The 57,050-nt window shown below is 73.0% G+C and carries 50 protein-coding genes and 2 tRNA genes (1 of these 52 only partly in view); 38 read left to right on the top strand and 14 right to left on the bottom strand.

Translation table 11 applies throughout. The features are described 5' to 3' along the window. The 4 genes from ACFFHC_RS03175 to ACFFHC_RS03160 all read left to right on the top strand — a co-directional run. A protein-coding gene (locus tag ACFFHC_RS03175) for a GTPase (RefSeq protein WP_101850005.1) crosses the window boundary here: on the top strand, window positions 1-1,649 show its 3' portion. The gene continues 28 nt to the left of window position 1, outside the view; only the last 1,649 of its 1,677 coding nucleotides appear in the window; its start codon lies off the left edge, out of view; its stop codon occupies window positions 1,647-1,649. A 107-nt stretch (window positions 1,650-1,756) separates the two neighbouring features. Next, window positions 1,757-2,320 carry a single-stranded DNA-binding protein gene (locus ACFFHC_RS03170; protein WP_180802278.1) on the top strand — a complete coding sequence of 188 codons (564 nt, stop codon included), beginning with the start codon at window positions 1,757-1,759 and terminating at the stop codon, window positions 2,318-2,320. Window positions 2,321-2,421: 101 nt separating this feature from the next. Then, complete coding sequence (gene ettA / locus ACFFHC_RS03165) at window positions 2,422-4,104, top strand: energy-dependent translational throttle protein EttA (protein ID WP_070705680.1); 1,683 nt, start codon at window positions 2,422-2,424, stop codon at window positions 4,102-4,104. A gap of 51 nt (window positions 4,105-4,155) precedes the next feature. Next, window positions 4,156-5,154: a pseudouridine synthase gene (locus ACFFHC_RS03160; protein ID WP_070705679.1), complete on the top strand. Its 999-nt coding sequence runs from the start codon at window positions 4,156-4,158 to the stop codon at window positions 5,152-5,154. A gap of 3 nt (window positions 5,155-5,157) precedes the next feature. Here the strand turns inward: ACFFHC_RS03160 and ACFFHC_RS03155 are convergent, their stop codons facing one another. After that, window positions 5,158-6,042, bottom strand: a complete 885-nt coding sequence (locus ACFFHC_RS03155) for an acyl-CoA thioesterase (RefSeq protein WP_070705682.1) — start codon at window positions 6,040-6,042, stop codon at window positions 5,158-5,160. Between the two features lie 155 nt (window positions 6,043-6,197). Between ACFFHC_RS03155 and ACFFHC_RS03150 the strand changes: the two genes are divergently transcribed. Together ACFFHC_RS03150 and ACFFHC_RS03145 are read left to right on the top strand one after the other, a co-directional pair. Then, the gene (locus ACFFHC_RS03150) at window positions 6,198-6,752 is read left to right on the top strand and encodes an acyl-CoA thioesterase (protein ID WP_083323670.1); all 555 of its coding nucleotides are present in this window, start codon (window positions 6,198-6,200) and stop codon (window positions 6,750-6,752) included. Then, window positions 6,749-7,423: a DUF8185 domain-containing protein gene (locus ACFFHC_RS03145; RefSeq protein ID WP_238329902.1), complete on the top strand. Its 675-nt coding sequence runs from the start codon at window positions 6,749-6,751 to the stop codon at window positions 7,421-7,423. The genes ACFFHC_RS03150 and ACFFHC_RS03145 overlap by 4 nt, the downstream gene beginning before the upstream one ends. A gap of 35 nt (window positions 7,424-7,458) precedes the next feature. Here the strand turns inward: ACFFHC_RS03145 and ACFFHC_RS03140 are convergent, their stop codons facing one another. From ACFFHC_RS03140 to pepN, 3 genes are read right to left on the bottom strand one after another with little or no spacing between them, the layout of a single operon-like run. Beyond that, on the bottom strand, window positions 7,459-7,944 hold the full coding sequence (locus ACFFHC_RS03140; protein ID WP_070705823.1) for a globin: 486 nt from the start codon (window positions 7,942-7,944) through the stop codon (window positions 7,459-7,461). Next, entirely contained in the window at window positions 7,931-8,818 is an 888-nt protein-coding gene (locus tag ACFFHC_RS03135) for a mechanosensitive ion channel family protein (protein ID WP_070705822.1), read from the bottom strand. The genes ACFFHC_RS03140 and ACFFHC_RS03135 overlap by 14 nt, the downstream gene beginning before the upstream one ends. Beyond that, window positions 8,815-11,388 carry an aminopeptidase N gene (pepN, locus tag ACFFHC_RS03130; RefSeq protein WP_101849826.1) on the bottom strand — a complete coding sequence of 858 codons (2,574 nt, stop codon included), beginning with the start codon at window positions 11,386-11,388 and terminating at the stop codon, window positions 8,815-8,817. The genes ACFFHC_RS03135 and pepN overlap by 4 nt, the downstream gene beginning before the upstream one ends. 138 nt (window positions 11,389-11,526) lie before the next feature. On the opposite strand from pepN, the gene ACFFHC_RS03125 reads away from it, so the two are divergent. Both ACFFHC_RS03125 and ACFFHC_RS03120 read left to right on the top strand, forming a co-directional pair. Continuing rightward, complete coding sequence (locus ACFFHC_RS03125; RefSeq protein WP_070703392.1) at window positions 11,527-12,192, top strand: DsbA family protein; 666 nt, start codon at window positions 11,527-11,529, stop codon at window positions 12,190-12,192. A 48-nt stretch (window positions 12,193-12,240) separates the two neighbouring features. Continuing rightward, window positions 12,241-12,702: a ribose-5-phosphate isomerase gene (locus ACFFHC_RS03120; RefSeq protein ID WP_070703391.1), complete on the top strand. Its 462-nt coding sequence runs from the start codon at window positions 12,241-12,243 to the stop codon at window positions 12,700-12,702. An 86-nt stretch (window positions 12,703-12,788) separates the two neighbouring features. On the opposite strand, the gene ACFFHC_RS03115 is transcribed toward ACFFHC_RS03120, so the two are convergent. Both ACFFHC_RS03115 and ACFFHC_RS03110 read right to left on the bottom strand, forming a co-directional pair. Continuing rightward, window positions 12,789-12,980 carry an antitoxin gene (locus ACFFHC_RS03115; RefSeq protein ID WP_237769689.1) on the bottom strand — a complete coding sequence of 64 codons (192 nt, stop codon included), beginning with the start codon at window positions 12,978-12,980 and terminating at the stop codon, window positions 12,789-12,791. A 152-nt stretch (window positions 12,981-13,132) separates the two neighbouring features. Next, a tRNA-Gly gene (locus tag ACFFHC_RS03110) sits at window positions 13,133-13,206 on the bottom strand. A gap of 122 nt (window positions 13,207-13,328) precedes the next feature. On the opposite strand from ACFFHC_RS03110, the gene ACFFHC_RS03105 reads away from it, so the two are divergent. The 6 genes from ACFFHC_RS03105 (at window position 13,329) to ACFFHC_RS03080 (ending at window position 18,747) form a co-directional block, all read left to right on the top strand. Next, window positions 13,329-13,402: transfer RNA gene (locus ACFFHC_RS03105), tRNA-Pro, on the top strand. Between the two features lie 106 nt (window positions 13,403-13,508). After that, window positions 13,509-15,092, top strand: a complete 1,584-nt coding sequence (tig, locus tag ACFFHC_RS03100) for a trigger factor (protein WP_379802938.1) — start codon at window positions 13,509-13,511, stop codon at window positions 15,090-15,092. Window positions 15,093-15,279: 187 nt separating this feature from the next. Next, window positions 15,280-15,957, top strand: a complete 678-nt coding sequence (locus ACFFHC_RS03095; protein WP_141494488.1) for an ATP-dependent Clp protease proteolytic subunit — start codon at window positions 15,280-15,282, stop codon at window positions 15,955-15,957. Between the two features lie 50 nt (window positions 15,958-16,007). Beyond that, on the top strand, window positions 16,008-16,661 hold the full coding sequence (locus ACFFHC_RS03090) for an ATP-dependent Clp protease proteolytic subunit (RefSeq protein ID WP_070706241.1): 654 nt from the start codon (window positions 16,008-16,010) through the stop codon (window positions 16,659-16,661). Between the two features lie 142 nt (window positions 16,662-16,803). Further along, window positions 16,804-18,075, top strand: a complete 1,272-nt coding sequence (clpX, locus tag ACFFHC_RS03085; protein WP_070706242.1) for an ATP-dependent Clp protease ATP-binding subunit ClpX — start codon at window positions 16,804-16,806, stop codon at window positions 18,073-18,075. A 45-nt stretch (window positions 18,076-18,120) separates the two neighbouring features. Next, window positions 18,121-18,747, top strand: coding sequence for a hypothetical protein (locus ACFFHC_RS03080; RefSeq protein ID WP_070706243.1), 627 nt, complete (start codon window positions 18,121-18,123; stop codon window positions 18,745-18,747). An 85-nt stretch (window positions 18,748-18,832) separates the two neighbouring features. Here ACFFHC_RS03080 and valS read toward each other — a convergent pair whose 3' ends face one another. Next, on the bottom strand, window positions 18,833-21,484 hold the full coding sequence (gene valS, locus ACFFHC_RS03075) for a valine--tRNA ligase (protein WP_070706258.1): 2,652 nt from the start codon (window positions 21,482-21,484) through the stop codon (window positions 18,833-18,835). A 343-nt stretch (window positions 21,485-21,827) separates the two neighbouring features. Between valS and ileS the strand changes: the two genes are divergently transcribed. The 11 genes from ileS (at window position 21,828) to ACFFHC_RS03020 (ending at window position 36,519) form a co-directional block, all read left to right on the top strand. Beyond that, window positions 21,828-25,214 (top strand): isoleucine--tRNA ligase, encoded by a 3,387-nt coding sequence (gene ileS / locus ACFFHC_RS03070; RefSeq protein WP_379802930.1) that lies wholly within the window; start codon window positions 21,828-21,830, stop codon window positions 25,212-25,214. After that, window positions 25,211-26,593, top strand: coding sequence for a bifunctional folylpolyglutamate synthase/dihydrofolate synthase (locus tag ACFFHC_RS03065; RefSeq protein ID WP_070706245.1), 1,383 nt, complete (start codon window positions 25,211-25,213; stop codon window positions 26,591-26,593). Before ileS ends, ACFFHC_RS03065 begins: the two co-directional genes overlap by 4 nt. A 22-nt stretch (window positions 26,594-26,615) precedes the next feature. Beyond that, window positions 26,616-27,047 (top strand): DUF4233 domain-containing protein, encoded by a 432-nt coding sequence (locus ACFFHC_RS03060; protein WP_237769857.1) that lies wholly within the window; start codon window positions 26,616-26,618, stop codon window positions 27,045-27,047. Further along, complete coding sequence (locus tag ACFFHC_RS03055; protein WP_070706246.1) at window positions 27,047-27,892, top strand: undecaprenyl-diphosphate phosphatase; 846 nt, start codon at window positions 27,047-27,049, stop codon at window positions 27,890-27,892. The genes ACFFHC_RS03060 and ACFFHC_RS03055 overlap by 1 nt, the downstream gene beginning before the upstream one ends. 97 nt (window positions 27,893-27,989) lie before the next feature. After that, window positions 27,990-28,442 (top strand): nucleoside-diphosphate kinase, encoded by a 453-nt coding sequence (ndk, locus tag ACFFHC_RS03050; RefSeq protein WP_070706247.1) that lies wholly within the window; start codon window positions 27,990-27,992, stop codon window positions 28,440-28,442. An 80-nt stretch (window positions 28,443-28,522) separates the two neighbouring features. After that, the gene (locus ACFFHC_RS03045) at window positions 28,523-29,554 is read left to right on the top strand and encodes a rod shape-determining protein (protein WP_070706248.1); all 1,032 of its coding nucleotides are present in this window, start codon (window positions 28,523-28,525) and stop codon (window positions 29,552-29,554) included. Beyond that, complete coding sequence (mreC, locus tag ACFFHC_RS03040) at window positions 29,554-30,756, top strand: rod shape-determining protein MreC (protein WP_070706249.1); 1,203 nt, start codon at window positions 29,554-29,556, stop codon at window positions 30,754-30,756. The genes ACFFHC_RS03045 and mreC overlap by 1 nt, the downstream gene beginning before the upstream one ends. Beyond that, window positions 30,756-31,244, top strand: a complete 489-nt coding sequence (gene mreD, locus ACFFHC_RS03035) for a rod shape-determining protein MreD (protein WP_070706250.1) — start codon at window positions 30,756-30,758, stop codon at window positions 31,242-31,244. Before mreC ends, mreD begins: the two co-directional genes overlap by 1 nt. Continuing rightward, the gene (locus tag ACFFHC_RS03030; protein WP_141494352.1) at window positions 31,244-33,508 is read left to right on the top strand and encodes a peptidoglycan D,D-transpeptidase FtsI family protein; all 2,265 of its coding nucleotides are present in this window, start codon (window positions 31,244-31,246) and stop codon (window positions 33,506-33,508) included. Before mreD ends, ACFFHC_RS03030 begins: the two co-directional genes overlap by 1 nt. 103 nt (window positions 33,509-33,611) lie before the next feature. Beyond that, window positions 33,612-33,875, top strand: coding sequence for a 30S ribosomal protein S15 (rpsO, locus tag ACFFHC_RS03025; RefSeq protein WP_070706260.1), 264 nt, complete (start codon window positions 33,612-33,614; stop codon window positions 33,873-33,875). 181 nt (window positions 33,876-34,056) lie between these two features. Next, a complete protein-coding gene (locus ACFFHC_RS03020; protein WP_070706252.1) occupies window positions 34,057-36,519 on the top strand; it encodes a polyribonucleotide nucleotidyltransferase in 2,463 nt (820 codons plus the stop codon). Between the two features lie 115 nt (window positions 36,520-36,634). Here ACFFHC_RS03020 and ACFFHC_RS03015 read toward each other — a convergent pair whose 3' ends face one another. The 3 genes from ACFFHC_RS03015 to ACFFHC_RS03005 form a co-directional block, all read right to left on the bottom strand. Continuing rightward, the gene (locus ACFFHC_RS03015) at window positions 36,635-36,895 is read right to left on the bottom strand and encodes a YbdD/YjiX family protein (RefSeq protein ID WP_070706253.1); all 261 of its coding nucleotides are present in this window, start codon (window positions 36,893-36,895) and stop codon (window positions 36,635-36,637) included. A gap of 2 nt (window positions 36,896-36,897) precedes the next feature. After that, window positions 36,898-39,150, bottom strand: coding sequence for a carbon starvation CstA family protein (locus ACFFHC_RS03010; protein ID WP_070706254.1), 2,253 nt, complete (start codon window positions 39,148-39,150; stop codon window positions 36,898-36,900). A 101-nt stretch (window positions 39,151-39,251) separates the two neighbouring features. Next, window positions 39,252-40,460, bottom strand: coding sequence for a heparan-alpha-glucosaminide N-acetyltransferase domain-containing protein (locus tag ACFFHC_RS03005; RefSeq protein WP_180802259.1), 1,209 nt, complete (start codon window positions 40,458-40,460; stop codon window positions 39,252-39,254). Window positions 40,461-40,528: 68 nt separating this feature from the next. Here ACFFHC_RS03005 and paaA point away from each other — a divergent pair, with 68 nt between their 5' ends. Genes paaA through ACFFHC_RS02975 form a run of 6 tightly spaced genes read left to right on the top strand, consistent with a single transcriptional unit; the run spans window position 40,529 to window position 46,146 of the window. Continuing rightward, the gene (gene paaA / locus ACFFHC_RS03000) at window positions 40,529-41,590 is read left to right on the top strand and encodes a 1,2-phenylacetyl-CoA epoxidase subunit PaaA (protein WP_101849835.1); all 1,062 of its coding nucleotides are present in this window, start codon (window positions 40,529-40,531) and stop codon (window positions 41,588-41,590) included. Further along, a complete protein-coding gene (paaB, locus tag ACFFHC_RS02995) occupies window positions 41,587-41,874 on the top strand; it encodes a 1,2-phenylacetyl-CoA epoxidase subunit PaaB (protein WP_070706257.1) in 288 nt (95 codons plus the stop codon). The genes paaA and paaB overlap by 4 nt, the downstream gene beginning before the upstream one ends. After that, entirely contained in the window at window positions 41,871-42,806 is a 936-nt protein-coding gene (paaC, locus tag ACFFHC_RS02990; RefSeq protein ID WP_238138200.1) for a 1,2-phenylacetyl-CoA epoxidase subunit PaaC, read from the top strand. The genes paaB and paaC overlap by 4 nt, the downstream gene beginning before the upstream one ends. Next, a complete protein-coding gene (gene paaD / locus ACFFHC_RS02985; RefSeq protein ID WP_371327515.1) occupies window positions 42,800-43,348 on the top strand; it encodes a 1,2-phenylacetyl-CoA epoxidase subunit PaaD in 549 nt (182 codons plus the stop codon). Before paaC ends, paaD begins: the two co-directional genes overlap by 7 nt. 52 nt (window positions 43,349-43,400) lie before the next feature. Continuing rightward, the gene (paaE, locus tag ACFFHC_RS02980) at window positions 43,401-44,516 is read left to right on the top strand and encodes a 1,2-phenylacetyl-CoA epoxidase subunit PaaE (protein ID WP_070705236.1); all 1,116 of its coding nucleotides are present in this window, start codon (window positions 43,401-43,403) and stop codon (window positions 44,514-44,516) included. A 31-nt stretch (window positions 44,517-44,547) separates the two neighbouring features. Continuing rightward, on the top strand, window positions 44,548-46,146 hold the full coding sequence (locus ACFFHC_RS02975; protein ID WP_379802911.1) for a DHA2 family efflux MFS transporter permease subunit: 1,599 nt from the start codon (window positions 44,548-44,550) through the stop codon (window positions 46,144-46,146). A 91-nt stretch (window positions 46,147-46,237) separates the two neighbouring features. On the opposite strand, the gene ACFFHC_RS02970 is transcribed toward ACFFHC_RS02975, so the two are convergent. Beyond that, a complete protein-coding gene (locus tag ACFFHC_RS02970) occupies window positions 46,238-46,924 on the bottom strand; it encodes a hypothetical protein (RefSeq protein ID WP_238138201.1) in 687 nt (228 codons plus the stop codon). Between the two features lie 20 nt (window positions 46,925-46,944). Next, window positions 46,945-47,340, bottom strand: a complete 396-nt coding sequence (locus ACFFHC_RS02965) for a selenium-binding protein SBP56-related protein (protein ID WP_070705123.1) — start codon at window positions 47,338-47,340, stop codon at window positions 46,945-46,947. A 113-nt stretch (window positions 47,341-47,453) separates the two neighbouring features. Here ACFFHC_RS02965 and ACFFHC_RS02960 point away from each other — a divergent pair, with 113 nt between their 5' ends. Both ACFFHC_RS02960 and ACFFHC_RS02955 read left to right on the top strand, forming a co-directional pair. Next, window positions 47,454-48,380 carry a PhzF family protein gene (locus ACFFHC_RS02960; protein WP_379802904.1) on the top strand — a complete coding sequence of 309 codons (927 nt, stop codon included), beginning with the start codon at window positions 47,454-47,456 and terminating at the stop codon, window positions 48,378-48,380. A gap of 35 nt (window positions 48,381-48,415) precedes the next feature. Continuing rightward, complete coding sequence (locus tag ACFFHC_RS02955) at window positions 48,416-48,910, top strand: HIT family protein (RefSeq protein WP_070705124.1); 495 nt, start codon at window positions 48,416-48,418, stop codon at window positions 48,908-48,910. Window positions 48,911-48,941: 31 nt separating this feature from the next. On the opposite strand, the gene ACFFHC_RS02950 is transcribed toward ACFFHC_RS02955, so the two are convergent. Continuing rightward, on the bottom strand, window positions 48,942-49,946 hold the full coding sequence (locus ACFFHC_RS02950) for a dihydrofolate reductase (RefSeq protein WP_070705125.1): 1,005 nt from the start codon (window positions 49,944-49,946) through the stop codon (window positions 48,942-48,944). Window positions 49,947-50,030: 84 nt separating this feature from the next. Next, on the bottom strand, window positions 50,031-50,825 hold the full coding sequence (locus ACFFHC_RS02945) for a thymidylate synthase (protein WP_070705126.1): 795 nt from the start codon (window positions 50,823-50,825) through the stop codon (window positions 50,031-50,033). 70 nt (window positions 50,826-50,895) lie between these two features. On the opposite strand from ACFFHC_RS02945, the gene ACFFHC_RS02940 reads away from it, so the two are divergent. The 5 genes from ACFFHC_RS02940 to ACFFHC_RS02920 are packed head-to-tail and all read left to right on the top strand — an operon-like array spanning window position 50,896 to window position 57,002. Then, entirely contained in the window at window positions 50,896-52,272 is a 1,377-nt protein-coding gene (locus tag ACFFHC_RS02940) for an adenosylmethionine--8-amino-7-oxononanoate transaminase (RefSeq protein ID WP_238138202.1), read from the top strand. Then, window positions 52,269-53,429: an aminotransferase class I/II-fold pyridoxal phosphate-dependent enzyme gene (locus ACFFHC_RS02935; protein WP_180802260.1), complete on the top strand. Its 1,161-nt coding sequence runs from the start codon at window positions 52,269-52,271 to the stop codon at window positions 53,427-53,429. The genes ACFFHC_RS02940 and ACFFHC_RS02935 overlap by 4 nt, the downstream gene beginning before the upstream one ends. After that, entirely contained in the window at window positions 53,426-54,205 is a 780-nt protein-coding gene (bioD, locus tag ACFFHC_RS02930) for a dethiobiotin synthase (RefSeq protein WP_101849838.1), read from the top strand. Before ACFFHC_RS02935 ends, bioD begins: the two co-directional genes overlap by 4 nt. Further along, on the top strand, window positions 54,202-55,272 hold the full coding sequence (locus ACFFHC_RS02925) for a cytochrome P450 family protein (RefSeq protein WP_379802893.1): 1,071 nt from the start codon (window positions 54,202-54,204) through the stop codon (window positions 55,270-55,272). The genes bioD and ACFFHC_RS02925 overlap by 4 nt, the downstream gene beginning before the upstream one ends. Before the next feature lie 44 nt (window positions 55,273-55,316). Continuing rightward, window positions 55,317-57,002: a ribonuclease J gene (locus ACFFHC_RS02920; RefSeq protein ID WP_379802890.1), complete on the top strand. Its 1,686-nt coding sequence runs from the start codon at window positions 55,317-55,319 to the stop codon at window positions 57,000-57,002. Window positions 57,003-57,050: the final 48 nt, after the last annotated feature.

Below are 57,050 nucleotides of genomic sequence, written 5' to 3'. Positions count from 1 at the left end.
CCCACGGTGCGCCCGACCCGCAGGCCGACGGCGAGGCGCAGCGCACCCACCTGCGCGAGCGCGCCCTGGCCCTGCGCGAGGCCGTGTCCACCGGCGGGCGCGAGCTGGAGCCGCTGGCGGCGGGCCGGGCCGGCGAGGTGAGCCGGAAGGTTGACGAGCGCACCGCGCTGGCCGGGGACCACACCATCGTGGCGCTGGCCGGGGCGACGGGCTCGGGCAAGAGCACGCTCACCAACGCCCTCGCCGGGGTGCAGGTGACCGAGCCCGGCGTCCGCCGCCCCACCACGTCGACGACCACCGCCGTGGTGTGGGGCGACCAGCCGGCCGGGGAGGTGCTCGACTGGATCGGCGTGCACCACCGCCACCGGGCCGACGACGGCGACTCCGGCACCGCCCCGGGCGCCCTGGACGGGCTGGTGCTGCTGGACCTGCCGGACTTCGACTCCCGCGAGACCGCGCACCACGCCGAGGCCGACCGGGTGCTGGAGATGGCCGACCTCTTCGTGTGGGTCACCGACCCGCAGAAGTACGCCGACGCCCGCATGCACGACGACTACATCCGGGCCCGCCGCCACCACGACACGGTGATGGTGGTGGTGCTCAACCAGGCCGACCTGCTGCCGCCGGACGCCCGCGAGGCCGTGGTGGCCGACCTCTCCGGCCTGCTGGAGCGCGACGGGGTGCACGACGTGCGCGTGCTGCCCGTCTCGGCCCGCACCGGGCTGGGGCTGGACGCGCTGCGCGACGTGCTCGCCGGCATCGTGGCCGAGAAGCGGGCCGTGCGCGCCCGCCTGCTGGGCGACGTGCGCACCTCCGCGGAGTCGCTGCTGGACTCGGTGGGGGAGCGCGAGCCGGAGGTCTCCCTGCCCGGGGACGACCGCCTGGTGCCCGCCTTCGCCCGGGCCGCCGGTGTGCCCACCGTGCTGCGCGCCGTGGAGGCTGACCACCTGCGCCGGGCGACGGCCGCCACCGGGTGGCCGGTGACCCGCTGGGTGCGCCACCTCACGCCGGACCCGCTGAAGCGCCTGCGCCTCGGCGAGGGGACCCCGGGTGCGGCGGGCTACACGCCGGCGCAGGGCCGGTCGTCCATCCCGCGGGCCTCGCGCACCGCCACCTCGGCGGTGGACCTGGCCTGCCGCGAGGTGGGCGACGCCGCCTCGGTGGGCCTGCCGCGCCGTTGGGCCGAGGCCGTGATGGACGCCGCCGTGCCCCCGGCCGACCGGCTCTCCGACGAGCTCGACGCCGCCGTGCGCCGCACCGGGGTGCAGCAGCGCTCCAGCTGGTGGTGGCCGCTGGTGGGCGTGCTGCAGTGGCTGCTCCTCCTGGTCGCCGTGGTGGGCCTGGTCTGGCTGGCCGCGTTGAGCCTGGGCGAGGGCTTCCTCCACATCCCGCTGGGGGACCCGCCGATGTGGCGCTGGCTGCCGGTGCCCGTGTGGCTGCTCGGGGGCGGCCTCTCGCTGGGGCTGCTGCTGGGCCTGCTCGCGCGCTTCCTCGCCGGGTTCGGGGCGCGGGCACGGCGCCGGCAGGTCTCCCGCGAGCTCGAAACCGCCCTGGGCGAGGTGGCGCAGCAGCGCGTGCTCGACCCGGTCCAGGAGGTGCTCGACCGGCACCGCCGCACCCGCGAGCTGCTGGGGTCGGCCCTGGCCTGACGCCACTCGTCCACAGGGCCCCGCGCCGTGCGCCACGCACGGGGCGGGGCCCTTGCCACGGTGGGCGCACCGCCAGCCACCCCGGCTGGCCGACACCGGGAGAGACCATGAGCGAGACCTACCTGACCGTGACCGGCAACGTGGCCAGCCAGCCGGTGCTGAGGCAGGGGCGCAGCGGTACGCCCTTCCTCACCTTCCGCCTGGCCCAGAACGTCAACCGGGTGGACCGTTCCACCGGCGCGGTGGAGACCGTGGCCACCAACTGGATGACGGTGTGCGCCTTCCGCCAGCAGGCCGTCAACCTGTTCCGCTCCCTGGCCAAGGGGCAGCCCGTCATCGTGCACGGGCGGCTGCGCATCCAGGACTGGAGTACCGACGAGCGCTCGGGCACCACCGTGGAGCTCGAGGCGACCGCGGTGGGCCACGACCTGGCCCGCGGTCAGGCCTGCTTCGTGAAGGTGGCCAGCCCGCCGATGCCGCGGGCCGGGGACACCCAGGAGGAGCGGCGGGCGCTGCGCACGGCGGCCGTCACGGCCACCAGCGAGCTGCCCGAGGCCTCGCTGCCGGTGTTCGTGCCGCCGGAGCCGGGGGAGGCCCCGCAGGAGGGGGCCGCGCCGACCGCGGATCAGGCCGGGGAGCGTGAGGCCGCCGCCGCGGGGGCCGCAGCCTGAGGGGCCGGTGCAGGGCGGGCCGGTGGGACCGGTCGGGGTGGCCGCGGGGGCGCCCCGACCGGGGTCCGTCCTCGGCCCGTCACGGCCTAGACTCACCTGCCATGGCGGAGTTCATCTACACCATGTCCAGGGCCCGCAAGGCCGTCGGCGACAAGGTCATCCTCGACGACGTGACCATGTCCTTCTACCCGGGCGCCAAGATCGGCGTCGTCGGCCCCAACGGTGCCGGCAAGTCGACCATCCTCAAGATCATGGCCGGGCTCGACCAGCCCTCCAACGGCGAGGCCCGGCTGACCCCCGGCTACACCGTCGGCATCCTGCTGCAGGAGCCGCCGCTGGACGAGTCCAAGACGGTCCGGCAGAACGTCGAGGAGGGCATGGGCCAGATCAAGGCCGATCTCGACCGCTACAACGAGATCTCCGCCGAGATGGCCGACCCGGACGCGGACTTCGACGCGCTCATGGAGGAGATGGGCAAGCTCCAGGAGAAGATCGACGCCGCCGACGCATGGGACCTCGACTCCCAGCTGGAGCAGGCCATGGACGCCCTGCGCTGCCCGCCGGCCGACGAGCCGGTGACCCACCTCTCCGGTGGTGAGCGCCGCCGCGTGGCCCTGTGCAAGCTGCTGCTCAGCAAGCCCGACCTGCTGCTGCTCGACGAGCCCACCAACCACCTCGACGCCGAGAGCGTGCAGTGGCTCGAGCAGCACCTGGCCGAGTACGAGGGCGCCGTCCTGGCCGTCACCCACGACCGCTACTTCCTCGACAACGTGGCCCAGTGGATCTGCGAGGTCGACCGCGGCCGCCTGTACCCCTACGAGGGCAACTACTCCACCTACCTGGAGAAGAAGCAGGAGCGCCTGGCCGTCCAGGGCAAGAAGGACGCCAAGCTCAAGAAGCGCCTCGCCGAGGAGCTCGAGTGGGTGCGCTCCAACGCCAAGGGCCGCCAGACCAAGTCCAAGTCGCGTCTGGCCCGCTACGAGGAGATGGCCGCGGAGGCCGAGAAGATGCGGACGCTGGACTTCGAGGAGATCCAGATCCCGCCGGGCCCGCGCCTGGGTTCCACCGTCATCGAGGTGGAGAACCTGTCCAAGGGCTTCGGGGACCGCACCCTCATCAAGGACCTCAGCTTCAGCCTGCCGCGCAACGGCATCGTGGGCGTCATCGGCCCCAACGGCGTGGGCAAGACCACGCTGTTCAAGACCATCGTGGGCTTCGAGGAGCCGGACTCCGGCACCGTGAAGGTCGGCGAGACGGTCAAGGTGAGCTATGTCGACCAGGGCCGCGAGAACATCGACCCGGAGAAGACCCTGTGGGAGGTCGTCTCCGACGGGCTCGACCACATCAAGGTCGGCCAGGTGGAGATCCCCAGCCGCGCGTACGTCTCGCAGTTCGGCTTCAAGGGCCCGGACCAGCAGAAGAAGGCCGGCGTGCTCTCCGGTGGTGAGCGCAACCGCCTCAACCTGGCCCTCACCCTCAAGGCCGGCGGCAACCTGCTGCTGCTCGACGAGCCCACCAACGACCTCGACGTCGAGACCCTGGGCTCGTTGGAGAACGCCCTGCTGGAGTTCCCCGGCTGCGCCGTGGTCATCAGCCACGACCGCTGGTTCCTGGACCGCGTGGCCACGCACATCCTCGCCTACGAGGGCACCGAGGAGGAGCCGGCCAACTGGTACTGGTTCGAGGGCAACTTCGAGTCCTACGAGAAGAACAAGGTCGACCGTCTGGGCGAGGAGGCCGCGCGTCCGCACCGCGTGACCCACCGTCGCCTCACGCGTGACTGAGTGAGCCGTTCCCGGCGCCGACGCCCATCCCCCCTGCCACCGCGGGAGGGGGTGGGCGTCGCCCGTGTCCGCATCCCGCCGGGTGGTCCGTGGGCCACGGTGGCCGAGGCGCTCGCGGAGGTGACAGGGCAGCCGGGGCTCGTGGCCGCCGGCATCGCGGCCGGGGAGGTGGTGGTCGACGACGGTGTGCCCGGCTCCCGGGGCCTGGTGGCCGACGAGACCACCGCGTACCTCCCCACCGGTCCCCGGCGCCGGGTGGCGTGGCTGTACCGCCCGCACCCCGTCGAGCCCGAGGTGCCCGGTGGGCTGCCGGTGCTGCAGCAGGACGAGCACTGGGTGGCCGTGGACAAGCCGCCCTTCCTGGCCACCATCCCGCGCGGGGTGCACGTGCAGCAGACCGTGGTGGCCCGGCTGCAGCAGACCCACCCCGATGCGGTGCCGGTGCACCGGCTGGACCGTCTCACCTCCGGGGTGCTGTTGTGCGCGCGGACGCCGGGGGCCCGGGCGCCCCTGCAGCAGCTGTTCGAGCGCCGTGAGGTGGCCAAGACCTACGAGGCGGTGGTGTCCCTGCCCTCCGACGAGGCCGCGGCCGGCGCGGGGGAGCGGCCCCCGTGGCCGGTGGCGCCGGGTACCGAGGGTCTGGGTCTCGCGCAACGTGTGGAGCGGGCCCTCGGCGTGCAGCGCCACCGCCTGGTGAAGCGGCGCGGCAGCCACCAGGTGGCCGTGGTGTCGGGCCCGCCCGACGCGGAGACCCGCATCGAGGCCGTGGAGGTGGACGAGGCCGCCGGGCGGGCGGCGCTGCGCCTCCACCCGCGCACCGGGCGCACCCACCAGCTGCGCGTCCAACTGGCGCACTTGGGCCTGCCCATCGTGGGCGACCCGCTCTACCCGGTGCAGACCGAGCAGGTGACGGGGGACTTCACGACCCCGCTGCAGCTGCTGGCCCGTGAACTGGCCTGGACCGACCCGTGGACGGGGGCCCGACGCACGGCGGCCTCGCCGCGGACGCTGCCGCTGCGAGGCCACCCGGAGGTCCCGGGGGAGGGCTGAGGCTCAGTCCTCCTTGATGCGCACCATGCCCTCCTGGGCCACCGAGGCCATGAGCGTGCCGTCGGCGTGGAACAGGCGCCCCACGCCGAGCCCGCGGCCGGACTGGGCCGAGGGGGAGGCCTGCGTGTACAGCATCCAGCCGTCCAGGCGCGGGCGGCGGTGGAACCACATCACGTGGTCGAGGCTGGCCGGGCGCAGGCGGCGGTCGGTCCACGGGATGCCGTGGCAGCGCAGCACGGGCTCCAGCAGCGTGTAGTCCGAGAGGTAGGCGCTCGCGGCGGCGTGGAGCAGCGGATCGGTGGGCAGCGCGCCGGTGAGGCGCACCCACACGCTCTGGTGGTCGGCGCGGGCGAAGTCCGGGCCGTAGAGCGGGCCGTCCACCCAGCGCATGTCCACCGGGCGGCCCCGGGTGAGGAAGGCCGCGCGCGGGTCGTCGACGCCGGCCAGCAGCTCGGCGATGGAGGGCAGCTCCTCGGGGGCGGGAACGTCCGGCATCGGCTCCTGGTGGTCCAGGCCGTCGGCCGGGTCCTGGAAGGACGTGGTCATGGAGAGCACCACCCGGTCGTCCTGGTAGGCGGCCACGCGGCGAGCGGAGAAGGAGCGGCCGTCGCGGAGGCGCTCCACCTCGAAGCGGATCTCCCGGGTGGAGTCGGCCGGGCGCAGGAAGTAGGCGTGCAGGGAGTGGATGCGGCGCTCGTCCAGGCCGTCCATGGTGCGGCCGGCGGCCATGACGCACTGCGCCAGCACCTGCCCGCCGAACGCGCGCCCCTGGGGCTGCGGCTGGCTCTGGCCGATGAAGGTGTTGGCCCCCAGGGCCTGCACGTCGAGCACCTCCAGCAGCTGCGCGAAGGGGTCCTCGGGCAGGTGCACGGTCTGGCGGTGGCCCATGCTCGACCCCATCGGGGCCGGCGGCTCGCTCCCGGTGGTGGGGGTGGACTCGTCTCGGGGCGGGGTGTTCTGGGACGTCACGGGGCCACTCAACCACGCCTCGCCCGCCCCACCCGGGCGCCGCGCTGTCGCGCCCGGGTGGAACGATGGCGCGCATGACCACCCACAGCAACGCCCCGGGACGCCCCACCGCGGGCAACCTCACCACGCACGCCTCCACCACCGCCGGCCCGCGCCCCTACCGCCTCAACGTGCCGCTGCGCTGGTCGGACATGGACGCCTACGGGCACGTCAACAACGTGACCTTCCTGCAGCTGCTGGAGGACGCCCGCGTGCAGGGCATGCACGAGTGGTTCGAGGGCTCCAGCCCGCTGTCCACGGGGCTGCTCGTGGCCTCGCACAAGGTGGAGTACCTGCGGCCGGTGGAGTTCCGGTACGCCCCGGTGGTGGTGGACATGTGGATCGGCAGCCTGTCCGGCGGCAGCTTCTCGGTGGAGTACGAGCTGAGCGAGCACCCGCTGGCCGGCGGGGAGGTGCCCGTGTCGCTCGACGCCCCGGTGCCCACGGACGCCGACCTGACGGTGGCGCTGCGGGCGAGCACCGCCATCGTCACCTACGACTTCGAGGCCGCCCGCCCGCGCCGCCTCACCGCCACCGAGCGCGAGGTGCTGGAACGCTTCGTGGCCGAGCCCGTGGCCTTCCGCCGATGACGGGCGGCGCGCCGGGCACGACGCCGGGCACCACGACCGGCGGGGGGCAGCCGGTGCTCACCCTGGCCGCCGACGACCTGGCGGACCTCGCCTCGTTCACCGCCCGCGCCAAGCACCTGGACGCCGCCGGCGCCATGCGGCTGCAGCTGCGCGACGGCGTGCTGGCCTCCTGGGTGTGCGTGGTGCCCGGGGCCGGTCTGCTGCAGGAGGGCACCGTGCTGGGCATGCGCGCCGTCCCGGCCGCCTGCCCGGTGGACGTGGACGTGGTGGTGCCGCTGGCTGCGGTGACCGATCGCCTGGCCGCCCGCTCGGCATCGACCACCACGCTGCCCGTGCCGCCGAGCGAGGTGGCCGCCCCGTGGGCCGCGGCCTCCCCGCCGATGACGGGCTGGGAGCCCGTGGTGCGCGTGGACACCGCGGACCTCGCCGAGCTCACGCGCACCGGGGTGCAGGAGGTGTCCGCCGGGGCGCCGGCGGGGTCGGGGGCCGCGGCGGTGGCCGACCTCCGCCGCCGCGTCTGGTCGCGCTCGGTGGGCGCCGGGTGGCCGCAGGGCCTGGCGCTGGGCGCCGATGCGCTGGGATTCCTCACCGGGGCCGACGAGGCCGTGGTGCTGCGCAGCGGCCCCTGGTGGCGCCTGGCGACGCCCACCGGGCACGTGCTGGCCCGCTGAGCGGGCCGGGCCCGGGCCCGAGCGAGTGCCCGGGCTCAATCCTCCACGCGGGTGATCGTCAGCCGCGGCCGACGCGGCGCGGGGTGCACCGGCGGGGCGCTCTCGTGCAGCGGGGCATCGCCCTCGTCGGGGGTGTTCACCATGAAGTGCGCGGCCCGCTCGAAGTAGGCGCGCATCATCTCGTCGGCCTCGGCGGGGAAGCCCATCGCGTCCATGGCCGCCCCCATGTGGCGCAGCCAGCGGTCGCGCATGTCCGGCGTCACCGCGAAGGGCACGTGACGGGCCCGCAGCCGGGGGTGGCCGCGGGTCTCGGAGTAGGTGGTGGGGCCGCCGAAGAACTGTTCCAGGAAGAGGCGCAGGCGCTCCTCGGCCGGGCCGAGGTCCTCCTCGGGGTACATGTCGCGCAGCGGCGGGTCGCCCGCCACGCCCTCGTAGAACAGGGCGGTGAGCCGCACGAAGGCCTCGTGGCCGCCCACCATCTCGTAGATCGTGGGCTGCCCGGTCTGCTCAGCGCTGCTCATGGCCCCAGTCTCGCACCGGCGGCCCGGGCACCCCCGCGGTGTCCAGCGCCACCTTGGCCGCGGCCCGCACGTCACGGGCAGCGGCGTACTGCTGCCCGGCCACGCAGTCGGCGAAGACGCGCACGGTCATGGCGCCGTTGCTCACCTCCTGGATGCCGGCCACGGTGGGGGCGCGCAACAGGGTGGCCTGCCCGGCCTCGGAGGCGGCGAGCTCCTCCATGGCGGTGGTGAGCACGTCCATCACCTGCCGGGAGTCCGCACGGGCACCCACCTGCACGTCGATGGTGGCCACCGGGCTGCCCTGGGTGGTGTTGCCCACGCGCAGGATCTCGCCGTTGCGGATGTACCAGACCACGCCGTCGGCCGACCGCAGCCGGGTGACGCGCAGGGTCACCTCCTCCACCTCGCCGGAGGCCTCGCCGAGGTCCACCCAGTCACCGACGCCGAACTGGTCCTCCACCATGAGCATCACGCCGCTGATGACGTCCTTGACCAGCGACTGCGCGCCGAAGCCGATGGCCAGGCCGCCGATGCCGGCGCTCGCCAGCAGCGGACCCAGCGGCAGACCGAGCTGGTCGCACACCATGAGCGCCGCGACCGTCCAGATGACCACCGACGAGGCGCTGCGCAGCAGGCTGGTGAGGGTGAGCACCCGCTGGCGCCGGCGCAGGTCCGCGGCGTGACCGTCGGGCCTCCCCTGGCGGGAGCGGTCGGTCATCCACGAGGTGAGGCGCCCGATGAGGCGCCGGGCGACGCTCCGCAGCAGGAGGGCGACGACGACGATGAGCACCACGGCCAGGCCGTGGGTGGCGAGCCAGGCGCCGACCACCCGGGTGATGTCCTCCCACCCGGGGGCGGTGGTGCCGGCGGTCACGAACGCGCGTCGAAGGCCTGGGCGGCCAGCGCGCGGACGGTGCCGTCGCGGTTCTCGGCGATGACGCGGCGGAGCGCGGCCGAGGCGTCCGGGTGGCCGTCGAGCCACGCCTGCGCGGCGTCCACGAGGTCCTGGTGCACCAGCGGGTGCGGGTAGAAGCCGCCGGCCACCGCCTCGGCGATGGCGTGGGTGCGCTCGTCCCACATGTCCGCCACGGCCTCGAAGTAGGGCTCCACGAAGGGCCGCAGGTCCTCCGGCGTCCGGGCGCGCTGCCAGCCGGCGGCGGTGGCCACCACCTCGGCGTTGGGCAGGCGGGTGTCGCGCCACACGCTGTCCCAGGCCGCCTGCTTGGAGGCCGCGTCGGGGCGGGCGGCGCGGGCGCGGGCCAGGCGCTCGGCACCCGAGGCGGTGCGGTCGCGCGCCCCCTCGGCGGCCAGCTCGTCCTCGTCCAGCACACCGTTCTTGGCCAGGCCGGTCACCAGCGCCCAGCGCATGTCGGTGTCCACGGTCAGGCCCGGCAGCTCGGTGGTGCCGTCCACCAGCGCGCGCAGGCGGGCCACGCCGGCCTCCCCGCGCACGGCGGCGGCCCATGCGGTGGCCAGCTGCAGTTGCAGGTCCGAGCCCGGGGCGGCCTGCTCCACCAGGCGGCCCAGCTCGTCGGCCAGGCGCTGGGCGGTGGCCTCGCGGTGCTGCGGCGCCACGTAGCGGCCGGCGGCGGCCTCCAGCTGCGAGAGCAGGATGCGCACCAGCGTGGAGTCGGTCTCCCCGGGCAGGGCGCGGAGCCCCAGCTCGATGAAGTCGCGCGCCGACATCTGCGCGTCGCGGGTCATGTCCCACGCGGCCCCCAGCACCACGGCGCGGGGCAGCGAGTCGGTGAAGGCCGCCACGTGCTCGGTGGCCGTCGCCAGGCTGTGGGCGTCCAGGCGCACCTTGCAGTAGCCCAGGTCGTCGTCGTTGAGCAGCAGCAGGTCAGGGCGGGCGCGGCCCACCAGCTGCGGCAGCTCGGTGCGCTCGCCGGTGACGTCCAGCTCCCAGCGGTCAGTGCGCTGCAGGGAGCCGTCCACCAGGTCGTAGGCGCCCACGGCGATGCGGTGCGGGCGCAGGGTGGGCAGCTCGGCGGTGGCCTTCTGCTCGATGGCCGCGGCGGTCACGGTGCCGGCGTCGTCCACCTCGAGGACGGGGGAGAGGGTGTTGACCCCCGCCGTCTCCAGCCAGGCGGCCACCCACGGGCCGAGGTCGCGGCCGGAGGTCGCCTCGAGGTGGCGGGTGAGGTCGGCCAGGGTGGTGTTGCCCCACTTGTGCTCGGCGAAGTAGGCGCGCAGCCCGTCGCGGAAGGCGTCCTCGCCCACGTAGGCCACCAGCTGCTTGAGCACACTGGCGCCCTTGGCGTAGGTGATGCCGTCGAAGTTCACCTCCACGTCCGCGAGGTCGCGGATCTCGGCCACGATCGGGTGCGTGGAGGAGAGCTGGTCCTGGTGGTACGCCCAGGTCTTCTCGCTGATGGCGAAGGTGGTCCACGCGGTGTCCCACTGCGTGGCCTCGGTCTGGCAGGTGGTGGACGCCCACTCGGCGAAGGACTCGTTGAGCCACAGGTCGTTCCACCACTTCATGGTCACCAGGTTGCCGAACCACATGTGGGCCAGCTCGTGGAGGATGGTGAGGGCCCGGCGCTCCACGAGGGTGTCGGGCACGGCGGAGCGGAAGACGTAGATCTCGGCGAAGGTCACGCAGCCCGCGTTCTCCATCGCCCCCATGTTGTACTCCGGCGTGAAGACCTGGTCGTACGTGCGGAAGGGGTACGGCTGGTCGAAGTACTCCTCGAAGAACGCGAAGCCGGCCTTGGTGATGGCGAAGACGTTGTCGGCGTCCAGGTGCTGCTCGAGGCTCCTGCGGGCCAGCACGCCCAGCGGCACGGTGCCGTTGCGGGTCTCCACCGAGTCCTCGAAGCGCACGTACGGCCCGGCCACCACGGCGGTGATGTAGCAGGAGATCGGGGGAGTGGGCTCGAAGGTGAAGGTGGCGCGCTCCACCGGGTTCTCGCCGTCGAGGGTGCCTGTGCCGGCGGGCACGCCCTGCGGGGTGGCCTCGTTGCTCAGCACCTGCCAGTGCGCCGGGGCGGTGATGGTGAACTGGAAGGTGGCCTTGAGGTCCGGCTGCTCGAACACCGGGAACATGCGGCGGCAGTCGGCCACCTCGAACTGGGTGTACAGGTACACCTCGCCGTCGGCCGGGTCCACGAAGCGGTGCAGGCCCTCGCCGGTGTTCATGTAGCGGCCCACGCCCTCCACCACCAGCTCGTGCTCGCCCTCGGTGAGGCCGGGCACCGGCAGGCGGGCGCCGTCGAAACGGGAGGTGTCCAGCGCGGCGCCGTCGAGCGTCGCGCGGGTGACCCGGTCGCCGATGAAGTCGATGAAGGTGTCGCCGGCCCCCAGCGCCGTGAACCGCACCACCGAGCGCGTGGCGAAGGTGGACGGACCGGTCGTGACGTCCGTGGTCACCTCGTAGCTGTGCGTCGCGATGAGCTGCGAGCGCTCCATTGCCTCGTCGCGGGTGAGGTTCTTGCCGGGCACGGGGTACTCCAGGGGGTGGGGGCCGGTGGACAGCGGCAGTGTGCCACGCAGATGGTGCAGATCACGAGGCCGCGGCGGGGCCCGTGGGCGGGCGGTGGTGTCGTCGGCGGGGCGGGTGACGGTGGCAGACTCGGAGGCATGACCGACGCATCGCAGACGACGCAGCGCACGCAGGTCGAGATGTTCTTCGACCCCACCTGCCCCTGGGCCTGGATGACCAGCCGCTGGCTCATGGAGGTGGCCGAGGCCCGTGACCTCGAGGTCACCTGGTCCCTCATGTCGCTGGCCGTGCTCAACGACGGGCGCGACCTCCCCGCGGAGTACGCCGAGAGCATGCAGCTCGCGTGGGGTCCGGCCCGTGTGGTGTCGGCCGCCGTGGCCGCCCACGGCCAGGAGGTGGCCAAGCCCCTCTACGACGCCCTCGGCACCCGCCTGCACCCGGGTGGCCGCAAGCCCGGCGACCGGACCGAGGCCGAGGCCCTCATCGCCGAGGCGCTGGCCGAGGTGGGCCTGCCCGCCGAGCTGGCCCAGGTGGCCTACCCCGGTGGCGTGGGCAACAACCCCGAGGACGAGGTGACCGCGGACCTGCGGACGCGCCAGCAGCGTGCCGTCGACCTCGTGGGCGACGACGTGGGCACTCCGGTGATCCGGATCGGCGACACCGCCTTTTTCGGCCCGGTGGTCACCCCGGCCCCCACCGGCGAGGCCGCGCTCCAACTGTGGGACGGCGTGGTGCAGGCCGCCTCGGTGCCCGGCTTCTTCGAGCTCAAGCGCTCCCGCGACGTCGGCCCCCAGTTCGGTTGAGCGACGCCGCGCCGAGCACCCGACGCACGTACCTCTGACAGGAGACCCATGAAGATCCACCTCGGTGGCGACCACGCCGCCTACGACCTGCAGCGCCACCTCGTGCAGTGGCTCACCGACGCCGGCCACGAGGTCGTGGACCACGGCCCGGCCGAGTACGACGCCGTGGACGACTACCCGGTGTTCGTCCTGCCCGCCGCGCGGGCCGTGGCCGAGGACCCGGCCTCGCTCGGCATCGTGCTGGGCGGCTCGGGCAACGGGGAGCAGATCGCGGCCAACAAGGTGGCCGGCGTGCGCGCGGCGCTGGCCTGGAGCCCGGAGCTGGCCGTCCTGGCCCGCCAGCACAACGACGCCCGCATCCTGAGCCTGGGGGCGCGCTTCCTGGACACCGCCACCGCCGAGGCGATCGTGGAGGCCTTCGTCACCACGGAGTTCACCGGCGAGGAGCGTCACGCCCGTCGGGTGGCGATGGTGGAGGCCTACGAGAAGGACGGCACCCTGCCGGCCTGACCAGGACGACCGGCCGTAGCGCACGACGAGGCCCCCACCACCTGGTGGGGGCCTCGTCGTCTCCCCGGCACGGCCGGGGGAGGGGCTCAGGCCTGCTGCTCGTCGCCGCTCAGGCCGTCCAGGTGCTCGCCCACCTTGTCGCCACCGGAGGCGATCTGGTCACCGAACTTGTTGCCGGTCGCGTCGTCGACGCGGTCACCGGCGGCGTCGATGGCGCCATCCACCTTCTCGCGCTGCGCGTCGTAGCCCTTGCCTGCCAGGTCCTTGGCGTTGTCCATGATGCCCATGGTGTTCTCCGTTCGTCGGGTGACTGCGGTGCGCGACCCGGGTGGGTCGCCCGCACCCACCCTGTCAGCCCGGCGTGAGGGGCGCAAGGAAAAGGGGGACGACGAGAGCCCCGCGGGGGTGTCCGCGGGGCTCTCGTACGACGTGGAGCGGGCGACGGGAATCGAACCCGCACAACCAGTTTGGAAGACTGGGGCTCTACCATTGAGCTACGCCCGCACGCGTGGTGACCTGCTTGCCGCCGCGTGCAGCCGCGTGGCGGTCTGCTGCCGGTGGCATGCACCGCAGGCCGATGCACCGGGATACCCTACCCTGTCGGCGCCGCGGTCGTGCGCCGAGCACGGGGTATGGCGCAGCTTGGTAGCGCGTCCGCTTTGGGAGCGGAAGGCCGCCGGTTCGAATCCGGCTACCCCGACCGTCTAGCATTGATCCCCATTGCGATCGCGTGGCGACACGGCGTGGTCGCTGGACGACGGGGCCGCAGCCGGCCCCATCCCCCTGAACCAACGGAGACGAGTGACGTGAAGAGTGCTGTCGAGAACCTGGACCCGACCCGCGTGAAGGTGGCGGTGGAGGTTCCCCACGAGGAGCTCAAGCCCGCCCTCGACGAGGCGTACAAGACCATCGCCGGCCAGGTCCAGATCCCCGGCTTCCGCAAGGGCAAGGTCCCGGCTCGCATCATCGACCAGCGCTTCGGCCGTGGCGCCGTGGTGCAGGAGGCCGTCAACGCTCAGCTCCCCGAGCTGTACGCCCGCGCCATCACCGAGAACGACCTGCAGCCCATCGGCGAGCCGCAGCTCGAGCTCACCGACGTGCCCGTGGCCGACGGCGACCCGCTGAAGTTCACCGTCGAGGTCGACGTGCGTCCCGCCATCGAGCTGCCGGACACCGCCGGCATGAGGGTGGAGGTCGCCGCGGCCGAGGTGTCCGAGGAGGACGTGCAGAAGCGCATGGACGACCTGCGCGAGCGCTTCGGCACCCTCAAGGGGGTGGACCGCGCCGTGGCCACCGACGACCACGTCTCCATGGACCTGCGTGCCGAGATCGACGGCGACGAGATCGACTCCGTGGAGGGCGTCTCCTACCAGGTCGGTCAGGGCACCATGATCGACGGCCTCGACGAGGCCCTCGTGGGCATGTCCGCCGGCGAGTCCAAGACCTTCACCGCCCCGCTGGCCGGCGGCGACCGTCAGGGCGAGGACTCCCAGGTGACCGTCACCGTGCAGTCGGTCAAGGAGCGCGAGCTGCCCGAGGTCGACGACGAGTTCGCCCAGCTGGCGTCCCCGTTCGACACCGTCGAGGAGCTGAAGGCCGACCTGTGCAAGCAGGCAGAGCGCAACGCCACCTTCCAGCAGGGCATCGAGGCCCGCGACAAGATCCTCGAGCAGCTCCTGGGCCAGCTCGAGATCCCGGTGCCGGCCGCCATCGTGGAGGCTGAGGTGAACTCCCACCTCGAGGGTGAGGGTCGTCAGGACGACGCCGACCACCGCGCCGAGGTCACCAAGTCCACCGAGGACGCCCTGCGTGCGCAGTTCCTCATGGACGCCCTGGTGGAGCGCGACGAGGTGGAGGTCGAGCAGAACGAGCTGCTCGAGTACCTCATGATGTCCGCGCAGTCCTCCGGCATGGACCCCAACCAGTTCATCGGCATGCTCGACCAGCAAGGTCAGATCGGCGCCGTCGTCGAGGAGGTGCGCCGCCGCAAGGCCCTGGCCGCCGTCCTGGAGACCGCCGAGATCGTGGACACCAACGGCAAGTCCGTGGACCTGGGTGCGCTCGAGGACGACGCCGAGGGCGAGGGTGACGAGGCGACCGAGGGTGAGGGTGACGAGGCGACCGAGGGTGAGGAGGCCGCCGAGAAGCCGGCTGCCAAGAAGACTCCGGCCAAGAAGGCGACCACGACCCGCAAGGCTTCGGCCAAGAAGGCTCCGGCGAAGGCTGCCGAGAAGGGCGACGACGCTGCCGAGGGTGAGGAGGCCGCCGAGAAGCCGGCTGCCAAGAAGGCCCCGGCCAAGAAGGCGACCACGACCCGCAAGGCTCCGGCCAAGAAGGCTGCCGAGAAGGCCGACGAGGCGCCCGCGGAGGAGACCTCCGAGGAGAAGTGACCCCCGGGTCACCCGCAGGACGGGGCCGTTGCGCGAGCGCGCAGCGGCCCCGTCCGCGTGTCCGGGGTGGCAGGTGCGTGCGCTGAGGGCGAACAGGGCCGCCGGCCGGGACGAAAGCGGGACGGCTCGGCGTTAGCGTCCCTCGAGGGATCCACACCAGGAACCGTCCGACGAAGGAGAGACGCCCGTGAGCGAGCACACCGCATCGACCCCCGCCGTGGCCAGTGAGGGCGCGCGACTGGCGGGTCTGGACGACCAGATCTACAACCGCCTGCTGAAGGAGCGCATCGTCTTCCTCGGCTCGGACGTGCGTGACGACAACGCGAACGCCATCTGCGCCCAGCTGCTGCTGCTCTCGGCCGAGGACCCCAACGCCGACATCTGGCTGTACATCAACTCCCCGGGCGGCTCGGTGACCGCCGGCATGGCGATCTTCGACACCATGAACTGGATCCCCAACGACGTGGCGACCGTGGCCATGGGCCTGGCGGCCTCGATGGGTCAGTTCCTGCTCTCGGCCGGCACCCCCGGCAAGCGCTACGCCACCCCGCACAGCCGCGTCATGATGCACCAGCCCTCCGGCGGCGTCGGCGGTACGGCCTCGGACATCAAGATCCAGGCCGAGCAGCTGCTGCACATCAAGCGCCAGATGGCCGAGCTCATCGCCGAGCACACCGGCCAGAGCACGGAGCAGATCACCAAGGACTCCGACCGTGACCGCTGGTTCACCGCGCAGGAGGCAAAGGAGTACGGCTTCGTGGACCACGTCTTCCAGACCTCCACCGACACCCAGGACGTGAAGAAGGGCGACGTGGCCGACGAGGACCGGGCCCACGCCGGTGAGACCGGCCAGGAGGGCAAGTGACCCACCACCCGCAGGTTCCCGCCCACACGCCGATGATGCACGGAGGAAACATGACCCACGCCAGCGCCCAGGGACGTCTGCACGTGCCCGGCCCCAGCTCCCGCTACGTGCTCCCGCAGTTCGAGGAGCGCACCGCCTACGGCAGCAAGCGTCAGGACCCGTACACCAAGCTGTTCGAGGACCGCATCATCTTCTGCGGCGTGCAGATCGACGACGCCTCGGCGGACGACATCATCGCCCAGCTGCTGGTGCTGGAGTCCCAGGACCCGGACCGCGACGTGCTGATGTACATCAACTCCCCGGGCGGCTCGTTCACCGCGATGACGGCCATCTACGACACGATGCAGTTCATCCGCCCGGACGTGCAGACCTTCGTGCTCGGCCAGGCCGCCTCGGCCGGCGCCGTGCTGCTGGCGGCCGGTGCGCCGGGCAAGCGCTTCGCCCTGCCCAACTCGCGCATCCTCATCCACCAGCCCGCCATGGAGGGCACCGGCGGCATGGCCTCCGACCTGGAGATCACCGCCAACGAGGTGCTGCGCATGCGCACCTGGCTGGAGGACACCTGGGCCAAGCACTCGGGTCAGACCCCGGAGAAGGTCCGCAACGACATCGAGCGCGACAAGATCCTCTCCGCGCAGGAGGCCAAGGAGTACGGCCTCGTCGACGCGGTGCTCCCGAGCCGCAAGGCCGCCCTGGAGGGCTGAGTACCCTCCCGCCGCACCCCGCAGGGGGCCGCCACCGTGCAGGTGGCGGTCCCCTGCGGCGCATCGTGGCCCCTGCCCCGAGGTCGTCGGAGGCCGGGGGTAGCGTGGAGCGCAGTCACCACCGGACGGACGGGAGAGGTCAATGGCGCGCACTGCGGGGAGCGGGGACTTCCTCACCTGCTCCTTCTGTGGCAAGAGCCAGAAGCAGGTCCGCAAGCTCATCGCCGGGCCCAACGTCTACATCTGCGACGAGTGCATCGAGCTCTGCAACGAGATCATCGACGAGGAGTTCCCGGCCGCCTCCGTGGAGCGCCTCGAGAAGGTGCCCACCCCGCGCGAGATCCACGCCTTCCTGGAGTCCTACGTGGTGGGGCAGGACGAGGCCAAGCGGGCCCTCGCGGTGGCCGTGTACAACCACTACAAGCGCATCGACGCACAGGGCTCCTCCGACGACCCCGACGCCCCCGAGGTCGCCAAGAGCAACATCCTCATGATCGGGCCGACCGGCACCGGCAAGACCTACCTGGCGCAGACCCTCGCCAAGCTCCTGCAGGTGCCCTTCGCCATCGCCGACGCGACCGCGCTCACCGAGGCGGGCTACGTGGGGGAGGACGTCGAGAACATCCTCGTGAAGCTCATCCAGGCCGCGGACGGGGACGTGTCCAAGGCCGAGACCGGCATCATCTACATCGACGAGATCGACAAGATCACGCGCAAGAGCGAGAACCCGTCGATCACCCGCGACGTCTCCGGCGAGGGTGTGCAGCAGGCGCTCCTGAAGATCCTGGAGGGAACGGTGGCCTCGGTGCCCCCGCAGGGCGGCCGCAAGCACCCGCACCAGGAGTTCGTGCAGATCGACACCCGCAACATCCTGTTCGTGGTGGGCGGGGCCTTCGCCGGGCTCGACGAGATCGTCGCCGAGCGTGAGGGCAAGGGCGGCCTGGGCTTCGGGGCCACCCTCTCGGCGCGCCGCACCGAGGGGGAGTTCCTGCGCAACGTGCGCCCCGAGGACCTCGTGAAGTTCGGGCTCATCCCCGAGTTCATCGGCCGCGTGCCGGTGGTGGCCGCGGTCAACCCGCTCGACGCCGACGCCCTGGTCGACATCCTCACCGGGCCGCGCAACGCACTGGTCAAGCAGTACCAGCACCTCTTCCGCCTCGACGGGGTGGAGCTGGAGTTCACCGACGACGCCGTCCGCGCGGTGGCCGAGCAGGCGATGCTGCGCCGCACCGGCGCCCGCGGACTGCGCGCCATCATGGAGGAGGTGCTGCAGCCGGTGATGTTCGACGTGCCGAGCGACGACGGCATCGAGCGCGTCGTGGTGACCGCCGACGTGGTGGCCGACAACGTGAACCCGACCATCGTGCGCCGCGACGAGAAGCGCGCCAAGCGACCCAAGCGCAAGAGCGCCTGACCCGCACCGGGTGGGCGAGGACCTGCTGACAGCGAGGAGACCGACGTGACCGCCCAGCCCGCCGACAGCACCCCCACGAGCCCCCGTGCCGCCCTCCAGCCCGACACCCTGGCGGTGGGGATGCGGCTGCCGCGCCAGTCCAGCCCCGTCACCTGCGGGGCGGCCAGCCTTGTGGTCGCGCGCCGCCTGCTGGAGCGCATGCCCCTGCCGTCCGCCGACGACCTGGTGGAGGGCCAGGACTTCCGCACCACCGAGTTCGCCACCTTCGGGCGCACCAACAACCCGTGGGAGGCCCGTGCGCTGCGCTTCCCGTGGCCGATGGCGCTGGGGACCCCGCCGTGGGGCGCACTGGCCGAGCTGCGGCAGGTGGTGCACACCGAGGGGCTGGGGCACCTCCGCTACGGTCTGCGGGCCGTGCGCACCGGCGGGGCCGAGCAGCTCGCCGGAGCCCTGGCGGGCACCGGCACCCACGAGCCGGCGCTGCTCTACGTGGGCACGCGCTGGATGCCGCGCCACGTCGCGGTGGTGGCCGAGGACGCCGCGGGCCGCTGGGCGCTCTACGACCCCGCGGCCGGCACCGTGGTGGAGGCCGACGTCGACGAGTTGGCCGCCGGCATCCAGCGGGTGGGCGGCTGGCCGGTGCCGTGGGTGGTGGTCGGCCCCCGCGTCTGAGCCCCCGGAGCCGAGCTCGCTCCCGCACACGACGGCGGCGGCCACCCCGTGGGGTGACCGCCGCCGTCGTCGTGGGGGAGGGGCCTCAGTCCTTCTTCGGCTTCTCCACCTTCACGAGCTCGGTGTCGCGGACCTCCAGGGTCTCGCCGTCGGTCTCGGTGACCTCGCACACCACGTGGCCCGAGGAGACGACGTCCTCCCACGCGCGGTGCGCGGCCTCGCGCTGGTCGGCCGGGCCGGCCAGGGTCATGGCGGTCACCTGGGCGCGCATGCCCATCTTGGCCTCGGACTTGGCCTTGCGGATGCCGGCGAGCACGGCCGCCGCGGCCGGCTTCACGGCCGCGTCGCCCTCCTGGACCCCGGGAACGGCCAGCTCACCGGTGGTGGGCCACGGCGCGCGGTGCACGCTGCCGGCGTGCCACCAGCTCCAGACCTCCTCGGTGGCGAACGGCAGGAAGGGCGCCAGCAGGCGCAGCTGGACGTCCAGGGCCACGCGCAGGGCGGCGCGGGCCGAGGTGGTGGCGGCGGAGGCCCCGTCCTCGGCGCCGTAGGCGCGCGACTTCACGAGCTCCAGGTAGTCGTCGCAGAACGACCAGAAGAAGGTCTCGGTGACCTCCAGGGCCTTGGTGTAGTCCCACGCCTCGAAGCCGGCGGTGGCCTGCTCCACCACGCCGGCCAGCTCCACCAACAGGGAGCGGTCCACCGGCTCGGTCACGGCGGCCAGGAGCTGCTCGGCGGTCTGCGCACCGGCCACCTCACCGAAGCCCAGGGCGAACTTCGAGGCGTTGAGCAGCTTGATGGCCAGGCGACGCCCCACCTTCATCTGCTGGGTGTCGAAGGCGGTGTCCACGCCCTGGCGGGCCGAGGCCGCCCAGTAGCGGACCGCATCGGACCCGTGCTGCTCGAGCAGGTCCACCGGGGTGACCACGTTGCCCTTGGACTTGGACATCTTCTTGCGGTCCGGGTCCAGGATCCAGCCGTTGAGGGTGGCGTTGTGCCACGGCACCGAGCCGTGCTCGTGGTGGGCGCGCACGATGGTGCTGAACAGCCACGTGCGGATGATGTCGTGGCCCTGCGGGCGCACGTCCATCGGGAACACCAGGTCGAACAGCTCGGGGTCGTTGCGCCAGCCGCCGATGATCTGCGGGCTGAGCGAGCTGGTGGCCCAGGTGTCCAGCACGTCCGGGTCGGCGGTGAAGCCGCCCGGCTGGTCGCGCTGCGACTCGTCGTAACCCGGCGCGGTGTCGGACTGCGGGTCCACCGGCAGGTCGGCCTCGGCGGGGGTGATGGGGTGCTCGTGGTCCGGCTCGCCGTCGGCGTCCAGCGGGTACCAGATGGGGAAGGGCACGCCGAAGAAGCGCTGGCGGCTCACCAGCCAGTCGCCGTTGAGGCCCTCGATCCAGTTGGCGTGACGGCGCTCCATGTAGGCCGGGTGGAAGTCCACCTCCTGCCCGCGGGCAATGAGGGCGGCGTTGAGGTCCGCGTCGCGCCCGCCGTTGCGGATGTACCACTGGCGCGAGGTGACGATCTCCAGCGGCTTGTCGCCCTTCTCGAAGAAGTTCGCCTTGCGCTGGGTCTTCTGCGGCTCCCCGATGAGCTCCCCGGAGGCGCGCAGGGCCTCGACCGTGTTCTCGCGGGCGGTGTGCACCGTCTTGGTGGCCACCGAGGAGGCGTAGAAGTCGGCCGCCGGGGAGTCGGCGAGCCACTCGGGCGTCTCACCGACCAGGCGTCCGTTGCGGGTGATCACCGACCGGGTCGGCAGCTGCAGCTCGCGCCACCAGGTGACGTCGGTGAGGTCACCGAACGTGCAGCACATGGCGATGCCGGCGCCCTTGTCCATCTCGGCGGCGGTGTGGGCCACCACCGGCACCTCGACGTCGTACAGCGGGGTGCGCACGGTGGTGCCGAACAGGTGCTGGTAGCGCTCGTCGTCCGGGTGGGCGATGAGGGCCACGCAGGCCGGCAGCAGCTCGGGGCGGGTGGTCTCGATCTCCACGTCACCCTCGGGGCCGTGGAAGGCCAGCCGGTGGTAGGCGCCCGGGTAGTCGCGAGCCTCCAGCTCGGCCTGGGCCACGGCGGTCTGGAAGGTGACGTCCCACAGCCCGGGGGCCTCGGCGGAGTAGGCCTCGCCACGCTCCAGGTTGCGCAGGAAGGCCTGCTGGCTGGTGGCGCGGGCGTTGTCGTCGATGGTGCGGTACTGGAAGTTCCAGTCCAGCGAGAGGCCCAGGCGGCGGAAGAGCGCCTCGAAGGCCTTCTCGTCCTCCACGGTCAGTTCGTGGCACAGCTCGATGAAGTTGGGGCGGCTGATGGGCTGCTGGTCGGCGGCCTTCACGGACTTGCCCTCACCACCGCGCTGCGGGGGCTCGTAGCCCTCCACGTACGGCTGGTTGATGTCGCCGCGCACGCCGTAGTAGTTCTGCACGCGGCGCTCGGTGGGCAGGCCGTTGTCGTCCCACCCGATGGGGTAGAAGACCTCCTTGCCCGTCATGCGGTGGTAGCGCGCCATGCAGTCGGCCTGCGTGTAGCCGAAGACGTGGCCCACGTGGAGCGAGCCCGACGCGGTGGGCGGCGGGGTGTCGATGGTGAAGCGCTGGTCGCGGGGCAGCGAGGCGGCACGCTCGCGGTCGAACGCGTAGGTGTCCTGCTCCTGCCATACCGCGGTCCAGCGGTCCTCGAGGCCGTCGACGGACGGCTTGTCGGGCAGCTGGGCGGGACGGGCGGCAGAGGAGTCGGTCATGCGCGGCATTGTCGCACCCGCTGGTGGCGGTCGGCTCCCTGGTGGCCCGGGGACCCGGTAGGCTGGTATCAGAGGCAGCGATCCGGCCATCACCGGGGAGCCTTCCGGAAGAACGGCCCACCCACCGGGCGCCCCACGGGCGGCCACAGGTGGGCTCACTAGACCCGGACGGGTAGGCCCGAGACAGCCGTCACGAAGGGGCCCGTCCCCGTCGTCCGCCCCCCGGGTGCGGACGGGAGGCCGGGCAAGAGAGGTGGTACCGCGGGACCCGCCGTCGGTGGGTGTCGTCCTCGGCAGCACGAGCAGCACGACCAGGTCGTGCGGCACGAGACGAGGAGCCGCGATGAGCACCGCACCCGAGACCACCCCCGCTGAGCAGACCCCGCCCGCCGGCCCGGGCGTGTACCCCATCGTGCGCACCGGCACCCCCGGTGCCCCCGGCAGCGGCGTGACCGCGCCGTCCTTCCCGGAGATCGAGCAGGGCGTGCTGCGCCACTGGGAGGCCGGCGACACCTTCCGCAAGAGCGTGGAGAACCGCCCCGCAGGGACCAACGGTGAGAACGAGTACGTCTTCTTCGACGGGCCGCCCTTCGCCAACGGCCTGCCGCACTACGGCCACCTGCTCACCGGCTACGTCAAGGACGTGGTGCCGCGCTACCGCACCATGCGAGGCCAGCGCGTGGAGCGCCGCTTCGGCTGGGACACCCACGGCCTGCCGGCCGAGCTCGAGGCCATGCGCCAGCTGGGCATCACCACCAAGGAGGAGATCCTCCAGAAGGGCATCGACTCCTTCAACGACGCGTGCCGTGCCTCGGTGCTGAAGTACACCGACGAGTGGCAGGCGTACGTGCACCGCATGGGCCGCTGGGTCGACTTCGAGAACGACTACAAGACCCTCAACGTGGAGTACATGGAGAGCGTCATCTGGGCGTTCAAGCAGCTCCACGAGAAGGGGCTGGCCTACCAGGACTTCCGCGTGCTGCCCTACTGCTGGCGCGACCAGACCCCGCTGAGCGCCCACGAGCTGCGCATGGACGACGACGTCTACCAGATGCGCCAGGACCCGGCCGTCACCGTCGGCGTGCGCCTGGAGACCGGCGAGACCGCGCTGGTGTGGACGACCACCCCGTGGACCCTGCCCAGCAACCTCGCGGTGATGGTGGGGCCCGACATCGACTACGTGGTGGTGGAGTCCGACCCCGCCACCGACCCGACCGGCGCCTCCCAGCGCTACGTGGTGGCCGAGGCGCGCCTCGAGGCGTACGCGCGCGAGCTCGGCGAGGATCCCGCCTCGCGCGTGGTGGAGCGCCTCAAGGGTGCCGACCTGCTGGGCCGCTCCTACGAGCCGCCGTTCAGCTACTACCGCGGCCAGGAGAACGCCCACCGCGTGGTGGAGGCCGACTTCGTGACGACCACCGACGGTACGGGTCTGGTGCACTCGGCCGGCGCCTTCGGTGAGGACGACAAGGTGGTCACCGACCGCGAGGGCATCGAGCCGGTGATGCCGGTGGCCGCCGACGGCACCTTCACCGCCCCGGTCGGCGAGTACGCGGGCCTGCAGGTGTTCGACGCCAACGCGCCGATCATCGCCCACCTCAAGGCCGCCACCCGGGCGGTCGGCGGCCAGGCCGGGCAGGACACCGGGTCGGTGAGCCCGGGCACCGTGCTGCTGCGCCACGAGACCTACGACCACTCCTACCCGCACTGCTGGCGCTGCCGCACGCCCCTGATGTACAAGGGCGTCGAGTCCTGGTTCGTGAAGGTCACCGACGTCAAGGACCGGATGCTCGAGAACAACGAGCAGATCACCTGGGTGCCGGAGAACGTCAAGCACGGCCAGTTCGGCAAGTGGCTCGAGGGCGCCCGCGACTGGTCCATCACCCGAAACCGCTACTGGGGCTCCCCGGTGCCGGTGTGGGTGAGCGACGACCCCGAGTACCCCCGCACCGACGTGTACGGCTCGCTGGCCGACATCGAGGCCGACTTCGGCGAGCTGCCGCGCAACGCCGCCGGCGAGGTGGACCTGCACCGCCCGTGGGTGGACCACCTGACCCGCCCCAACCCGGACGACCCGCGCAACGCCGGCGCCGCGCCGGGGGAGCACACCGGCTCCACCATGCGCCGCGTGGAGGACGTGCTGGACGTCTGGTTCGACTCGGGCTCGATGTCCTACGCCCAGAACCACGTGCCCTTCGAGAACGCCGAGTGGTTCGAGCACCACTTCCCGGCCGACTTCATCGTGGAGTACATCGGCCAGACCCGCGGCTGGTTCTACACGATGCACGTGCTGGCCACCGCGCTCTTCGACCGCCCGGCGTTCAGCAATGTCATCTGCCACGGCATCGTGCTGGGCAGCGACGGCCAGAAGATGAGCAAGTCGCTGCGCAACTACCCGGACGTCTCCGAGGTGTTCGACCGCGACGGCGCCGACGCGATGCGCTGGTTCCTCATGAGCAGCCCCATCCTGCGCGGCGGCAACCTCGTGGTGACCGAGCAGGGCATCCGCGACGGCGTGCGGCAGGTGATGATCCCGCTGTGGAACGCGTGGTCCTTCTTCGCCATGTACGCCAACGCCGCCGGCGAGGGCGGGCACCGCGCCCAGTGGTCCACGGCCTCGACCGACCCGCTGGACCGCTACGTGCTGGACGCCACCGGCACGCTGGTACGCGAGGTGACCGAGTGCATGGACGCCAACGACCTGGCCCGCGGCTGCGAGCTGGTCCGCGACTTCCTGGACACCCTCACCAATTGGTACATCCGCCGGTCCCGCGACCGCTTCTGGGAGGGCACCGACACCGCCTGCTTCGACACCCTCTACACGGTGCTCGAGACGGTGTGCCGCGTGGCCGCCCCGCTCCTGCCCTTCGCCACCGAGGAGATCTGGCGCGGGCTCACCGGCGGCGAGTCGGTGCACCTGGCCGACTGGCCGGACGCCGCGGACTTCCCGAGCGACCCGGCGCTGGCCGCCGCGATGGGGACCGCCCGCCAGGTGGCCTCCGTCGGCTCGGGCCTGCGCAAGACCCGGTCGCTGCGCACCCGCCTGCCGCTGCAGAGCCTCACCGTGGTCACCGAGGACCCGCGGGCCCTGGCCGACCAGGGGGCGCTGCTGGCCGACGAGCTCAACGTCCGCGAGGTGCGTCTGCTGGCGCTGGACTCCGACGAGGCCGCCTCCTACGGCGTCGAGCAGCGCCTGGTGGTCAACGCGCGCGCCGCCGGCCCGCGCCTGGGCAAGGACGTGCAGACGGTCATCAAGGGTTCCAAGACCGGTGACTGGTCGGTGGACGCCGACGGCACCGTCACCTCCGGCGGCATCGCCTTGGTCGAGGGGGAGTACACCCTGGAGACCGTGACCTCCGGCGACGACGAGGGCACGGCCACCGGCGTGCTGCCCGGCGGCGGCTTCGTGGTGCTCGACACCACGGTCACCGACGAGCTGGCCGCCGAGGGCACCGCCCGCGACGTCATCCGCGCCGTGCAGGGCGAGCGCCGCGCCGCCGGGCTCTCGGTGGGCGACCGCATCTCGCTCACCGTGGTGGGCGACGAGCAGGTGTGGGCCGCGGCCGTGGCCCACCAGCAGCTCATCATGGACGAGACCCTCGCGGTGCAGTTCGGCGCCGGCGGTCCGGACACCCCGCTGCCGGCCGGCGGCGACTGGCACCGTGGCGAGGTGGACCTCGGCGAGGGCCGCACCGTCACCGTGCTGCTGCGCCGCAAGGAGTCCCGCGCATGAGCGCCGACCCCCGCCGAGAGGCCGCCGAGAACCTGGAGACCACTCGCCGCGTGCGGGAGGTCACCCAGGCGCTCATGGCCCGCATGCCCGAGAGCGACGTGGTGCCCACCCTGGACCGGGTGGCCCGCTGCATGGAGCTGCTGGGCGACCCGCAGCGCACCTACCGGGTGGTGCACCTGACCGGCACCAACGGCAAGACCTCCACCACCCGGATGGTGGAGCGCATCCTGCGGGAGACCGGGCTGCGCACGGGGCGCTTCACCTCCCCGCACCTGCACGACCCGCTGGAGCGCATCAGCATCGACGGTGCGCCCATCGACCCGCGGCACTTCCTCGAGGTGTGGGACGACGTGGCGCCCTTCATCGCCATCGTCGACGCCGAGAGCGAGGCCGCCGGCGGCCCGCCGCTGAGCTACTTCGAGTGCATCGCCGTGCTCGCCCTGGCCGCCTTCGCCGACGCCCCGGTGGACGTCGCCGTCATCGAGGTCGGCCTCGGCGGCCGCTGGGACGCCACCAACGTGGCCGACGGCGACGTCGCGGTCATCACCCCCATCGGGCTGGACCACGAGCGCTACCTCGGGGGCGACGTGCAGTCCATCGCCGCCGAGAAGGCCGGCATCGTCAAGCCCGGGGCGCGGGTGGTGGTGGCCGAGCAGGCCGAGGAGGCGCGCGCCGTCGTCGCCGACGCGGTGGAGGCCGCCGGCGCCCGCCTGGCCACGGCCGGCGTCGACTTCGGCGTCACCGAGCACGACGTGGCCGTCGGTGGCCAGCTCGTCGGCATCCGCGGGCTGGCGGGGGAGTACGACGAACTCGTGCTGCCACTCTTCGGCCAGCACCAGGCGCAGAACCTGGCCCTGGCGGTGGCCGCCGTGGAGTCCTTCCTCGGTGACGGCCAGCAGCCGCTGGACCCCGAGCTGCTCCGCGAGGCCGTGGCCGGCATGACCGCGCCCGGCCGGCTCGAGGTGGTGCGGCGCTCGCCGACCGTGGTGGTCGACTCCGCGCACAACCCGCACGGCATGGAGACCCTGGCCCGCGCCCTGGAGGAGTCCTTCACCTTCGCCCGCCTGGTGGGCCTGGTGGCGGTCTTCGAGGACAAGGACGCCGAGGGCATGCTCTCCGCGCTGGCCCCGGCGGTGGACCACCTCGTGGTCTCGCGCAACTCCAGCCCGCGCTCCATGGAGCCCGAGGCGCTCGGCCGTTTGGCCCGGGAGCTGCTCGGCGACGACATGGTGACCGTGGTCGAGAACCTGCCCGACGCGCTCGACCTCGCCGGCTCGCTGGCCGACGAGGGCGGCGTGAGCGGCGGCGTCATCGCCACCGGCAGCATCCACACGGCTGCGGACGTGCGGATGCTGCTGGGCACCACGGACGTCTCGTGACCCGCGTGGGAGGATCCCCCTCGTGAGTTCACCCATCCCCGTGGTCGGTCCGCTGGGCAAGATGTCCCGCCGGTTCACCAGCGTCACCCTGTTCTTCCAGTCCTTCGCCGTCTTCTTCGGTGCCCTCACCGCACGGGCGCTGGCCCACGCTCGGGGTGACGTGCATTCCACGTCCTACCTCGTCGGCGGGTCGGCGTTGGCCGTGGCCTGCCTGGTGACGATGGTGGTGCTCAAGCGCCGCTGGGGCGTCACCCTCGGGTGGGTCCTGCAGGTGCTCACCGTCCTGTGCGGCCTGGTGGAGCCGGCGATGTTCGTGGTCGCCGCGATCTTCCTCGGGCTGTGGGTGGCCGCGCTCTACTGGGGTCACCGCATGGATGAGCTCACCCGGCAGTTCGCCGCCCGCCACGGCGGCACCGGGGCCGCGCAGGAGAACTCCACGGAAGGTGGTCGGTGATGGGTTGGCTCGAGGCGATCGTGCTGGGACTGGTGCAGGGGCTCACGGAGTTCCTGCCCATCTCCTCCAGCGCGCACCTGTCGGTGGTGGGGCGGTTCTTCGGTGACGAGGACCCCGGAGCGGCGTTCACCGCCATCACGCAGCTGGGCACCGAGGCCGCGGTGCTCATCTACTTCCGCAAGGACATCGCCACCATCGTCACCAAGTGGTTCAAGGCGTTGGCCGGGAAGGTGCCGCACAGCGACCCGGACGTGCGGATGGGGTGGCTGGTGATCGTGGGCACCCTGCCGATCGGCCTGCTCGGCGTGCTCTTCCAGGACCTCATCGAGACCAAGCTGCGCAACCTGTGGCTCACCGCCTCGATGCTGCTGGTGTTCGCCCTGGTGATCGGCGTGGCCGACCGGCTGGCCGCGCGCCGTCCGCAGGGCGAGGCCAAGGAGCTCCAGCAGCTCAGCTGGGGCGACGGCCTGAAGTTCGGCCTGTGGCAGTCCCTGGCGCTCATCCCGGGCGTCTCGCGCTCCGGTGGCACCATCGCCGGTGGTCTGTTCATGGGCTACTCGCGTGTGGCCGCCGCCCGCTACTCGTTCCTGCTGGCCATCCCGGCGGTGCTGGCCTCGGGCCTCATGCAGGTGGTGAAGATCGCCGACGACCCGGTGGCGCCGCAGTGGGGCCCGATCGTCGTGGCCACGCTCATCAGCTTCGTCGTGGGCTACGCGGTCATCGCCTGGCTGCTGCGCTACATCTCGAGCCACGACTTCACCGCCTTCGTGGTGTACCGCATCGTGCTGGCCCTGGTGCTCTTCGGCCTGCTGGGCACCGGCACGCTCTCGGCGACGGGCGCCTGAGTCGCGGACGCCCCGACGCGGGGGCCGCGCCCCTGCACGACCGGCGAGCCGGCGGTGCCCCCACGGGCGCCGTCGGCTCGCTGGCTAGGGTGGGTCCGTGACCACGACTGCAGCTGACACGAACGAGACCATCGAGCGATCCCTGGTGCTGGTGAAGCCCGACGGCTACCGCCGCGGCCTCACCGGACAGGTGCTGGCCCGCATCGAGGCCAAGGGCTACCGCCTGGCCGCCCTGACGGTGGTGGAGGCCACCCGTGAGCAGTTGGCCGCCCACTACGCCGAGCACGAGGGCAAGCCCTTCTACGAGCCGCTCATGGAGTTCATGGCCTCCGGCCCGCTGGTGGCCGCCGTCGTGGAGGGCCACGGCTGCATCCCCGGCTTCCGTGCGCTGGCCGGTGCCACCAACCCCACCGAGGCGGCCCCGGGCTCCATCCGCGGCGACCTGGGTCGTGACTGGGGCCTGAAGGTGCAGCAGAACATCGTGCACGGCTCGGACTCGCCGGAGTCCGCCGAGCGCGAGATCGCCATCTGGTTCCCGCAGGGGGTGTGACCTCCCTGACGCCCACGGAAGCGGGCTCCGCCGGCCGGTTCTCCGGCCGGCGGTCTCGGGAGGGACATACGATGCCGCCCATGACTTCGAGTTGGCAGCGCCTGCGCGGTGGTGACCTGGCGGTGGACCTGGGGACCTCGCGGACCCGGATCTGGCGCAAGGGCAGGGGCATCGCCCTGGACGAGCCGTCGCTGCTGGCGGTCGAGGGGGGCACGGGCAAGGTGCTCGCCGCCGGTGAGCGCGCCCGCGGCCTCATCGGCCGTACCCCGGCGCACGTGCACATCATGCGCCCGGTCCGCGACGGCGTGATCGTCGACGCGGACGTCGCCGAGTCGATGCTGCGCACCTTCGTCGACCAGGTGCACTCCAGCTGGCTGAACCGCCCCCGCGTGGTGGTCGCCACCCCCTCGCAGATCACCGCCGTGGAGCGCCGCGCCGTCGAGGAGACGGTCCTGCGCTCCGGCGCCCGCGAGGTCTTCATCGTGGAGCAGGGCATGGTCGCGGCCATCGGGGCCGGGCTGCCGGTCAACGACGAGCAGGCCTCGATGGTGCTCGACCTCGGCGGCGGCACCGCCGACGGGGCCATCACGGCCCTGGGCGGCATCGTCCGTTCGGGCTCGGCCCGGGTGGGCGGTGACGACCTCAGCGAGGCCGTCCGCGACTGGCTGCGCACCGAGCACCACCTGCTGCTGGGGGAGCGCACGGCCCAGGACCTCGTGGCCCAGGTGGGCTCGGCGGTGCCGCAGCGCGAGGAGGCCACGGCCCGCGTGCACGGCCGTGACCTGCGCACCGGCCTGCCCGAGACGGTGGACGTCACCGGGGCCGCGGTCCGCGAGGCCATGGCGGCGCCGCTGGACGGCATCGCCGCCTTCGCCCGCAGCCTGGTGGACCAGTGCCCGCCGGACCTGGCCGGTGACGTCACCGGCCGTGGCGTGGTGCTCACCGGTGGGGTGGCCCTGCTGCGCGGCATCGACCAGCGCCTCTCCCGCGAGCTGGCCCTGCCGGTGCACGTGGCCAAGGACCCGCAGCGGGCGGTGATCCGCGGTGCGGGGCGGTGCATCGACGACCTGGCGCGCCTGCGCCGCATCGTGGTCGGGGAGCAGCGGTACTGATGGCCGACCGCATCCGTCCGTACTCCGGTGACCGTCGGGTGCGGGGCCGGCGCCGGGGTGACTCCCAGCGCCGCGTCCCCGTGGGCGTGGTCCGCCGGGAGGGCCTCACCGGCCGCCGGCTGGGCATGCAGCAGCGGGACCGCTCCGCCGAGCGCCGCGCGTGGGCGGGGCCCCTGGCGGCCCTGGCCCTCACCCTCGCCGCCGTGGGGGTCGACGCGGTGTCCCCGGCGGTGCTCGACCCCGTGCGCAGTGCCTCGGAGGTGGCCTTCGCCCCCCTGCAGCGCGCGATGGTGGTGCCGCCCACCGACGAGCTGCAGGCCGTGGAGTCCGAGCGCGACCGTCTGGCCGACGAGCTGCGCGCCCAGCGCGAGAAGAACCGGCTGGACTCCGCCGCCGTGGGGCTGTTCGACTCCGAGGTGGTGGCCGGACGTGAGCTGACCCCGGCCCGCGTCATCGGGTTCACCGCGGCCACGGCCACCTCGCCGGACCGCCGCGTCACCCTCGACGTGGGCTCGCGCGACGGCGTGGAGCCCGACCTCACCGTGGTCTCCCGCCGGGGCCTGGTGGGCCGCGTTGTCTCGGTGACCGACTGGACGAGCGAGGTGATGGTCCTCGGTGACCCGGCGCTGTCCCTGGGCGTCCGCTCCTCCTCCGGCGCGATGGGGGTGCTCTCGGCCACCGCGCCCCCCGGCACGCCCGCCCGCCAGGCCAACCAGCTGACCCTGCAGGCCTTCGAGCCGGGCACCTTCAAGGAGGGTGACCTGCTCACCACGCTGGGTGGGGCCAACAGCCCGTTCGTCTCCGGCGTGGCCGTCGGCCGCGTGGCCTCGATCGACCCGGACAAGGGCCAGCTCCAGGAGACGGCCGTGGTGCGCCCCGGGGTGCAGGTCTCCACTCTCGAGGTGGTGGGCGTGCTGAGCACCGCCGAGCGCGACCGCTCGCGCGAGACCACCACGCTGCCGGAGTCGCAGCCCAGCCCGTCGGGCCCGGACGCCTCGCCGGGCGGTGACGCCTCGGCGGACCCGTCCTCCCAGCCGTCCTCCAGCGGGGACCAGACCGGTCCGCTGGACGGCAACCCGAGCGACGACGAGTCGGTGCTCGTGGACCCCTCGGCCCCGGTGGACCAGCCCACCGACGCCCCGAGCGACGCCGCCCGCCCGGACGCCCAGCCCGCCTCGCCGACCCCCACCGGAGCCCCGTGATGCGTTTCATGATCGGCCTCATCCGCGTCGTGGCCATGGTGCTGCTGGCGGTCGTGACCACCGGTCTGCTGCCGCGGGTGTCCTTCCCCGCGCCGGACCTGCTGCTGCTCGTGGTGCTGGCAGTGGCCCTGCTGCGTGGTGCGCGGTCGGGCCTCGTGTGGGGCCTGGTGGCCGGCTGGCTGGTGGACCTCGTGCCGCCGGGCGCCGGGGTGGCCGGTGCCACCGCCCTCACCTACGGCCTGGTGGCCTGGGCGGCCGGCTCCTTCGCGGCCACCGTGCGCCGCTCGTGGTTGCTCACCTCGGTGACCGTCGCCGTGGCGGCGCTGGCCGTGCAGGGCGTGCGCTGGGTCATGGCCCTGGCCCTGCAGAAGCCGACCGGCGACACCGTCGACCCGTGGGCCTGGCTGCTCACCGCGCTGCTGGGCGTGGTGGTGGTGCCCACCCTGATGCACCTGGAGAACGCTGCCCTGACGAGGAACGCCACGTGATGCAGATCCTGAGGACCGCCCGCCGCCGCACCGTGATCATGGGGGTGCTGGTGCTCGTGGCGCTGCTCGTGCTCGGTGGACGCATGGCCCAGATGCAGGTGGTGCAGCACGACCGGTACGCGACCGCGGCGCAGACCACCAACACCCGCTCGATCGTGCACCCGGCGGTGCGTGGCCGCATCCTGGCCGCCGACGGCACCCCCTTCGTGCGCAACGTGGCGCACTCCACGGTGACCATCGACCCGCAGGTGATGCGCGAGCAGGAGGACAAGGGGCGCGGCATCGTGGAGGCCGTGGCCACCGAGCTGGGGCAGGACCCCGACACGCTGTGGGGCCGCACCCGCACCTGCGGCGCCAAGGACGCGCCCCGCCCGCCGCGCTGCAACTCCGGTGGCGCCTACCAGCCCATCACCATGGCCCAGGGCGTGGACCCGGTGAAGCTGCTGCCGCTGCTGGAGCGCCCCGAGGACTACCCGGGCGTCAAGGTGGACGCCACCGCCGAGCGCGGCTGGCCCAAGCCGAAGGGTGCCCTGGCGGCCCAGACCTTGGGCTACCTGACGCGCGTGAGCGCCGAGGACCTCAAGGGGCGCGACGACCTGCAGTCCACGGCCATGATCGGCCGCGACGGGCTGGAGGCCTTCTACGACGGCGACCTGCGCGGCCGCAACGGCGTCACCAAGGTGGCCGTCTCCCCGGCCGGCCGCTTCCTCGAGGAGATCAGCCACACCGAGCCGCAGGCCGGTCTGGACGTGCGCACCCACCTGGTCCCGGAGGTGCAGCGCGTGGCCGAGGAGGCACTCGCGCAGGCCAGCCAGGCCGCGGCGCGCAAGAACGGGGCGACCCAGCCGGGCGACAAGGGCAGCGCCAAGACCGGTGCTGCGCTGGTCATGGACGTCGAGACCGGGGGAGTGGTCGCCTCGGCGAGCCTGCCGGGCTACAACCCGGAGGTCTGGAAGGGCGGCGTGGACTCCCAGCAGCTGGAGCAGCTGGTGGACGAGGACGGTGGGGTGCCGCTGACGAACAAGCTCGTCTCCTCGGTCTTCCCGCCGGCCTCGACCTTCAAGGCCGTCTCGCTGCCGACCGCCTTCAGCCAGGGGCTGGACGCGAAGGAGATGTACAGCTGCCCGGCCCGCGTCAAGATCGGTGACCGCTACTTCCGCAACTTCGAGTCCAAGGAGCACGGCGACCTCACGCTGCAGCAGATCATCGAGGTCTCCTGCGACACCGCCTTCTACCGCTGGTCCTTCCGCACCTGGCGCGGACTGGGCGGCCTCAACGCCAAGGACGTGGCCGACCCCTACGTGGAGATGGCCCGCGGCTTCGGCCTGGGCTCGCGCACCGGCATCGACCTCCCGCACGAGTCGGCCGGCCGCATCCCGGACCGCGAGTGGAAGCTGGCCTACTGGGAGTCCCTCAAGGAGGGCTACTGCAAGCGGGCGGAGACCGGGTACACCAAGAAGGAGGTGCCCGACGCCCAGAAGCGCAAGGAGCTCAAGGAGAGCGCGCAGGAGTTCTGCCTGCGTGGGTACCAGTACCGCGGCGGTGACGCGGTGAACTTCTCCATCGGCCAGGGTGACGTCTCCACCACCCCCCTGCAGATGGCCGTGGTCTACGCCGCCATCGCCAACGGGGGCAACGTCATCGAGCCGCGGCTGGCCAAGGAGGCGGTGGACGTCGACGGCAAGGTCGCCAAGACCTACGACACCACCGTCCGCCAGCGGGTCGGCTTCACCGAGGAGTCGCTGCGAGTGCTCCGCGAGGGCCTCGAGGGCGTGATGACCCGGGGTACCGCGTCGTGGGCCTTCAAGGACTGGGACAACGCGCGCCACCCCCTGGCCGGCAAGACGGGGACCGCTGAGGTGGCCAACCAGGCGCCCACCTCCTGGTTCGTCAGCTACGACGCCGGTCAGAAGTCGAAGTACGTGGTGCTCGTGGTGCTCGGCGACTCGGGAACCGGTAGCGAGTACGCGGCGCCGGTCGCGCGCTCCATCTGGAACACGATGAAGACGCAGGGCCTGCTCGAGGCCAACGGAGCGGACGCCCCCGTCTCGTCGGCCGACACGAAGGCCGACATCGAGGCCGCCACGAAGCGCGCCGAGGAGGCCAAGGCCCGGACCGTGACCGTCAAGGACGTCACCAAGGAGTCCCTCGTGGGGCCGGTGGACACGGAGTTCCAGGACGGCGGGGCACCCGCCGACGCGCCCACGGAGAACCCGTCGGCGTCGGCCGCCCCGGAGGCGGCCGTGGGGCGCACCCGTCAGTGATAAGGTGACACCTTGCCGTTCGATCGGCCGCGGACGCCGAATGCCCCGGAGAACAGGCCCGGGCGCGCCGCGCAACGACCCTGAGGAGTCACGCTTGACCACGCTGGACGCTGCCAAGAAGAAGTCCATCATCGAGGAGTACGCCACCACCGAGGGTGACACCGGGTCGCCGGAGGTGCAGGTCGCCCTGCTCACGCAGCGCATCAAGGACCTGACCGAGCACTCCCGTCAGCACAAGCACGACCACCACACCCGTCGTGGCCTGCTGCTGCTGGTGGGTCGCCGCAAGCGCCTGCTGCGCTACCTGGAGTCCACCGACATCGAGCGCTACCGTGCGCTGATCAAGAAGCTCGGCCTGCGCCGCTGAAAGAGCTCTCTGCCGACTGCGGCCCCCCCCGGGGGCCGCTTTTGGTATGAGTAGAGGGGGTCGGCCGGTCCGACCGGCCTCCTCGTGACCCGTCGCACCACGCGCCGGGAGGAACACCGGACCACCAGACACACGGCACAACGACGATGCCCGTGTGCTGACCAACAGAAGGGAGGACCCCATGGAGGGTCCTGAGATCACGTTCGCCGAGGCCGTCATCGACAACGGTGCCCACGGCACCAAGACGGTCCGGTTCGAGACCGGGCGACTCGCCCAGCAGGCCGCCGGCTCGGTGGCCGCCTACCTCGTCGAGGACGACATCGACGACAGCACCATGGTCCTGTCGGCCACCACGGCCGGCAAGGAGCCCAAGGACCACTTCGACTTCTTCCCGCTGACGGTGGACGTCGAGGAGCGCATGTACGCCGCGGGCCGCATCCCCGGCTCGTTCTTCCGCCGTGAGGGCCGCCCGGGCACCGACGCGATCCTCACCTGCCGCCTCATCGACCGCCCGCTGCGCCCGACCTTCACCAAGGGCCTGCGCAACGAGGTGCAGGTCGTGGTGACTGTGCTGGCCCACCACCCGGACCACCAGTACGACGTGCTGGCCATCAACGCCGCCAGCGCCTCCACCCAGATCTCCGGCCTGCCGTTCTCCGGCCCCATCGGTGGTGTGCGCCTCTCGCTCATCGACGGCCAGTGGGTGGCCTTCCCGAACTTCTCGGACATCGCCCGCTCCACCTTCGACATGGTGGTGGCCGGCCGCATCGCCGGCGACGACGTCGCGATCATGATGGTCGAGGCCGAGTCCACCGAGTCCACCTGGACCCTGGTGAACGACGAGGGCAAGACGGCCCCCACCGAGGAGGTCGTGGCCCAGGGCCTCGAGGCCTCCAAGGTCTTCATCCGCGCCCTGTGCGAGGCCCAGCAGAAGCTGCACGCCGAGGCCGGCAAGGAGGTGCAGGAGTTCCCGCTGTTCCTGGACTACCAGGACGACGCCTACGCCGCCGTGGAGGCCGCCGCCGCGCAGGACACCGCGCAGGCCCTGACCATCGCGGGCAAGCAGGAGCGTGAGGCGCGCCTGGACGAGATCAAGGAGTCCCTCAAGGCCGAGCTGGCCGGGGCCGACGAGGAGGAGGGCAAGCCCTTCGCCGGTCGCGCCAAGGAGGTCTCCGCCGCGTTCAAGGCCCTGCAGAAGAAGCTCATCCGCGAGCGCATCCTGCGTGACGGCGTCCGCATCGACGGCCGTGGCCCCAAGGACATCCGTGCCCTGTCCGCCGAGGTGCAGGCCCTGCCGCGCGTCCACGGCTCGGCCATCTTCGAGCGTGGCGAGACCCAGATCATGGGTGTCACCACGCTGAACATGCTGCGCATGGAGCAGCAGATCGACGGCCTCGGCCCGGTGACGCGCAAGCGCTACATGCACAACTACAACTTCCCGCCGTTCTCCACCGGTGAGACCGGTCGCGTGGGCTCGCCCAAGCGTCGCGAGATCGGGCACGGCGCCCTGGCCGAGCGTGCGCTCGTGCCGGTGCTGCCGAGCCGCGAGGAGTTCCCGTACGCCATCCGCCAGGTGTCCGAGGCGCTGGGCTCCAACGGCTCCACCTCGATGGGGTCGGTCTGCGCCTCCACCATGTCGCTGCTCAACGCCGGTGTGCCGCTCAAGGCGCCGGTGGCCGGCATCGCCATGGGCCTGGTGTCCGCCGAGGTCGACGGGGGCGTGCAGTACCAGGCGCTCACCGACATCCTCGGTGCCGAGGACGCCTTCGGCGACATGGACTTCAAGGTGGCCGGCACCAAGGACTTCGTCACCGCCATCCAGCTGGACACCAAGCTCGACGGCATCCCTGCCGAGGAGCTGGCCAAGGCGCTCACCCAGGCCCGCGACGCGCGCCTGCACATCCTCGACGTGATGTCGCAGGCCATCGACGCCCCGGACGAGATGAGCCCGAACGCCCCGCGCGTCATCGCGGTGAAGGTGCCGGTCGACAAGATCGGTGAGGTCATCGGCCCCAAGGGCAAGATGATCAACCAGATCCAGGAGGACACCGGCGCCGACATCTCCATCGAGGACGACGGCACCGTGTACATCGGCGCCACCGACGGCCCCTCGGCCGAGGCGGCCCGGTCGGCCATCAACGCCATCGCCAACCCGCAGATGCCGGAGATCGGCGAGCGCTTCCTGGGCACGGTCGTCAAGACCACCACCTTCGGTGCGTTCATCTCCCTGCTGCCGGGCAAGGACGGCCTGCTGCACATCTCCGAGATCCGCAAGCTCGTCGGTGGCAAGCGCATCGACGCGGTCGAGGACGTGCTGAACGTCGGCGACAAGGTGCAGGTGGAGCTCAAGGAGATCGACCAGCGCGGCAAGCTCTCGCTGGGCGCCGTGGTGGCCGACGAGGAGGGCGCGGCCGAGGCCGCCCCGCAGTCCGGCAAGATCGGTGGCGGTGCCCGGGCGACCCGCACCGAGGACGAGGCCGAGCGCCCCGAGCCGGTGTCCGTCCGCGAGGACTCCGCCGATGCCGAGCCGGCCCGTGAGGCCGTCGAGGGCGACTCCGACGGTGAGGACGGCGAGCGTCGTCGTCCGCGTCGCCGCCGTGGCGCCCGTGGTGGCCGCGGCCGTGGTGAGGGCTCGGAGGACTGAGCCCCACCGTCCGGGTGACCGGCTGACGCACTGACACGAGGAGGCCCCCACCGTGTGGTGGGGGCCTCCTCGCGCGTCCGGCCGGGGTGGCCGAGCGGTGCCGGGTGCTGCGTGCTCAGCAGCAGCGGTTCTGCGGGTTGGTGTCCTGGGCGTCCATGCGGGCGCGCCAGTACTCCTTCTCGGTGGGCACCGGGCAGTCCGGGTGGTCGCGCCGCATCCGGGCCACGTACTGCTCGTAGTGGTTGTCGCCCATGATCGAGGCCACGTACCACCGGGCGAAGCGCAGCCCGCGGAGCCAGGCAGGGCCTTGGCCCCCCGGCCCGGCGGCCCGCGGTGGGGTCGCCGGGCCGGGGGAGCGGTCGGTGGTGGGCGCCACGGTCAGTGGCTCCGCGCCGGGCTGCCGCTCGGGTCGAGACCGGCGGCCTGCCACTGGGCGAGGACCTCCTTCTCGGCCGGGGTGGGGAAGAACCCGCGCGGGGCGAAGGTGCGCGAGGGAACCGGCTCGTCCTCGCTGGTGGGCAGCCCGCCGGCGCGGACGGCCTTGAGGCACACCCACAGGGCGGCCAGCACCACCACGGCCACGAGCAGGGCGAACACGATCGACAGCGTGCCCTGGATGAAGGTGTTGCGCACGACCGCGTCCACCGCCTCGGGGGTCTTGGCCGTGCCGCAGGCGCCCTGGCCGGTGTCGCGGAAGGCCTTGCACGCGTCGTGCTGCGCCCAGTAGCCGATCTTCGGGTTGTCCGAGAAGATCTTCTGCCAGGAGGCCGACATCGTCACGACGAGGTCCCACACCAGCGGCACGCCGGGGATCCAGGCCCACTTCACCAGGCCCTTCTTGACCACGATGGTGGTGACCACGGCCAGCGCGATGGCGGCCAGCAGCTGGTTGGCGATGCCGAACAGCGGGAAGAGCGTGTTGATGCCGCCCAGCGGGTCGGTGACGCCCATGACCAGGATGGAGCCCCAGCCGGCCACGACGAGGGCCGAGCAGAGCCACGCGCCGACCTTCCACGAGGGGTCCTTGAAGCGGCCCAGGCCCGGCACGTTGCCGAGGGTGTCGCTGAGCATGAAGCGCGCGACGCGAGTGCCGGCATCGACCGTGGTGAGGATGAACAGCGCCTCGAACATGATGGCGAAGTGGTACCAGAACGACTTGATGCCGTCGCCACCACCGAAGGAGGAGAGCACCTCGCTCATGCCGAACGCGAGAGTGGGCGCGCCACCGGTGCGGCTGACGATGGACTCCTCGCCGAGGTGCTTGGCGGCCTGGTCGAGCTGCTCGGCGGTGACGGGCGTGCCGCCCAGGCCGAGGCCGTTGACGTAGTCCGCGGCGGTCTGCGCGGTGCCGCCGGTGGCGGCCGCCGGGGCGTTCATGGCGAAGTACACGTGCGGGTCGAGGATGACCGCGGCGATGAGCGCCATGATGGCCACGAACGACTCGGTGAGCATGGACCCGTAGCCGATGAGGCGGGCCTGGCCCTCCTTCTCCAGCAGCTTGGGGGTGGTGCCGGAGGAGACCAGCGCATGGAAACCCGAGAGGGCACCGCAGGCGATGGTGATGAACAGGAAGGGGAACAGGTTGCCGGCGAACACCGGGCCGGTGCCGTCCTTGCCGAACTGGCTCAGCGCCGGGAACTGCACGGCCGGGGCAGCCACGAGGATGCCGGCGGCCAGCAGCACGATGGTGCCGACCTTCATGAAGGTGGACAGGTAGTCGCGCGGGGCCAGCAGCAGCCACACCGGCAGCACCGAGGCGGCGAACCCGTAGGCGATGAGCCACCAGCTCAGGGCCAGCGGGGAGAGGGTGAAGGTCTCGGCGCCCCACGAGGTGTCGGCGACCACGCCGCCGGCCACGATGGCGGCCAGCAGCAGGGCCACACCGATGAGGGAGACCTCGGAGACGCGGCCGGGGCGCAGGAAGCGCAGGTAGACACCCATGAACAGGGCGATGGGGATGGTCAGCGCCAGTGAGAACACGCCCCACGGGCTGTGTGCCAGGGCGCCGATGATGACGATGCCGAGCACTGCGATGAGGATGATCATGATGCTCAGCACGCCCACGATGGCGGCCCAGCCACCGACCGGGCCGAGCTCGTCGCGCGCCATCTGGCCCAGGGAGCGACCGCGGCGGCGGGTGGAGAGCGCCAGCACGAGGTAGTCCTGCACGGCGCCGGCGAAGACCACGCCGAAGATGATCCACAGGGTGCCGGGCAGGTAGCCCATCTGTGCGGCCAGCACGGGGCCCACGAGCGGGCCGGCGCCGGCGATGGCGGCGAAGTGGTGGCCGAAGAGCACGCGCCGGTCGGTGGGCATGAAGTCCTGCCCGTTGTCGTACAGCTCGGCCGGGGTGGCGCGGTCATCGCGCGGCTTGACGACCTTGTACTCGATGAGCCGGGCGTAGAAGCGGTAGGCGATGAGGTAGGTGGCGACGGCGGCGAGCACGAACCACACGGCGTTGACCTGCTCGCCGCGCGAGATCGCGATCATCCACCAGGCGACGGCTCCGGCCAGGGCCACGACGCCGAAGACGACCTTCTCCCTGGGCGTCACGGTGTGGGGCTCGGAGACCGAGACCGGTGGCAGGTCACGGGCCTCGGGGGCCCGCCGCTCCTGCGGGGGTGCTGACATCGGGGTCCTCCTGAGGGGATGGGGGCGTGAGGTGCCTCGAACCTACGCCCGTCGGAGGCCGTGGCACCCGGCCCCGCGCACGGCGTGACCCGACCGTGACCTCAGGGTCGCGTCACCAGCTCCGCGGCGCCGCGGCAGGCCCGGGAGAACAGGGCCTCGAGCGGTCCCCGGCGGCCGAGCAGCACCAGCGGGACGGCCACGGCGGCCATCACCGCCAGGTGCACCACGAACACCTCCACGCCGTAGTCGCCCGATCCGTCGTAGAAGGTGCGCACCAGGATGTGCAGCGTGTACGCGGTGAGGCTCATGGTGCCGATGGCGCCCAGCAGCACCCACAGCCGCTGGGCCCGCGGCCACGCCTGCACCACCAGGAGCCCCATCCCGATGACGGCCATCGACGTGCCCACTGTGTGCAGGAGGTCCATCATCGTGGAGGCGTGGGGGTACATGGTGAGCTGCCAGACCCAGTCGGCCGGGGCCTGCCCGTGCAGGCCGTGGCGCGCCTCCCGGTCCAGGCCGGCGAAGTCCGCCACGGGGGCGTCGTTCCACGTGGCCAGCATGCGGTGCTGCACCCAGGGCTGGGCGGTGGCGAGCCGGCTCACCAGCCACGCGCCGGTGGCCAGGGCCACCCCGCCCAGGGCGATGCCGCGCTGGACCGTCCAGCGTGTGAGGTCGAGCCGGCCCAGGGCCATGCCGGCCAGGACGTAGCCGAACCAGAACACCACCGGGTAGAAGCCGGTGAGGGTGAGCTGCTCGGTGGTGGCCAGCCACCCGCCGTGGTCGGGCAGGGAGTGCACGGGGCTGCTGGGGTCGGCCACCCAGGCGCGCGCCGGCGAGGCCAGCCACGGGGCCACCAAGCACCACGCCACCGCCCACGTGGCCAGGGCCAGGGCCCCCAGGTGCACCAGGGGCACCGCGAGCAGGAACATCGCACCGTAGGCCGGCAGGATCACCGCGATGCCGGAGTCCAGGGTGCCCAGGGCCAGCCCGAGCAGGTAGAGCAGCAGTGCGCGCACCGACAGGCTGATGCGGGCGTCGTGCAGCCGGGAGCCCACCAGCGGGGTGCTGCGCCCGGTGACCAGCGCGATGGAGAGCCCGGCCAGCACGGCGAAGAGCGCCGAGGACCGCCCGATGACGACCCACCCGAGGTCGCCCCAGGGCTCGTCGACGTAGCGGACGTTGAGGTGCGTGCCCACCATCCCGACGACCGCCGCGGTCCGCGCGAGGTCGATGCCCCGCAGTCGGGGTTGACGGGTGCCCCGGGGGTGGGCCGGGGTGTCGTCGACGCGAGCGGGGACGGCATGGGACATGGGGGGCAGTCTCTCAGGTGACCCCCCCGGTGTTTGCTGCATCACATTCCGTGGCCGATACTGCGTGCATGTACGGCAACGACTTCGCAGTTCCCGAGGAACCCCTGAACGCGGCCGAGACCCCTGAGTACTCCGCCGCCCTGCAGGACCAGGCCGACGGCGTGCTGGACCGGGACGGCGAGGGCACGCCCCACTTCGACGAGCTCATCGCGGCCGACAAGCGCATCGAGCCCCGCGACGAGATGCCGCAGGAGTACCGCGACACGCTGATCCGCCAGATCGCGCAGCACGCGCACAGCGAGATCATCGGCATGCAGCCGGAGGGCAACTGGATCACCCGCGCCCCCAGCCTGCGCCGCAAGGCCATCCTCATGGCCAAGGTGCAGGACGAGGCCGGCCACGGGCTCTACCTCTACTCCGCCGCCGAGACCCTGGGCATGAGCCGCGACGAGATGCTCGACCGCCTGCACACCGGGCGCCAGAAGTACAGCTCGATCTTCAACTACCCCACGCTCACCTGGGCCGACGCCGGCGCCATCGGGTGGCTCGTGGACGGCGCGGCGATCATGAACCAGGTGCCCCTGTGTCGCTGCTCCTACGGTCCGTACGGCCGCGCGATGGTGCGCGTGTGCAAGGAGGAGTCCTTCCACCAGCGGCAGGGCTTCGAGATCCTCTGGGCGCTCATGCAGGGCACCGAGGCGCAGCGCGAGATGGCCCAGGACGCGGTGAACCGCACCTGGTGGCCCGCGCTCATGATGTTCGGCCCGCCGGACACCGGCGAGAACGCCTCCGGCGGCCACACCGAGCAGTCGATGGCCTGGGGCATCAAGCGCTTCAGCAACGACGACCTGCGCCAGAAGTTCATCGACATGACCGTGCCGCAGGCCCAGAAGCTCGGCCTGACCCTGCCCGACCCGGACCTGCGGTGGAACGCCGAGCGCGGCCACTGGGACTTCGGCCCCGTCGACTGGGACGAGTTCTGGCAGGTCGTCAAGGGCAACGGGCCGGTCAACGCACAGCGCATCGCACACCGGGTGAGGGCGCACGAGGAGGGCGCCTGGGTGCGTGAGGCCGCGACGGCCCACGCCGCCAAGCAGGCCCGTGACGAGAAGAAGGAGGTGGCTGCGTGAGCGAGCAGGCCTGGCCCCTGTGGGAGGTCTTCGTCCGTGCCAAGCGCGGTCTGAACCACACGCACGTCGGATCGCTGCACGCGCCGGACGCCGAGATGGCGCTGCGCAACGGACGCGACGTCTACACCCGTCGTGGTGAGGGCGTCTCCGTGTGGGTGGTGAAGGCGGACGACATCACGGCCAACAGCCCGGACGAGCGCGACAGCTTCTTCGACCCGGCCGCCGACAAGGTGTACCGCCACCCGACCTTCTACGACGTCCCCGAGGACGTGGAGTACCTGTGAGCGACGAGCAGCTGGCCACCATGCCCGGCACCGCGCCGAAGGAGCCGCAGCGCTTCGAGCCCGAGCCCGGCGCGCCGGTGCCCACGACCCCCGAGACCGTCGGCCGCGCGCCCCGCCCGTGGGACGCCGCCGGCGACCCGGCCTCGATGACCGACGAGCAGCTCTCCGCGCGCTACCTGCTGGGCCTGGCCGACGACGCCCTGGTGTACGCCCAGCGCCTGGGGGAGTGGATCAGCCGTGCCCCGCAGATCGAGGAGGACATGGCCCTGGGCAACGTGGCCCTGGACCTCGTCGGTCAGGCGCGCACGCTGTACACCCGGGTGGGCGAGCTGGACGCCCAGCTCCTGCCCGGCGTGCAGGAGCTGGCGGAGGACGACCTGGCTTACTTCCGCACCGAGCGGGAGTTCCGCAACCGCTGGCTCGTCGAGCAGCCGCGCGGCGACTTCGCCCACGAGATGGTGCGGATGCTGTGGTTCTCCGCCCACCTGCTGGAGACCCTGGCCCGCCTCGTGCGCACCGAGGGCGCCGACGCCGTCGGCGTCGGTGCCGCGCGCAAGGCGCTCAAGGAGGTGGACTACCACCGGGACCACGCGGCCCAGTGGGTGATCCGCCTGGGCGACGGCACCGAGGAGTCCGGCCGGCGCACCGCCGCCGCCCTGGCGGCCCTGGAGCCGTTCGTGGCCGAGCTCTCCGAGGACGACCCGGTGGCCACCGAGGCCGCGCGCCGTGGGCTGGGCGTGCTGCCGAGCACCACCGCCGAGGCGGCGATCGCGTACGTGGCCGAGGTGCTCCGGGTGGCCACCCTCGAGCGCCCCGCGGCCGGGCGCTGGAACGCCGGCGGCGGGCGCACGGGCACGCACTCCGAGCAGCTGGGCTACCTGCTGGCCGAGATGCAGTCGGTGGCGCGGGCCCACCCCGGCGCCTCGTGGTGACCGGGGCGGACCTGCCGGCGGCCGGGGCGGGGCGCGCCCCGGTCGAGGAGGTGCTCCGGGCCCTGGAGTCGGTCCCCGACCCGGAGATCCCCGTCATCACGCTGGCGGACCTGGGCGTCCTGCGCTCGGTGGAGGCCGACGAGGACCGCGGCACGGTGCACGTGGTCATGACACCCACGTACTCCGGCTGCCCGGCCATGGAGGTCATGGAGGGCCAGGTGGCCCGCGCGGTGGCCCTGCGCGGCTGGGATCCCGAGGTGGAGCGCCGGCTCGACCCGCCGTGGACCACCGACTGGATGACCGACGAGGGCCGCGAGAAGCTGCGCGCCTTCGGCATCGCCCCGCCCGGCCCGGCCGGCGCAGCACGGTCCGGGCCCGCCGACGGGCCGGTGGGCCTGCAGCTGCAGGTGCGCCAGGTGCGCTGCCCGGCATGCGGTTCGGCGGACACCGAGGAGCTGGCCCGCTTCGGTTCCACCGCCTGCAAGGCCCTGCGCCGCTGCCGCGCCTGCCGCGAGCCGTTCGACGAGTTCAAGCCGCTGTGAGGCCCGCCGTCGTGACCCGACCCGAGAACACCCTGCGAGACCCTGGAGAGAGATGAGCCCCCTGAGCACCCCGACCCGACGCCGCGCGACCTTCCACCCCCTGAGGGTGGCCAGGGTCGAGCGGCTGACGGACACCTCGGTGGCCATCACCTTCGACGTGCCCGACGAGCTGGCCGAGGACTTCGCCTTCGAGCCCGGGCAGCACCTGACGCTGCGCGCCGAGATCGACGGGGTGGACGTGCGCCGGTCGTACTCCATCTGCCTGCCGCGCTCGCGCGCCCTGCGCGACAAGCACGTGCGCGTGGCGGTCTCCACGGTGCCACAGGGCGTGATGAGCAACTGGCTCGTGGACCACGTGTCCGAGGGGGACGAGCTGCAGGTGATGACCCCGATGGGCACCTTCGTGAACCCCTCGCAGCCCGATGCGGTGCGCCACCACGTGGCCATCGCGGCCGGTTCGGGCATCACGCCGGTCATGAGCCTGCTGGGCACCCTGCTGGAGGAGGAGCCCGGCTCGCGCGCCACGCTGATCTTCGGCAACCGCCGCACGGACTCGATCATGTTCCTCGAGGAGCTGGCGGACTACAAGAACCAGTACCCGGGGCGCTTCCAGCTGCTCAACGTGCTCTCCCGCGAGCCGCAGGAGGTGGAGCTGCTCCACGGCCGCATCGACGCCGAGCGGCTGGAGCGCATCTTCTCCACGCTGGTGCCGGTGGACCAGGTGGACCACTGGTACCTGTGCGGTCCGTTCGGGATGGTGGAGACCGCCCGCGAGCTGCTGGCGGCCAAGGGCGTCGCCGAGGAGGTCGTGCACCACGAGGTCTTCCACGTGGAGGACGCCCCGCCGCAGTCCGCCCCGGAGCCGGTGGACACCTCCGCCCCGCCGGAGGCCGTGGTGACCGTGACCCTGGACGGGCGCCGCAGCGAGGTGCCGATGCCGAGCCGGGACGGGGAGACCATCCTGGACGCCACCCTGCGCGAGCGGCCGGACGCGCCGTTCTCGTGCACCGGCGGCGTGTGCGGCACGTGCCGCGTCAAGGTGCTCGCCGGCGAGGTGCGCATGGACCGCAACTACGCGCTGGAGCCCGACGAGGTGGAGGCCGGCTACGCGCTGGCCTGCCAGAGCCACCCGGTGACGGACACCGCCGAGGTCGACTTCGACGTCTGAGGTCGTCGGTCCTCGGCCCTAGGGTTGCCGCGTGACCGCGAACCCCTCGACGACGCACCCCGTGCCGGACCGTGCTGCGCCCCACCCGGGCGAGGTGGACCCGTGGCCGGCGCTGTGGGCCCTGTGCCTGGGCTTCTTCATGGTGCTGGTGGACTCCACCATCGTGTCCATCGCCACCCCGGCGCTCATGGGCGAGTTCGACGCCACCGTGAGCCAGGTGGTCTGGGTGACCAGCGCCTACCTGCTCGCCTACGCGGTGCCGCTGCTGGTGACGGGGCGGCTGGGGGACCGGTTCGGGCCGCGCCGCATCTACCTGCTGGGCCTGGCGGTCTTCACGGCCGCGTCGGCCTGGTGCGGGCTGGCGCACAGCATCGAGGCGCTCGTCGCCGCCCGCGTGGTGCAGGGGCTCGGGGCCGCGCTGCTGAGCCCGCAGACGATGGCCGTGATGACGCGGCTCTTCCCCGGTGAGCGCCGGGGCCGGGCGATGGCGGCGTGGGGCGCGACCGCTGGCGTGGCCACGCTCGTGGGGCCGTTGCTCGGAGGGCTGCTGCTGGACTCGGTGGGCTGGGAGTGGATCTTCTTCGTCAACGTGCCGGTCGGGGTGCTGGCGTTCGTGCTGGCCGTCCGGCTCGTGCCGCGGTTCGAGCAGCGGGCGCACCGCTTCGACGGGCTGGGGGTGGTGCTCAGCGCCCTGGGCATGTTCCTGCTGGTGTTCGGCATCCAGGAGGGTCAGACCTACGACTGGGGCCGCATCATCGGCTGGGTGAGCGTGCCCCTGCTCATCGTCGCGGGCCTCGTGGTGCTCGGCGCCTTCGTGGCCTGGCAGGCGGTGCAGCGGGGCGAGCCGCTGGTGCCGCTGGGGCTCTTCGCGCACCGCAACTTCAGTCTGGCCAACCTGGCCATCACGACGGTGGGGTTCGCCACCATCGCCACCGCGTTCCCGATGATCCTGTACCTGCAGTCCGTGCGGGGCATGTCGCCGACGCAGGCCGCGCTCGTGCTGGCCCCCTCGTCCGTGGTCACGATGTTGCTGGCCCGCTGGGCCGGCGGTCTGGTCGACCGGCTGCACCCGCGGGTCCTGGCCACGGGCGGCCTGGTGGGCCTGGCGGCCGGCTACCTGCTGGCGGCCCTCACGATCTCCCCGGGCACCCCGTTGCTGCTGCTCCTGGCGCCGTGGGCGCTCATCGGGCTGAGCAGCTGCTTCGTGTGGGCGCCGCTGTCGGTCGCGGCCACGCGCACCCTGCCGCCGCACGCCATCGGGGCCGGGTCCGGCGTGTACAACACCACCCGGCAGGTGGGGTCGGTGCTGGGGTCGGCGGCCATCGCGGCCCTCATCGAGGCCCGGATGGCGGCGCACCTCGTGGGTGCGGGCGGGGCTCCGGGTGGCGCTCCTGCGTCGGGCGGCGGGGCCGACTCGGCCGGGAGCGGCGCCGGCGGGTCCGCGGACGGTGTCGCGGCCGGCGGTGAGGCCATGGCCCACGCCGGGGGCCAGGTGCCGCCCGTCGTGGCCGACGCCATGAGCGCCGCGCTGCGCGAGGCGATGCTGCTGCCCGCCGCCGTGCTGGTGCTCGGGGCTCTGGCGGCGGTCTGCCTCGTGGCGCACCGGGACGAGAACGCCCCCACGGCCTGAGCAGGGCTCGGGTCGTGGGGGCGTCGGTGCCCTTCGCGGGGCGGGGTGGGCGACCGCGGCGTGGCGCCGTTCGTGGCGGGCGCCCGCGGGCTCAGAGCAGCAGCGCCACGGCCCACGTGATCGCGACGATGACGCCGGCGACCACGAACGTCCAGGCCCAGAGCCGGTCGAGGTTCACCCAGTGGCTGCGCAGGACCTCCAGCCCCATCACCTCGTACACGGCCAGCGCCATCGCGGCCGAGACCACGGCCATGGCCAGGGCGTGGACGACGGCCAGCCCGGCCGCCTGCCACAGGGCCGTGCCCAGCGACAGCGTGAGCCCCTCGGGCGTCGGGGCGCCCGCCCCCACGACGACGGGCGCCAGCATCAGCCCCGCGCCGGTGGTGGTGGACATGAGGAAGGACCACCAGGCGAGCTCCCAGAAGCCCAGGCGCATGCCCACCCAGCGGAAGTGGCGGCGGCGCCCCAGCAGGTAGACGCCGAAGCCCACGAGCAGCACGGCGACCACGCCGAGCGCCACGGCGTGGGTGACCGCCCCGGCGACCACTGCGGTCACCAGGGCGGTCGGCAGCACGGAGAGCTCGTGCCCCAGGGCGATCGGCACGATCGCCCCGAGCAGCGCCCGACGGCTGCGCTGCTGCAGCCCGAAGGAGACCGCGAAGAGCCACCCCATGCCGGGGTTCAGCCCGTGGAAGGCCCCGAGCCCGGCGCTGGCGAGCCAGTCACCGAGCCCGAGGTCCGCCGGGGCGTGCTCGTGGCCGCCGTGGGCCGGGAGCACGCCCGGGCTCGCGCCACCGGTCACCGGAAGCAGTACGAGTCGCTGGAGGAGTCGCCACCCTGCAGGCGCACCTGGTGCACCCGGTTGCCGCGGAAGTCCTCGCCGTGCGGGAAGAACGTCTCGTCCAGCACCATGCCGCCGTTCTCCGGGTCGACGTCGGCCTTCGCCATCCACGCACCCACGCCCTCGGGATACAGGTCGTCGTCCCAGGCGCCGTAGAGGCTGTTGGTCCAGTAAACGCGGCAGCCGTACGCGGCGCTCTGGGGGTCCAGGTCCACCACGGCCAGCGCGTTCGGCTGGTCCGCGCCGTCGAACTGGAAGGTGGCCACGTACGCCAGCGTCTCGGCGGGCGCGCGGGTGGCCATCGTGGGGGAAGGGTAGAAGGTCTCGTCAGGCTTCCACGAGGTGCGGGACACGCAGGTCATCATTGTGTGCTGAGGTGATTGACAGCATCACGAAGCGTCACATGCGAGGCTGGGTGTCCCCAACTCCCGCCGACCGGTGGGAGATCACAGTCCGGGAGGTCACCGTGCGGTCCACGCTCCGGGTCACCGAGGTCGACGTCTTCGCCACCGGCCCGTTCACCGGCAACGGGCTGGCCGTGGTGCACGGCGCCGACCACCTCACCGACGAGCAGCTGCAGGCCGTCGCCCGCTGGACCCAGTTCTCCGAGACGGCGTTCCTGCTGCGCCCCACCGTGCCGGGCGCCGACTACCGGGTGCGGATCCTCACCCCGGTGACCGAGTACGCGTTCGCGGGGCACCCCACGCTCGGGGCCGCCCACGCCTGGCTCGGGGCCGGAGGGGTGCCGGGGAGCCGCTCCGACGGCGGCACGGGCACCGTGGGAACTGGGGGCACTGCGGGAACGGTGGTGCAGGAGTGCGGCATCGGGCTGGTCACCGTGCGCCGCGACGGGGCGGGCGCGGAGGGGACGGAGGGCGCACCGGGCCGGACGGGCCAGGCAGGTGCGCTGCTGTCCTTCGCCGCCCCGGAGCGCACCCGCACCGGCCCGTTGGCCCAGGACGACCTGGCCCGCGTCCTCGACGCGCTGGGGCTCACCGCCGCGGACGTCGTGGCCCACGCGTGGGGCAGCAACGGGCCGCAGTGGCGGATGGTGGAGCTCGCCGACGCCGAGGCGGTGCGGGCCGTGGGCGGATCGCTCGTGGGGACGGGTCTGCGCTGTGGCGTCGTCGGCGTCGAGACGGACCCGGGTGCCGGCGTCGCCTACGAGGTGCGCGCCTTCACCTCCCAGCACGAGGACGCCGTGACCGGCAGCCTGCAGGCCTCCGTGGCGCAGTGGATGCGGGAGCGTGGCCGGGTGCCGCGACGGTGGACGGCCGCGCAGGGTGGGTCCGTGGGTCGGGCCGGCCGGGTGGAGCTCCTGGACGACGGGCACGACGTGTGGGTGGGCGGTCGGTGCGCCACCCGGGTGAGCGGGACCCTACACCTGGGGTGAGGAACGGCCTCGGCCTGCCCCGTCTACGATGCGGCATGACGACAGCCACGTCCGACTGGAGACGGGACCGAGTGGGTTCCGCCCTGCGCGGTGAGAACCCCACGGTGCTGCGCCGCCTCCGGGCCGGCTTCGCCGTGATCGGGGACGTGCAGCACTTCCCCGGCTACTGCGTGCTCATCACCGACGACCCCACGGCCACGACGCTGACCGACCTGACCGTCGAGCGGCAGGAGGACTTCCTGGCCGATGCCGCGCTGCTGGCCCGCGCGGTGGAGCACGTGGTGCGCCGGCGCGACCCGGCCTACCGCCGCATCAACCTCGAGGTGCAGGGCAACACGGATGCCTTCCTGCACGCCCACGTCACACCCCGCTTCGCCTGGGAACCCGACCCCCTCGTCCGATGGCCCGCTGGTGTGACCTGGTGGGCGGGGGTCCCGGACGCCGCCTCGTGCGCTCTCGGAGCCGAGCACGACGGGCTGCGGGCGGAGATCACCGCTGCCCTGGACGCGGGCCTCGGCGACCGGCGCTGACCCCGCACCGCGGGCCCGGGGCCCGCGCCCCTCAGCCCCGGCGGTACTCCACCACCTCGAAGCCGTCGGCCGGGCGGCGGGAGATCTCGCGCCAGTCCGGGCCGATCTCGGGGAAGAACGTGTCGGCGTCCTGCGGGGCCTGGTGCACCTCGCTCACCACGAGGCGGTCCGCGTGCGGCAGCGCGTCGGCGAACACGCCCGCGCCCCCGACGACGAACACCTCCCCGTCACCGGCCATGAGCAGCGCCTCGGCCCAGGTGCGGGCCACGAGCACCTCGGGGAAGCGGGGGCCGGCCTCCCGGTCGCACGGGTCCACCTGGCCGCCGGGCAGCCAGTCCCGGTCGCTGGTGAGCACCACGTGGCGGCGTCCGGGCAGCGGCCGCCCGAACGACTCGAACGTGCGCCGGCCCATCACCATCGTGCCGCCCATGGTGGTGTCCTTGAAGTGCTTGAGGTCGGCGGGCAGGTGCCACGGCAGCCCGCCGTCCCGGCCGATCGCCCCGTTCTCTCCCACGGCCACCACGAGCGTCAGCGTCTGGTCGAAGCCCCGCGTCATGAGCGGGGGCACGCGCTCGCCGAGCTCGTGGGCCTCGGCCAGGGCGGTGAGCACCTGGGCCTCGTGCGGCACGGTGCGCTCCGGCAGGGCGTCCAGCGGCCACCAGCGCAGGTCGGCGGCCTTGTCCGGCTCCTGCAGCGCGGGCTCCCCGGTCCAGCGGCGGGGACGCACGAAGACGTCGATCCGCTCCTCCAGCGGGGTGGAGATCGCCACGTGGCGGTGCAGCACGCTGACGGGCTCGAGGTCGTCGAGGTGCACCTCGATGCCGAGCTCCTCGGCCGCCTCACGGGTGGCGGTCTGCAGGAAGGACTCGCCGGCCTCCACGTGCCCGGCGGCACCGCAGGCCCACCACCCGTCCATGTACCCGGTGCCGCGGCGCAGCTGCAGGAGCACCTCGGTGCGGGGGCCGGGCTGGTCGGGGGCCTGGCGCAGCACCACGAGGTAGGTGGACGGGACGACCTGGAAGCGCGGGGAGGGCATGGGGGGAGTCTCGCAGGTGGGCCCCGCCGCGGGCGGCTGCCGGTGCGCCGACGGGCTCAGCCCGGGTCAGCCCCACGGCGGCGCTCAGACCGCGATGGGGGCGCTGATGGCCGGGTGCGGGTCGTACCCGTGGACGGTCACGTCCTCGAGGTCGAAGGCGTCCAGCTCCCGCACGGCGGGGTTGAGCTCCAGAGTCGGCAGCGCACGCGGCTCCCGGGCGAGCTGCGCGCGGGCCTGCTCGAGGTGGTTGGAGTACAGGTGCAGGTCGCCCATCGTGTGCACGAAGTCGCCGACCTCCAGGCCGGTGACGTGCGCGACCATGTGGGTGAGCAGCGCATAGCTGGCGATGTTGAAGGGGACGCCCAGGAAGAGGTCGGCGCTGCGCTGGTAGAGCTGGCAGCTCAGGCGGCCGTCGGCCACGTGGAACTGGAAGAGCGCGTGGCACGGCGGCAGGGCCATCTCGTCCACCTCGGCCGGGTTCCACGCGCTGACGACGTGGCGGCGCGAGGCCGGGTTCTCCCGGATGCTGCGGACCACCTTCGCGATCTGGTCGACGCTGCCGCCGTCGGGCGAGGGCCAGGAGCGCCACTGCGCGCCGTAGACCGGGCCGAGGTCACCGTTCTCGTCGGCCCACTCGTTCCAGATGTGGATGTCGCGCTCCTGCAGCCAGCGGACGTTGGTGTCCCCGCGCAGGAACCACAGCAGCTCGCCGACGACGCCCTTGCGGTAGATGCGCTTGGTGGTGACCAGCGGGAAGCCCTCGCGCAGGTCGTAGCGGGCCTGGCGGCCGAAGACGGCCAGGGTGCCGGTGCCGGTGCGGTCGTCGGTGGCGACGCCGTTCTCCAGCACGTCGCGGAGCAGGTCGAGGTACTGGCGCATGGGGGCAAAACTACCGAGGCTGGGCCCACCCGGGAACCGTGGGCCACCCGGCGCAGTAGGGTCCCGCACTGTGACCCGCAGCACCGATGCCGCCGCCCGCGACGCCGCCGTCCTCTGGCACCCGTACTCGCGCCGCTCCGGGGCCGTGCCGCCCCGCGAGGTGGTCGGCGCGCAGGGCTGCCGCCTGCACCTGGCCGACGGCTCCACCCCGCTGGACGCGATGTCCTCCTGGTGGTGCATGGTGCACGGCTACCGGCACCCGCGCCTGGACGCCGCGGTGCACGCGCAGGTGGACCGGTTCAGCCACGTGATGTTCGGCGGCCTCACCCACGCCCCGGCGGTGGAGCTGGCCGAGCGCCTCGTCGCCATGACCCCCGAGCCGCTGCGCCACGTCTTCCTCGCGGACTCCGGCTCGGTGTCCGTGGAGGTGGCCCTGAAGATCTGCGCCCAGGTGCAGCTGGGCCGCGGACGCACCGGCCGGCACCGCATGCTCACCGTGGCCGGCGGGTACCACGGCGACACCCTGGCGCCGATGGGGGTCTGCGACCCGGACAACGGCATGCACGCCATGTTCCGCGGGGTGCTCACCGAGCACGTGTTCGCCCCGCGCCCGCCGATCTGGGCGCCCACCTCCCTGGCGGCCGGCGCCGGGTGGGGCACGCAGGCGGCCAGCCCGTCGGCGGACGCCGCGCTGGCCTCCTGGGCCGCCGAGACCCGCCGCATCGCCGCCGAGCACGCGCACGAGCTGGCCGGCATCGTCGTGGAGCCCGTCCTGCAGGGGGCCGGGGGCATGCGTGCCTACGACCCGCGCGCCCTCCACGTGCTGCGCGAGATCGCCGACGAGCACGGCCTGGTGCTGGTCCTCGACGAGATCGCCACCGCCTTCGGGCGCACCGGTACGCTCTTCGGGGCCGACCACGCCGCGGGGGTGGACCCCGAGGGCCGCCCGGTGGTGCCGGACGTCCTGTGCGTGGGCAAGGCGCTCACCGGCGGGTACCTCAGCCTGGCGGCCGTTGTCGCCACCGACGAGGTGGCCGCCGCCGTCGACGCCACCGGCGCCCTGATGCACGGCCCCACCTTCATGGGCAACCCCCTGGCCTGCGCGGCGGCGAACGCCAGCCTCGACCTCCTGGCCGAGGGGGAGTGGCGCACGCAGGTGCCCTGCATCGAGGCGGGCCTGCAGCAGCACCTCGCCCCGGCGCTGGACCTGCCGACCGTCCGGGACGTGCGCGTGCTCGGGGCCGTCGGGGTGCTGGAGACGACCGCGCCGGTGGACCTTCCGGCCCTCACCGAGGCGGCCCTGCGCCGCGGCGTGTGGGTGCGCCCCTTCGGCACGCTCGTCTACACGATGCCGCCCTACGTCGCCACGCCCGAGGAGGTGGCCACCATCGCCACCGGCCTCGTCGAGGCCGTCTCCGAGACCGTCACCGAGGCCGGCCCCCGGTGAGCGCCTGGGAGCAGCACCTGCAGCGCGCCGCCGCCGTGCGGGAACGGCGCGACCTCGTGCGTCGGCCGCGTGCGCTGCCGCGGGGCGCCGTCGACCTCGCGGGCAACGACTACCTGGGCCTGGCCCGCCACCCGCGGGTGCTGGCCGGCGCCCGGGAGGCGCTGGAGCTCCACGGGGCGGGGGCCACCGCCAGCCGGCTGGTCACCGGCACCACCGCCGTGCACACGGCGCTGGAGGAGGCTCTCGCGGACTGGTGCGGCGCCGAGGCGGCCCTGGTCTTCTCCAGCGGCTACCTGGCCAACCTGGGCGTCGTCACGGCGCTCGCCGACCGCGGCACCACCCTCGTGGCCACCGACCGGATGCACGCCTCGGTGCACGATGCCGTGCGCCTGGCCCGCGGGCAGGAGCAGGTCGTCGCCCACGACGACCCGGTTGCGCTCGAGGCCGTGCTCGCGGCCAGCCGCTCCCCGCGGGCGCTCGTGCTCGTGGAGTCCGTGGACAGCGTCACCGGGGCCGTCGCGCCGCTCGCCGAGCTGGCCGCGGTCTGCGCCCGCCACGGCGCGCTCCTCGTGGTGGACGAGGCGCACGGCCTGGGCGTGCTCGGCGGAGGCCGGGGGCTGGTGGCGCACGCGGGCCTGGCCGGGAGGCCCGACGTGGTGCAGGTGGTCACCCTCTCCAAGGCCCTCGGGGCACAGGGCGGGGCGGTGCTCGGCCCGGCGGCGGTGGTGCGCCACGTGGCGGCCACGGCCCGGGCCTTCATCTACGACACGGCGCTCGCCCCCGCCCCGGCGGGTGCGGCCCTCTCCGCGCTCGGCGTCTTGGCCGACGAACCCGAGCGGGTGGAGCGGCTGCACCGGGTGCGCGACCGCCTGGCCGGTGCCCTGGGGGTCGAGGCACCGCCCGGGGCGGTGATGGCCCGACCCGCCCCGGACGCCGCCACGGCCCTGGCCTGGCAGGCCGCCTGCCAGGAGCAGGGGGTGGCCGTCGGGTGCTTCCGGCCGCCGTCGGTGCCAGATGGGGTCTCCCGCCTGCGGGTGACGGCCTCGGCAGGGCTGGACGACGCCGCGCTCGAGCGCGGTACGGCCGTCCTGGAGTCGGTCCTGGGGCCGGTGCCGGAGAGCGCGCTCGAGCGGGCGCTGCCGGAGGCGGGCGCATGAGCGGGCAGGCCCCGGGGGTGGTCCGTGTGGTGGTGGTGACAGGTACGGACACCGACGTGGGCAAGACCGTGGTCACCGCGGCGCTGTGCGCCCGGCTGCTGGCCGACGGGCAGCGGGTGCACCTGCACAAGCCCACCCAGACCGGCGTGGCCGCGGACGAGGAGGGCGACGTGCAGACCGTCCGGCGGATGCTCGGGGCGCCGGTCGGCCTCACCACCTCCGAGGGGGTGCGGCTGCCCGAGCCGCTGGCGCCGGCGACGGCGGCCCGGCGGGCGGGCGTGGAGGCCCCGACCGTGGCCCGGCACGCCGAGCAGGTCCGTGAACTGGCCCGTGCGCTGGCGCGGGAGACGGCCGGCGCGACCCTGGTGCTCGAGGGCGCCGGGGGCGTGCTGGTGGAGATGGACGCCGCCGGGGGAACCCTGCGCGACCTCGTGCGCGAGCTCGCCACCGGCACGCCGGATCACGAGGGGGGCGGTGACGCGCTGTCGGTGCAGGTGGTCGTCGTGGCGCGCGCCGGTCTGGGGACCCTCAACCACGCGGCGCTGACGGTCGAGGCCCTGCGTGGCCCGCTCGGCGAGCGGCTCCCGGCGCGCACGCTGGCCGGCCTCGTCGTGGGCGCCTCGAGCGAGGACCCGGGACTGGCCGAGCGGTGCAACGTGGAGGACCTGCCGCGCGTCACCGGCCTGCCGTTGCTGGGGTCGGTCCCCGCGGGGGCCGGGGACCTGTCGCCGGAGGACCTCGTCGCGGGGGCGGCCCGCTGGTTGGTGTGGCCGTGACCGGCTGCCCCGTCACCGGGCACCATGCGCCCGCTCTCCCGGTCGTCCCGCACCGCGGCGTGCCCACGGTGCTCGACCCCGCCCTGGGCGCCGCGGTGATGCTCGACCCCGCCACCTGGAGCCCGGCCGGCTCGATGGTGGCGCACCGTCCGCTGTGCCCCGCCGCCCTGCGGGTGCTGGCCCGGGCCGGCTTCGCGCTGCCCCCGGCCCTGGCCAACAACGACACCCCCTCCCACCCGGTGCTGCGTGGGGCGGTGGCACCGCTGCTGGCCGCCCGCCGGGTGCGGGCGTGGCGCCCCCGCATCGCCGCCCTGGCGCAGCAGGGCGCCGAGGAGGCCCTGGCGGCGGCCCGGCGCGACGGCGAGGTGGACCTCGCGGTGGTCGGACCCGGTCGGGTGCCGCTCGCGGTGATGACGGAGCTGCTCGGCATCGGTGAGGGGCTGCCGCACGACCTGCTGGCTCGCTCCGCCGCCCCGGCCCTCGAGCTGTTCTGGGGCGAGGCCGACGACTCCCGCCAGGTGGATCTCGCCGGCGCGTGCGCCGAGCTGTACCGGGCCATCCGGGCGGAGCTGCGGCGCGTCCGGGCGGCCGTGCCGGCCGTCGGTGGGGATGGCCCTGGGGACGGCACCGGGCCCTGGGCCGATGCCGGGGCCGAGGCCGACGGCCTGCTGGGCCGTCTGGTGCGGGCCGGGTGCGACGACCGGGTCGCGGCCTCGGCCGCCTTCTTCACGGTCGTGGCGGGCCACGAGACGACGCGCTGGCTGGTGGCGGGCGCCCCGGGTCGTTCGCGTTCGGCGTCGGCCCGCACCGGTGCCTGGGCGGGGAGCTGGCCCGCGTGGAGACCGAGGAGATCCTGGCGGCCACCGCCCGGACCCTCGGGCCGGTCGAGCTCCGGTCGACCGGCCCGCGGGTGGACCTCTTCTCGTTCCAGTCGCCCGGCGCCGTGCGGGTCGCGCCCCTCCCGCTTGGGGCCTGAGGCGGTCGGGCGAGTACCGTGGACCCCGACGGACCCCGCGCCCGAGCGCAGGTCCCCCCTGATTTTCCTGCCCGAGCCACGGCATCGATGACCGGTGGCGGGCACCGTCCAGACCGATCGACACGAAGGATCCACGTGACGCCTCGTACCACCCTGCCCGAGCCCCCGAAGCTGCCCAAGAACGGCGTCCGCGTCGTCGCCCTGGGTGGCCTCGGTGAGGTCGGCCGCAACATGACCGTCATCGAGTACGGCGGCAAGCTGCTCATCGTCGACTGCGGCGTGCTCTTCCCGGACGACAGCCAGCAGCCCGGCGTCGACCTCATCCTCCCGGACTTCGAGTACCTCGACGACCGCTGGGACGACATCGTCGCCCTGGTGCTGACCCACGGCCACGAGGACCACATCGGCGCCGTGCCGTACCTGCTGCGCAACCGCCCCGACATCCCCGTGGTCGGCTCCAAGCTGACGCTCGCCCTGGTCGAGGCCAAGTGCAAGGAGCACAAGCTCACCCCGCGCACGATCACGGTGCGCGAGGACGACATCGAGAACTTCGGCAAGTTCGAGTGCGAGTTCGTGGCCGTCAACCACTCCATCCCGGACGCTCTCGCGGTGTTCATCCACACCCCCGGCGGCACGCTGCTGGTCACCGGTGACTTCAAGATGGACCAGCTGCCGCTGGACGGCCGGATCACCGACCTGCGGGCCTTCGCCCGCCTCGGCGAGGAGGGGGTGGACCTGTTCCTCACCGACTCCACGAACGCCGACGTGCCCGGCTTCACCACCCCGGAGCGCAACATCGCCCCGGCCATCGAGCGCGTCTTCGCGAAGTCCGAGAAGCGCATCATCGCGGCCTGCTTCAGCTCGCACGTGCACCGCGTGCAGCAGATCCTCGATGCCGCCGCGGCTACCGGGCGCAAGGTCGCCTTCGTGGGGCGCTCGATGATCCGCAACATGGGCATCGCCTCCGACCTGGGGTACCTCGACGTGCCGGACAACGTGCTGGTGGACGTGCGCAAGCTGGCCAAGCTCCCCCCGCACCAGGTGGTGCTCATCTGCACCGGCTCGCAGGGTGAGCCGATGGCCGCGCTGAGCCGTATGGCCAACCAGGACCACCAGATCGAGGTGGGCGAGGGCGACACCGTGCTGCTGGCCAGCTCGCTCATCCCCGGCAACGAGAAGTCGGTGTACAAGGTCATCAACGGCCTCATGAAGCTGGGCGCCAACGTGGTGCACAAGGGCAACGCGATGGTGCACGTCTCCGGCCACGCGAGCGCCGGTGAGCTGCTGTACGCCTACAACATCGTCAAGCCCAAGAACGTGCTGCCCGTGCACGGTGAGTGGCGCCACATGCTGGCCAACGCCGAGCTGGCCAAGCAGACCGGTGTGCCCGAGGAGAACGTCGTGGTGGCCGAGGACGGCGTGGTCGTCGACCTCGTGGACGGCAAGGCCTCGATCGTCGGCCAGGTGCCGGCGGCCCACGTGTACGTCGACGGCGGCAACGTCGGCACCTCCGACGAGGACCTCCTCAAGGAGCGCCGCATCCTGCGCGACGAGGGTTTCGTCTCCATCGTCGTGGTGCGTGACGCCGACACCGGCAAGATCATCTCCGGCCCGGACATCCACGCCCGCGGCGTGTCCGAGGGCGAGAAGATCCTGCAGCGCGCGGTGCCCAAGGTGGAGCAGGCCCTGGAGGAGGCCCGCCTGAAGGGCACCACGGACGTGCACCAGCTGCAGCAGGTCGTGCGCCGGGCGATGGGCGGGTACATCGGCGGCAAGCTCAAGCGTCGCCCGATGATCATCCCGGTGGTCATCAACGCCTGAGGCGCCCGCCGCGCCCGTGGTCGGACGAGGCCCCGCCGCTCCCTGGGG

It is taken from the genome of Kytococcus schroeteri (genome assembly GCF_042433515.1).
Taxonomy (GTDB): domain Bacteria; phylum Actinomycetota; class Actinomycetes; order Actinomycetales; family Dermatophilaceae; genus Kytococcus; species Kytococcus schroeteri.
This window is presented reverse-complemented; position numbering and strand designations above follow the sequence as displayed.

Excerpts from the sequence above, each read along its gene's own strand:
- paaA (WP_101849835.1), top strand. The coding sequence starts at position 40,529 with ATGTACGGCAACGACTTCGCAGTTCCCGAGGAACCCCTGAACGCGGCC.
- mreC (WP_070706249.1), top strand. The coding sequence starts at position 29,554 with ATGGCCGACCGCATCCGTCCGTACTCCGGTGACCGTCGGGTGCGGGGC.
- ACFFHC_RS03125 (WP_070703392.1), top strand. The coding sequence starts at position 11,527 with ATGACCGACGCATCGCAGACGACGCAGCGCACGCAGGTCGAGATGTTC.
- ACFFHC_RS02945 (WP_070705126.1), bottom strand. The coding sequence starts at position 50,825 with ATGCGCCAGTACCTCGACCTGCTCCGCGACGTGCTGGAGAACGGCGTC.
- ACFFHC_RS03030 (WP_141494352.1), top strand. The coding sequence starts at position 31,244 with ATGCAGATCCTGAGGACCGCCCGCCGCCGCACCGTGATCATGGGGGTG.
- paaE (WP_070705236.1), top strand. The coding sequence starts at position 43,401 with ATGAGCCCCCTGAGCACCCCGACCCGACGCCGCGCGACCTTCCACCCC.
- clpX (WP_070706242.1), top strand. The coding sequence starts at position 16,804 with ATGGCGCGCACTGCGGGGAGCGGGGACTTCCTCACCTGCTCCTTCTGT.
- ACFFHC_RS03140 (WP_070705823.1), bottom strand. The coding sequence starts at position 7,944 with ATGAGCAGCGCTGAGCAGACCGGGCAGCCCACGATCTACGAGATGGTG.
- ACFFHC_RS02955 (WP_070705124.1), top strand. The coding sequence starts at position 48,416 with ATGACGACAGCCACGTCCGACTGGAGACGGGACCGAGTGGGTTCCGCC.
- ettA (WP_070705680.1), top strand. The coding sequence starts at position 2,422 with ATGGCGGAGTTCATCTACACCATGTCCAGGGCCCGCAAGGCCGTCGGC.
- bioD (WP_101849838.1), top strand. The coding sequence starts at position 53,426 with ATGAGCGGGCAGGCCCCGGGGGTGGTCCGTGTGGTGGTGGTGACAGGT.
- ACFFHC_RS03005 (WP_180802259.1), bottom strand. The coding sequence starts at position 40,460 with ATGTCCCATGCCGTCCCCGCTCGCGTCGACGACACCCCGGCCCACCCC.
- ACFFHC_RS03170 (WP_180802278.1), top strand. The coding sequence starts at position 1,757 with ATGAGCGAGACCTACCTGACCGTGACCGGCAACGTGGCCAGCCAGCCG.
- ACFFHC_RS03065 (WP_070706245.1), top strand. The coding sequence starts at position 25,211 with ATGAGCGCCGACCCCCGCCGAGAGGCCGCCGAGAACCTGGAGACCACT.
- ACFFHC_RS03145 (WP_238329902.1), top strand. The coding sequence starts at position 6,749 with ATGACGGGCGGCGCGCCGGGCACGACGCCGGGCACCACGACCGGCGGG.
- ACFFHC_RS03155 (WP_070705682.1), bottom strand. The coding sequence starts at position 6,042 with ATGGGCCACCGCCAGACCGTGCACCTGCCCGAGGACCCCTTCGCGCAG.
- mreD (WP_070706250.1), top strand. The coding sequence starts at position 30,756 with ATGCGTTTCATGATCGGCCTCATCCGCGTCGTGGCCATGGTGCTGCTG.
- ileS (WP_379802930.1), top strand. The coding sequence starts at position 21,828 with ATGAGCACCGCACCCGAGACCACCCCCGCTGAGCAGACCCCGCCCGCC.
- ACFFHC_RS03150 (WP_083323670.1), top strand. The coding sequence starts at position 6,198 with ATGACCACCCACAGCAACGCCCCGGGACGCCCCACCGCGGGCAACCTC.
- ACFFHC_RS03020 (WP_070706252.1), top strand. The coding sequence starts at position 34,057 with ATGGAGGGTCCTGAGATCACGTTCGCCGAGGCCGTCATCGACAACGGT.
- ACFFHC_RS03010 (WP_070706254.1), bottom strand. The coding sequence starts at position 39,150 with ATGTCAGCACCCCCGCAGGAGCGGCGGGCCCCCGAGGCCCGTGACCTG.
- ACFFHC_RS03120 (WP_070703391.1), top strand. The coding sequence starts at position 12,241 with ATGAAGATCCACCTCGGTGGCGACCACGCCGCCTACGACCTGCAGCGC.
- ACFFHC_RS03115 (WP_237769689.1), bottom strand. The coding sequence starts at position 12,980 with ATGGACAACGCCAAGGACCTGGCAGGCAAGGGCTACGACGCGCAGCGC.
- ACFFHC_RS03090 (WP_070706241.1), top strand. The coding sequence starts at position 16,008 with ATGACCCACGCCAGCGCCCAGGGACGTCTGCACGTGCCCGGCCCCAGC.
- ACFFHC_RS03055 (WP_070706246.1), top strand. The coding sequence starts at position 27,047 with ATGGGTTGGCTCGAGGCGATCGTGCTGGGACTGGTGCAGGGGCTCACG.
- ACFFHC_RS03045 (WP_070706248.1), top strand. The coding sequence starts at position 28,523 with ATGACTTCGAGTTGGCAGCGCCTGCGCGGTGGTGACCTGGCGGTGGAC.
- ACFFHC_RS02950 (WP_070705125.1), bottom strand. The coding sequence starts at position 49,946 with ATGCCCTCCCCGCGCTTCCAGGTCGTCCCGTCCACCTACCTCGTGGTG.
- valS (WP_070706258.1), bottom strand. The coding sequence starts at position 21,484 with ATGACCGACTCCTCTGCCGCCCGTCCCGCCCAGCTGCCCGACAAGCCG.